The organism is Paucisalibacillus globulus (assembly GCF_900184735.1).
GTDB lineage: Bacteria > Bacillota > Bacilli > Bacillales > Amphibacillaceae > Ornithinibacillus > Ornithinibacillus globulus_B.
The window spans coordinates 119099-176769 of sequence record NZ_LT855387.1 but is presented as its reverse complement, the minus strand read 5'-3'; the positions used below and the strand labels follow the sequence as shown (position 1 = coordinate 176769).

Sequence of the window (57671 nt, the reverse complement as noted above, 5' to 3'; positions counted from 1 at the left end):
TGGCCTATTACTTTTTCAAACAAAGCAATTTTTTCATAAAGTAATGTCATAATATGCTCTTCTAAAGTATTACGAATGGCAAAGTTGTATATGTGCACATCATTTTCTTGACCATAACGATGAATTCTACCAATACGCTGTTCGAGGCGCATCGGATTCCACGGTAAATCGTAATTAATCATGTAATTACAAAACTGTAGATTTATTCCTTCTCCACCTGCTTCTGTTGCAATTAAAACTTGGGCTTTATCTTTAAATAACTGTTTCATCCAATCTTTTTTTCCTCGTTTAAATCCACCTCGGAATGGAACAGAGGTGATTCCGTGTTGCTGTAAATACCATTGTAAATATAATTGTGATGCGCGATACTCCGTAAAAATAATAACTTTCTCATCACCGATTTTTTGCAGTAATTCGACCACTTTTTGTGCTTTAGCATGATGGGGGAGTTGACCGATCTGTTCAATTATAGGTTGTAATATTTCTCTTCCATGATTATTTTCATCATTAACGAACTTTTGCAGGGAAAGAAAGCAGGCTTCCCTTGATGAACACAGTTCCCGTAAGAAAGTAATTTTCGAAAAGGTTGAGAACGGTTGAAATGTTTTATCTAACTCGTTATATACTTTATATTCTTCTGGTGAAAAATCTACCCAAATCGTTTCGATATGTCGTTTCGAATTATCTAATGAAGTATCTTTTCTTGTATTTCGAACCATTACCTTTTGTACTAATTGTTTGAGAAAGGCATCCTGGTTAATTTTTTTACGGTCTTTTCCATACTTTTCCAAGAATGATTCGTAATTTCCTAAATGACCGGGTTTCAGAATTGACACCAGATTAAAGATTTCAATTAATTGATTTTGAACAGGTGTAGCAGTCAATAAGAGGCAGTATTTTTTCTTTAAAGCACGAACAAATTCAAAGTTTTTTGTTTTATGATTTTTAATTTTATGTGCCTCATCAATTAGTATTAGGTCATAATTTAAGTCTAAAATTGCCTCACGGTGTGGTGAGCGTTTAGCTGTATCAATAGAAGTTACAATTATATCGTAACTTTCCCAAGGATAGTTCTTGCGAAATGTAGCTGCAGGGATAAAGAATTTCTCATTTAATTCTTTTACCCACTGATTAACAAGAGATGCAGGGACTAGAATTAATATTTTTTTTACTAAGCCACGAATCATGTATTCCTTCAGAATTAAACCTGCTTCAATAGTTTTACCTAGTCCTACTTCATCTGCTAAGATGGCACGACCATTCATTTCTTCTATTGCTTGCTTTGCGGTCTCAACTTGATGTGGTAAGAAATTCATATGTGGTAAAAACTCTAAAGCTCGTAAACCATGAAAATCGCTTGTAATGGTTGTTAGTTCGGCTTCGTAGGCCATCTTAAATAGTTCCCACGAAGAAAAAGGACCATCAATGTCTAGTTTTTCCTCTAGTGTTTCAATAAAGTTAGTATCTTGTATAATTTCTATGTTTTTCATCTCATACTTCCTTTATCCATAGTTTCATAATTATTGTTTTATAAAGTACTAAGCAGTGTTTGTTACAAGCGTATTACGTCTCCAAGAAAAAGGAAGACTCTTCAAATTAGTATCCGTATAATTCAACCTACTACATGTTAATTTGTTCGGTTTTACTGTTGAATAGTTATTGTTGTAGTTTTTTAAAGCGATTTCAAATAGATTTTTGAGGGGAAATGCTTTAAATAGGTTGAATATAAAGGATACATTTTAATAGTTATATGGTATAATACTTATAAATCTTTATAGTAAGAGAGTTTTGATACATAGTATAACCATAAAAACAGAATTTCATAAAGCGGATGATTACAAGGGGAGAGATTACTTATCTAAGAGTGGATAAGTAACGCCGAAGGAGCAAGCTGATTTGTGAATCTCTCAGGCAAAAGAACTCTTGTAGGACGCACCTCTGGAGAGAGTTTACATAAGTAAACCACCCACGAAGCACGCATTTTCTGCTTTTCTGAAAAATGCTAAACTTTCTGGTTACAGGACAGGGGCGGTATTGTTAATGAGGTGTTCGAAATCTCATTTCAATACTGTCCCTATTTTTATGGTTAAAAGTTAGAAAATTTAAAAAGGGAGTGGGAATTGTGAGTGAACTGAAAAGAACCCCGATTTATCCCGAATATGGAAAATTAGGGGCTAAAACAATTGACTTTGGTGGATGGGATTTACCAGTGCAATTTTCAAGCATCAAGGAAGAACATTTAGCGACTAGAACTAAAGCGGGATTATTTGACGTTTCCCATATGGGTGAGATCTTAGTTACTGGCCCAAAAAGCTTGGAGTATTTACAATATGTCACGACTAATGATGTATCAAAATTAGTTCCAAATAGAGCGCAGTATGCATTTATGTGCTACGAAAATGGTGGAACAGTTGATGATTTTCTAATCTATATGTTAGATGAAAATGAGTTCTTAGTTGTTGTGAATGCTGCTAATACAGAGAAAGATTATGATTGGATGATAAAAAACAATGATTTTAGTAGTGATGAAGTAACGATTCAAAATGTTTCTTCAGATTTTGTTCAAGTTGCTTTACAGGGACCAAAAGCAGAAGAAATATTACAAACTATAACCGATACCGATTTAAGTTCTATTAAATTTTTTAGATTTAATAAGGAAGTTCATTTTTCTGGTATTGATGTACCAGCTCTTGTATCAAGAACTGGATACACTGGTGAAGATGGCTTTGAAATATATATTTCAGTTGGTGCTGGAACGAAACTATGGAATCTAATACTCGATGCAGGAAAGGATAAAGGACTATTACCTGTAGGTCTTGGTGCCAGGGATACTCTTCGATTCGAAGCAAATTTACCGCTTTATGGTCAGGAATTATCCGCATCCATTTCACCAATAGAAGCAGGGCTTGGGTTTGCAGTAAAAGTTAACAAAGAGGCTAACTTTATTGGGAAAGAAGTGTTAAAGGAGCAAGTGGAAAATGGTACCAAGCGTAAAATCGTAGGTATTGAAATGATTGATAAAGGTATTCCACGTCATGATTATGAAGTGTTTCATGGAGAGGAAAAGATTGGTGTTATCACTTCTGGTACACAATCACCAACTTTACAAAAAAACATAGGATTAGCTTTAATTAATTCAGAGTATGCCGTAGAAGGTAAAGAACTAGAAATTCAAGTTCGGAAACGTCGCCTTCGAGCTAAGGTTGTACCAAGAACATTCTTAAAGCAAAATTAATAGGGGAGGGTTTTTTCAATGGATTTTCGATTTTTACCAATGACAGAAAATGACAAAAAAGAAATGTTAGATACCATTGGCATTAGTTCAACAGATGAATTATTTTCTGATATTCCAGAGAAAGTTCGCTTAAAAAGAGATTTAAACTTAAAAGCACCTAAAAGTGAAGCGGATTTAAAAAAAGAGCTTGTGCAAATGGCGAATAAAAACTACAACCTTAAGGAATATACTTCGTTCCTAGGTGCGGGTGTTTATGATCACTTTATTCCGTCTGTGGTTGATCATGTCATCTCTCGTTCTGAATTTTATACTGCTTATACACCATACCAGCCTGAAATATCTCAAGGAGAATTGCAAGCAATATTTGAATTTCAGACTATGATTTCTGAACTAACAGGGATGCCTGTAGCTAATTCGTCAATGTATGATGGAGGGACTTCTCTGGCTGAAGCAGTGAATTTAAGTGCTGGTCAAACAAGAAAGAAAAAGGTTCTTGTATCAAAAGCAGTTCATCCGGAATCACAAGCAGTAATTGAAACGTATGGCAAAGGACCGAATCTAGAAATTGTTTACATTGATCATGTCAACGGACTTACAGATTTAGATCAATTAGCAAAAGAGTTAGATGAAAATACTGCGAGTGTTGTTATCCAGTATCCGAACTTTTTCGGACAGATTGAACCATTAGCCGAGATTAGAGAATTACTAAACCAACAACCAAAATCTATGTTTATCGTTTCTAGTAACCCGTTATCTCTTGGCTATTTAACTCCTCCTGGTAAGTTTGGTGCCGATATTGTGGTTGGAGATACGCAAGTGTTTGGAATTCCGGCACAGTTTGGTGGCCCTCACTGTGGATATTTTGCAACAACAGAAAAGTTGATGCGTAAAATTCCGGGACGTTTAGTGGGTCAAACAACCGATGAAAATGGTCTTCGTGGTTTTGTATTAACTCTACAAGCAAGGGAACAACATATACGTCGTGATAAGGCAACATCAAATATTTGTTCAAACCAAGCGTTAAATGCGCTAGCCAGCTCTGTTGCGATGAGCTCAATTGGTAAACATGGATTAAAGAAAATGTCTGAGTTGAATATGCAAAAAGCTCGTTATGCTAAGCAAAAGTTTGTGGAGGAAGGTTTTGAAATAGTAACTAATGGAACTTTCTTTAATGAATTTGTTGTGAAACTTCCTGTTTCTGTGAGTGTTGCCAATGAGAAGTTATTGGAAAAGGGTTTTATCGGAGGTTATGATCTGGCAAGTTATTATCCAGAGCTTGAAGGTCATATGTTAGTAGCTGTAACAGAAATTCGTACAAAAGAAGAAATTGATGCTTTTGTAAAAGAATTGGGGGATATCCATGACTAATCAAGATTTTCCATTAATTTTTGAACGTAGTAAAGAGGGAAGAGTTAGTTTTAACTTGCCTGAAATAGATGTACCAGAAGTTGATTTAGAAGCTGAGTTAACGGATACCTATGTTAGACAGGAAGCTCCTGATTTGCCAGAGGTTAGTGAACTAGATATTATGAGACACTATACTGGTTTATCCAACCGAAACTATGGTGTTGATTCTGGATTTTATCCATTAGGCTCTTGTACGATGAAGTACAATCCGAAGATTAACGAAGATGTAGCACGATTAGATGGTTTTAGCCATATTCATCCTTACCAAGATCCAAAGACTGTACAAGGTGCTCTTGAGATGATGTATGATCTTCAGGAATCATTAAAAGAGATTACTGGAATGGCTGGAGTATCATTACAGTCAGCAGCGGGTGCGCATGGAGAATGGACTGGATTAATGATGATTCGTGCATTTCATGAAGCAAATGGTGATTTTCACCGCACTAAAGTTATTGTACCCGACTCAGCGCATGGAACCAATCCAGCTTCCGCAACTGTTGCTGGTTTTGAAGCAGTAACGGTTAAATCTAATGAAAATGGATTAGTAGATTTAGAAGACTTAAAACGCGTAGTTGGGGATGATGTGGCAGCATTAATGCTAACAAATCCAAATACTCTTGGTTTATTTGAAACAGAAATAGTAGAGATGGCTGAAATTGTTCATGAAGCTGGTGGAAAATTGTACTACGATGGAGCAAATTTAAATGCCATTATGGGGTATGCTCGTCCTGGTGATATGGGATTTGACGTAGTTCACCTTAACCTGCATAAAACATTCACAGGTCCACACGGTGGCGGAGGTCCTGGGTCAGGTCCTGTTGGAGTTTCTGCGGAATTAGAACCATATCTACCAAAACCATTAATAGTAAAACAAGATGATTTCTACACATTTGAATATGACCGACCTCAATCAATCGGCCGTGTAAAACCTTATTATGGTAACTTTGGAATCAACTTACGAGCATACACGTACATTCGTACCATGGGTGCAGAAGGGCTCAAAAAGGTAAGTGAGTATGCAGTATTAAATGCTAACTATATGATGCGTAAGTTAGAGAAGGCTTATGATCTTCCATATTCTCAGCATTGTAAGCATGAATTCGTCCTTTCAGGAAGAAGGCAGAAGAAATTAGGAGTACGTACATTAGATATTGCTAAACGCCTACTGGACTTTGGCTATCATCCACCAACCATTTACTTCCCGTTAAATGTAGAAGAAGCATTAATGGTGGAACCTACTGAGACGGAATCGAAAGAGACGTTGGATGGTTTTATTGATACAATGTTGCAAATAGCTGAGGAAGCAGAAAATAACCCTGAGATTGTCCAAGAAGCTCCTCATAATACGGTTGTAAAGCGTATGGACGAGACGACTGCTGCTAGAAAACCGATTCTAAGATATTATAAAGCATAAAATAACACCTAAGGGGTAATCCCCTTAGGTGTTTTTTATTCGGTTACATTATCCTCTTTTAACTTTACCAGTCCATTTCTTAAATCCGCCTTTTAATTGGCTGATATCCTTATAACCCTTTTTATGAAGCATCTGTGCAGCTCTTTGAGATCTTGCTCCACTTTGGCAATAAAGGTACACTGGTTTATCTGGGCGTATTTCGATTAAACGTTGTTTCATTTGAGTTACTGGAATATTTCTAGCACCTAGGATATGGCCGTTTTTAAATTCCTGTGGTTCTCTCACGTCTATTAACTGTGCTTTACGATAACCTTCACGGAACTGGTCTTCTGTTATCGTTTTAAGGTAGGTTCGTTGTCTAAAGTAACGAAATACAGAAATTACAATAACTATAATTAGTGCTAATAATAGGTACTTCAACATAAATTAATCCCCCGTCTTTCGCATTGTACTATCCTATTATAGGCTTAAGTATGGTTTTTTTCAAAGTTTTTCTATGGGAAAAGAAAATTATCTAATTGTCGAATTGTGTTGGAAAACATTCACTACCACAAGTATATCTTAATATGCAATTATAGAATTTCTTTAAATTGGTAGATTTATGCATTGTTATCTTAATTTATCATTGTTTTTCTTTGTTTTTTGCTAATTATTGTTTTTGACAAAAAATAATTTGTATGCGTTATTTACTACATGTAGTATTTTTATAATAATTTACATACAAGATATTGTAAAAGGTAATCCAAATATGGTATGTTATTACTTAAGAATTCTAGAATACTAGAATGGAGAATTTTGTCTAAAAGGAGAGGTATAATGTCTACGGTTGTCGAATCAAGAACAAACATTAATGTGGAAATGCTAAATGAAGATATAAAACAATTTCCACAAGTACACCCAATCACCCCAGATATGAAATTACTACATAAGGGTGTGTCTAGGCTGGTAATGCTAGACCGTTATTCCTTTAAGGATACAGAGAAAAAGACATTAAAAGAAGGAGACTTTGTTGTCTTAACAGTAAAGGCAGACCCGAAATTTCCAGCAAGAGGATTAGGTTTCATCAAATCTATTGATCGAATCAACAATGAAGCTATAGTTCAAGTAGAACCAGATTATGTATCGGTTTTAGATGGAGAAGAAGCGGAAACAGGACTAGTGAAAAGAGGATTAGATAGTATTGATAAGCCTCTGGAAGTTTTCTATGAGCAGATTGCTAAGCGTAATGCAACTGGTCTAGCTAGTGTCGAACCAACAGATGAATTACGTAAACATTCATTTGAGAAATTCTATCAAGAATTGTCTAGCATGAATTTCATACCTGCTGGAAGAGTATTATATGGTGCAGGATCAGATACAGAGGTAACATACTTTAACTGTTACGTAATGCCGTATGTAAAAGACTCACGTGAAGGTATTTCTGAACACCGTAAACAAGTAATGGAAATTATGAGTAGAGGTGGAGGAGTAGGAACAAATGGTTCAACACTTCGCCCACGAAATGCTCTTGCTAGAGGAGTAAATGGAAAATCCTCTGGTTCGGTTTCTTGGTTGGATGATATTGCGAAATTAACACATCTTGTAGAACAAGGTGGATCGCGCAGGGGAGCTCAAATGATCATGTTAGTAGATTCACATCCTGACATTATTGAGTTTATTATTTCTAAAATGCAGAATCCGAGAATTCTTCGTTATCTTATTGAAAATACAGAAGATGAACAAATTAAGAAATTGGCTCAAGAAAAATTAAAATTCACTCCATTAACAGAGACAGAATCCGATCTTTACCAAGGAGTATTAAACTATAAGAGTATTCCTGGTCAAGGTGGATTTACGGATCAAGTTATTCGAGAAGCGGAAGAAAAGTTAAGAACGGGTGGAACATATTCTGTTCACAACTCAGAATTCTTAACTGGAGCAAATATTTCAGTTTGTATCACAAAAGACTTTATGGAAGCAGTCGAAAACGACACATGGTACGAGCTAAAGTTCCCAGATGTAGAAAATTACAATGAAGAAGAAATGAAAGCATATAATGAAAACTGGCATAATGTTGGTGATGTACGAAAATGGGAAGAAATGGGCTATGGAGTCCGAGTATATCGTCGTATAAAAGCGAAAGAGCTTTGGAATCTAATTAATATTTGTGCTACGTATTCTGCCGAGCCAGGTATTTTCTTTATTGATAATGCGAACGATCAAACGAATGCAAAAGCGTATGGACAACAGGTTGTAGCAACTAATCCTTGTGGGGAACAACCTCTTGCACCATTTTCAGTCTGTAACTTAGCAGCAGTTAACCTTGGTGAAATGGCTGACAAAGTAACTAAAAGCGTTGACTTTGAAAAACTAAAACAAACCGTGAAAACTGGTGTACGCATGCAAGATAATGTAATTGATGCTACTCCTTACTTCCTTGAAGAAAATAAAAAACAAGCATTAGGTGAGCGCCGTGTCGGTCTTGGGGTAATGGGTCTCCATGATCTTCTGATCTACTGTGAAACAGAATATGGCTCACAAGAAGGAAATCAATTAGTTGATAAAGTTTTTGAGACGATTGCTACTACTGCATATCGTGAATCTGTTGAACTAGCAAAAGAAAAAGGAAGCTTCCCATTCTTAGTTGGTGAAACGGAAGAAGAAACAAAAGAATTACGAGAAGCTTTTATTAATACTGGCTACATGAAAGGAATGCCTGAAGATATCCGTGAAGATATTCTTAAATATGGTATTCGTAACTCACACCTACTAACTGTTGCTCCAACAGGTTCAACAGGTACAATGGTTGGAGTTTCAACAGGATTAGAGCCATACTTCTCCTTCTCATACTTTAGAAGTGGAAGATTAGGTAAATTTATTGAAGTAAAAGCAGATATTGTTCAAGAATATCTAGATGCAAATCCAGACGCAGATTCTAATAACCTACCAAATTGGTTTGTTACTGCAATGGAATTAGCACCAGAAGCACATGCAGACACACAATGTGTCATCCAACGTTGGGTGGATAGTTCAATTTCTAAAACTGTTAATGCTCCAAAAGGATATACAGTAGATCAAGTTGAAAGTGTATACCGTAGATTATATCGCGGTGGTGCTAAAGGTGGTACAGTATATGTGGACGGAAGTCGTGATTCACAAGTTCTAACACTAAAAGCAGAAGAAAACACTTTTGAACAAACTGAGTTATTTGAGGAAACAGTTGAACCGAAAAAGGTGGTACTTATGGATACCATCCAAGAACTCAATTCAACTGATGTAACAATCGGTTCTGAAGTAGGAGATACTTGCCCTGTATGTCGTGAAGGTAATGTTGAAGACATCGGTGGCTGTAACACTTGTACAAGTTGTGGAGCACAATTAAAGTGTGGACTATAAAATAAACTAGGCGAAAATGGCTAACCAAAAATAGCCATTTTCGTCTTTTATTTTAGCTGTTTTGAAATGATTTCCACATTGAATTTCCCATTTGATAGAAACTGCGCGGTAACTAAATACTTTGTATAGCGCAACATACCCGCTACGGAAATACACTCCGCACTCGCTGAGCGGCTGGTGAGCCTCCTCGTGCTATCGCACTGCGGGGTCTCACCGAAGCCTATCCTCCCGCAGGAGTCTCCGTGTATTTCCTTCGCTAGTATTGAGTGGAAAAAAATAGGCAATTAAAACCAACACAATAATTACTTGCTAACTTAAAGTTAGAAGACCCAAACGAGCGCAGGCAGAATACGGAGACTCCTCGAAAATAGAGAACAATTTTCTTCGTGCGATGATTACGCTGCCGTAGCTTTCCTTGTCCTACGGGAATAGCACGTGTCCGAAGACCCCGCAGAGGCGGTTTTTCCTCGAGGAGGCTGAGGCCGTGCCCGTGGAAAGCGAAGTATTCTGCCGGAGCGGTAGCATTTGGCTTCACCATTTTTAATAAAGTTAAGTTACCGCGCAGTTTCTAATAAATTATTCAATTCATATTATTATTTGGTACAGGAGTGATAAGATTTGATGGATTGGTGGAAAAAGCAAAAAGAAAAAACTAGAAAACATCGAAAAATAGATGACCGTTATACAGTTGGCGATTTCTTAATCGATGTATTATTTTGGTTGCCTGAACTAATTGTAATACCGTTTCGAATTGCTTTGTGGGCTTTCCGCGCTATTTGGAGACTCTTCGATTTTACCTAATAGCTTGTCTCCAATTCATATTTCCGGTATCCTCAATATAGAAACAATTTTGCATTAGATAAAAATTATTCTATAGAAAGAGGAGAACAGGATGCCTACACCTAGTATGGAGGATTATATTGAAATAATTTATAACTTAATTGATACAAAGGGGTATGCCCGAGTTTCCGATATAGCAGAGACATTAGAGGTTCACCCGTCTTCTGTAACTAAAATGGTCCAAAAGTTAGATAAAGATGAATATTTGCTTTATGAGAAATACCGTGGTTTTATGCTAACAGAAAAAGGAAAAAAAGTAGGAGAGCGTTTAGTATTTCGTCATGAATTATTAGAGGACTTCCTGGAAATTATCGGCGTTGAAAAGGAAAATATATATAATGATGTTGAAGGGATTGAACACCATTTAAGTTGGAATTCAATCGATAGATTAGGTGACTTAGTTAAATATTTCAAAGAAGATCAGCAGCGATTAGATGATCTTAAAGAAATTCAATTGAGGAAAAAGAAGTAATAGGAAGAGGACAATGTTCTAATTTTACTGCCTTACGCTTACATATATATAAAAAGCGATAAGGGGATTTATTATGAAAATTGATGGGGTCTTCTCAGGTGGTGGTGTAAAAGCCTTTGCTTTTATTGGAGCTCTCGAAATTATTGCAGAAAGAAATTTAAAGTTCGAACGTGTTGCAGGAACATCTGCTGGTTCCATATTAGCTGCTTTTATTGCTGCAGGTTACAATAGTGAAGAAATGAAAAGACTATTGGAAACATTGGATTTAAAGCAATTCCTTGATCCACCACTTTTAGCTAATATAATCCCAGGAAGTAAATGGTTCTTTCTATATTTTCAAATGGGGCTATACAAAGGGGATAAATTTGAGAGATGGATACATGAACAATTAGCACAAAGAAATATCTATACTTTTGGAGATATTAAAAGTGGTTATTTAAAAGTAGTTGTTAGTGATTTATCTTTGGGTAAATTAGTTGTTATACCAGATGATCTAGAGAGGGTCTATGGAATTAATCCTAATGATTTTCCTATTGCTAAGGCAGTTCGAATGAGTGCTGGTTTTCCGTATTTTTTTATGCCTAAGAAAGTAATTGGGAAAAATAAAGTGAAGAGTTTAATAGTTGATGGTGGCTTATTAAGTAATTTTCCTATTTGGGTATTTGAAAGTGAAACCAATAAACGCACTAGGCCAATACTTGGTATGAAGCTAAGTGATTCCCCTGAGCAATCCCACCCAAATAACATAAAGAATGCATTGGATATGTTACATGCCTTGTTCAGTACAATGAAGCAAGCCCACGATTCTCGCTACATTGCAAAATCTGAAAAACATAATATTATTTTTATCCCCGTTAAAGATGTCCATACTACAAATTTTATGATCAATGAAGAGGTCAAAAAAAAATTAATACAAAATGGCCGCGAACATGCACAGAAATTCCTGAAACACTGGTCTACATGATGGAAGCGAGCTCCCTTAGTTGGAAGCTCGCTTTTTACGTTTAGACTTATTTCCATCAATAACACGTAAATGATTTGGTCGTTTTTTTACTTTCTTTTTTATTGAAATCGGTTGTGTCTTATTTTTTACCGTTGGGGTGCTGGTAGACTTAGTATATTTTGATTTGGATTGTCTAACAGCCTGTTTATATTTCTTTGCATCGTTGGATGTACGACGCCCCCCAAGTAAAAAGTAATAAAATAAACCGAAGATCAATAGGGCAAATACAGCTGTTACTAAGATATTGGTTAGGAAGCCTGTAGCATCCGTAAACAATTCCATAATTAGACCGATTCCAGCTAATCCGACAATCCCAATAATAATATATTTTAATATAGAATTTTTCCTCATATGAATCTTCCTTTCCAAACTATGTACCGGATATTTTAACTGTACAATTTAATATAACTATTCTAATAGAAAGTTATCCTTCTTATTCTAGTATAATTCTTTCCTTCTCAACTTAAAATATTCAATTTCTTTTTTCTCATGTTAATTATTTAGGGAAGGAACAATTTTTTACTGTAATTTGATTTGAAAGAGTGGGTAATACTAAACTTGGAGGTGCATAACTTGGAAGATAAAAAGCTCGAACAAAACAAACCTGAAGATACATCAACATTATTAGGAAGGTCACTACTAACCGGATTTATAGGTGGTATATTGGCAAGCTTATTAGGGCTATTTATGTACTATTTCAATTTCATGGAAGTCTCTGCAAAATCCTATTTGCTTCGTTCATGGACTACTGCAGGTTGGACGGATACGTGGTTAGGGGAATTGCTTACCATCATTCTTATCGGTTTATTGTCTATTGGAGTTGCACTAGTTTACTATGGTGTTTTTAAGAAAGTAACTTCCATATGGATGGGAATAGTCTATGGATTAATTTTATGGGCAATTGTATTTTTCATATTACAACCTATATTTTCAAATGTTCCCAACTTAAGAGAGATGGAGATTAAAACGATTGTTTCTACATTATGTCTTTATGTTTTATATGGTATATTTATTGGATATTCGATTTCTTTCGATTATCAAGACACGATTGCAACAGCAAACGATGGTTCAAAAAAGGTATCTAATTAAAAACCCCTATTCCCCAACTAAATCAATATTCAAAGTTGTCTATTTATGGTAAACTGATAAAGTCATAATAAACTATAGACTTAAAGTAAAAGAAATTTACATGCGAGTGGCAATGGGAAAGGGATGAAGAGATGGAGAAAATTATAAAAATTAGACAAGCGCTTCAAGAATTGAATTTAGATGCCATAATGATTAATAGTCCAATTAACCGTAGATATGTTACTGGTTTTACAGGTTCTGCAGGTACAGTTATTGTGAGTCATGATGAAGCGATTTTTATTACCGACTTCCGCTATACTGAACAAGCTGCGGAACAAGCGAAAGATTTTACGGTCGTTGAACATAAGAAGTTAATGGAAGAGGAAGTAAAATCACAATTGACCCTACTTCAAGTAAAACGCCTTGGTTTTGAGAAAAATCATGTTACCTATGCTACATATGATCGTTACCGTGATTTGTTAGATGCTGAACTGGTTCCAACTAGTGAAGTGATTGAAAAAATTCGCTTAGTTAAAACACCAGAAGAAATAGCAATATTAAAGAAAGCAGCTGAAATTGCTGATGCTGCATTCGAACATATCCAAAAATATATAAAGCCAGGAGTTAAAGAAATCGAAGTTTCCAATGAACTAGAATTCTTTATGCGTAGACAAGGGGCTGCTGGCTCAAGTTTTGATACAATTGTTGCATCAGGTTTCCGTTCTGCAATGCCCCATGGGGTTGCCTCTACAAAGGAAATACAATCTGGTGAACTAGTGACGCTTGATTATGGTGCTCTATATAATGGTTATGTTTCTGACATTACTAGAACAGTTGCAGTAGGGGAAATTAGTGATGAGTTACGAAAGATTTATGACACCGTTTTAGAAGCTCAACTTCGTGGGGTAAATGGAATTAAGCCAGGTATGACTGGTATTGAGGCTGATGCTTTAACTAGAGATTATATTAAAGGACAAGGATTTGGTGAATATTTTGGTCATTCAACTGGACACGGAATAGGTCTAGAAGTACACGAAGGGCCTGGATTATCATTCCGTAGTGAACTAAAATTAGAACCAGGTATGGTAGTAACAGTAGAGCCAGGAATTTATATTCCTAATGTTGGTGGCTGTCGTATTGAAGACGATATTGTCATTACCGAAACTGGTAATGAAAGATTAACAACTTCATCAAAAGAACTAGTTCAGTTATAAGCGTTTGTGCTTTAAATAAGGAGGACAATTATGATTTCAGTAAACGATTTTAAAACAGGCCTTACAATAGAAATGGATAATGATGTATGGCAGGTAGTGGACTTCCAACATGTAAAACCTGGTAAAGGTGCTGCATTTGTAAGGTCTAAACTACGTAACTTGCGTAATGGGAATATTCAAGAGAAAACATTTAGAGCTGGTGAGAAAGTTGGCAAAGCCCATGTAGAGCATAAAAAAATGCAATATTTATATGCTTCAGGTGATGCACACTCATTTATGGATACAGCTAGCTACGAGCAAATTGAACTTACTACTGCTCAAATCGAGCATGAGCTAAAATTTATTAAAGAAAATATGGAAGTCTCTATGATTCAGTATCAAGGAGAAATATTAGGTATAGATTTACCAAATAATGTGGAACTAGAAGTAGTAGAAACTGAACCTGGGATTAAAGGTGATACTGCAAGTGGTGGCTCAAAACCAGCAACAGTAGAAACAGGACTTATTGTACAAGTACCATTCTTTGTTAATGTTGGCGACAAGCTTGTGATTAATACTTCTGATGGGAAATATGTTTCAAGAGCATAAGTTAATATAACAACCAGAGATGATCATCAATTTATTAGGATGATCATCTTTTTTTATTTGGAGTAACAGTGACGATATCCCTAATCATTAGAAAAGAAATTAGAGGTGAAGTTGAAGTGGAAAAGATTAAGCAAAAAAAATTCAATTTGACGAAAGAATTTTTATCTCAAAACTGTCGTGAGTTGGAGATTGCTCGTTTTGAATACCTGTTTGGGAATGGTAGTAAAGAAAATGTAATAGAAAAGTTAAAACGATATCAAAATACCGATGGTGGTTTCGGCCATGGCATTGAACCAGATTTTTGGTTACCAAATTCTTCCCCCATGGCAACTTGGGCCGGAGGACAGATTTTACTGGAAATAGAAGCAAGTAAAGAAGAACCAATAGTTCAAAAAATGCTTTTCTATTTAGTAAATTCATATAATGAGGATAAGGGGAAGTGGGCTTCTGTATTACCAGAGTTCAATGAATACCCACATGCACCATGGTGGCATTTTGAGGAAGGATTAGAAGAACGTTGGTCGTATAATCCAAGTGTTGAACTTGCAGCATTCCTTGTGCACTGGTCTGATGCTGAAACTAAATTTGCTCAAATTGGATGGGATTCACTAAAAAAAGCAGTGACGTATCTAATGAATCAAGAAGAAATGGATAAACATGAAATAAATAATTTCCAAGTATTCATTAAGATAATCAAGCCCTATAAATCAACACTAAAGGAAAAAACAGGTTATTCCTATGAGGTAGTCTTTGAAAAAATAGTAGAACTTGCCTATCAATGTATGAATAAGGATATATCTAGTTGGGATTCAGGTTATGTACCATTGCCATTGGATTTCATTGACAATCCTGAGAGTCCGTTATATGAAAGAGTGGGCTCACTAGTGGCAGAAAACTTGAATTTTTATAAAGAGCAAATGTCTGAATATGGTGTTTGGGATATTTCATGGGTGTGGGATCGCTATCCAATAGAATTTGAAAAGGCTAGAATCTATTGGAAAGGAATACTTGCAGTAGAGAGATATAAAACGTTCAAGGCTTTTGGATATCTTAACTGATATAAAAGAAGCAACGGACCCTATAATAATACACTCTTACTCCTGTTCAAAGGGAAAAAGAAGGTTGTATTTTACTACATTTTTCTATTTAATCTATCTTTTGTTTGATTGAGGTTAATTCTTTACCCATTTCTTCCATTTGTAGACTAATGTTAATGACATCAGGATCATTTTCAATCTGATTATCTTGATTAGAGGTACTGTCTATGAAAATGGTCAAAAAACTATCAATAATAAGCTATTTATAATAGGAGAAAGGACTAAAATGCTAGATTAGTTTTACTGTATAAACCTGATTATTACCTACGTAACAATAGCGAATAGGTATTGGTATAGAAAAGCAGCCAGATGTTCTATGGCTGTTTTTGTTTTTCTCATCGTTTTATCCCACTATAATCAAAATCTTTATTAAATATTATCAACTCTATTATTTCTCTCCTATTAGTCATAAATTTTCACTTCAGACATACATTTACTTATAGAATATGAAAATGCTCAGGGATTAATGGGAGTGAGAAAAAGCGATGGAGGAGATATTACGATTATTTCCCGGTGAAATTCAATATGCCATTAAAAAGGGTGTTGGAAATAGGTGGGACAAGCTACAGGAAATTAGGGTCAGGTTACATCAACCAATTGAATTAATCTTTGATTATGGAATTGAGTGGATAACACAAGCAAGGCCAAGTAAAAAAGATAATACTTTTATTATTAATCAGTTAAGTGAGTTCTCGCTATATCGGATGGAAGATGAACTTAGAGAAGGGTATATCACGATAGAGGGGGGACATCGTGTTGGTTTAGCAGGAAAAGTAAATACGGTTAATGGATCTGTAAAAGCAATTCAGTATATTACTTTTTTGAACATCAGAATTGCAAAAGAAAAGATTGGTGTAGCAACGAAAGTAATTCCCTATCTATATAAAAACAAATTTTTAAATACACTGTTTGTAGGGTCTCCGCAATCAGGTAAAACAACACTAATTCGTGATGTAATACGGATTATTTCTACTGGATGGAATCATATTCCCCCTAAGAAGGTTGGTGTGGTTGATGAACGTTCTGAAATTGCAGCATGCCTGAAGGGGATACCACAGCATAATTTAGGTATACGAACGGACGTTTTGGATGCCTGTCCAAAGGCAGAGGGGATGATGATGATGATTCGGTCGATGTCACCAGAAATATTAGTAGTGGATGAGATTGGTAGTGATAAGGATGTACAAGCTTTAATCAATGCGATTAATGCTGGTGTTACAGTGATATGTACAATCCATGGGCAGAATCTTCAAGAGCTAAAAAACAGGCCATCGATTCTACCTTTATTAGAAAAAAAGGTATTCAGTAGAATAGTACTTCTTAAAGGTCAAACGTCTCCGGGTAGCATTCAATCAATATACGATGAAAATGAAAAAAATATCTATCAGAAAATGGGGGGATTGCCAAATGAAGTGGATCGGGGCACTTCTCTTCATAAGCGCGACGACATGGCTCGGATTTGAATGGAGTAATAAGCTTACAAGACGTCCTAAGCATATACGACAATTAATTAATGCTCTACAAACTTTAGAAGCAGAAATACTTTATAGTCAACTTCCATTACATGATGCCTTTTCATCCATTGCTAGGCAAATACCAGAGCCTTGTGCTTCCTTTTTTCAGTTAGTTGCAGACAGAATGATAGAAAAAAATAGTTATTTTGAAACAGTTTGGAATGAAAGTGTTACTACTTATAAAGAATCATCTAGTCTAGGTGAAAATGAGAAAGAAATTCTTTTACAGTTTGGTAGGACAATCGGACAGCATGATTTTACCCAACAACAAAAACATATTCAATTGACAATTAAACACCTGGAAAGAGAATTACAAGATGCAAGAGACGAACAGGATAGGTATGGAAAAATGGCAAAAAATCTTGGATTCTTAACTGGCCTGTTTATCGTGTTATTGCTCATATAGGGGAAAGGGGCTCTTGTTATGCTATCAGATGCATCTATTTTATTTCAAATAGCTGGAATAGGTATTATAGTCGCGCTAATACATACCATCTTAAAGCAAATGGGGAAGGAAGAAATAGCGCAGTTTGTTACACTTGTAGGATTTATTATTGTTCTTGTAGTTGTTATTAATGGGCTGTCAGATTTATTTCAACAAATCCGATCAGTATTCTTATTTCAAGGGTAATTCTGTATGGATATCATACAAATTGTCACTTTAGGTATTATTGCAAGCGTATTATACATCATCTTAAAAGAGATGCGCGGCCCCTTTGCATTTATTATTTTATTAATTACCGGAATCGTATTATTTTTAGCAGTGATTAGTCAGATCGGATCGATTATTCGGTTGATAGAGACTTTAGGGCAAAAAGCATCCATTAATGGTATGTATATCGAGACTATCTTAAAAATAATCGGTATTGCTTATATCACAGAATTAGGTTCAAGCATTACGAAAGACGCAGGACTTAGCGCTGTTGCTTCCAAAATTGAATTAGCAGGAAAAATATTCATTTTATTACTAGCAATCCCAATTATCTCAGCAGTTGTCGAAGCTATATTAAATTTCTTGCCGCAAGCTTAATGGGAGAAAGTTCTTGAGAGGAAGGAGCAAGTGGTAGTGCATGAAACGGATAAGCCGTACTTTCTGTTTACTATTTATTATTCTATTTTTTGGACAAGCCGTTGTATATGCAGATAATCAAGTGGAAGCTCCTGTGGAAGATTTATTAATGGAAGATGTCTCATTTGATGGGATGCAGAAATATTGGAATGTTGTTGTCGATGAATATGGAGGATATATTCCGGAACTTGAAAAGAATAGTCTTTATGACTTCATTAAGGGAAATGATGAGTTCTCTATCAAAAACCTATTAACTGGTGGACTAGAGTACCTGCTTCATGAGGTTATATTAAATGGAAAGTTACTAGGATCTCTCCTGTTATTAACGTTGTTTTCTGTTTTGTTACAAACTATGCATACGGCATTTGAAAAAACCTCCGTTAGTAAAATCGCATACTTCGTAGTATATATTGTCCTGATATTTATCGCATTAAATAGTTTTTACTTGGCTGTTTCTTATGCAAAGGAAGCCATAAGTATGATGAGTAGTTTTATGATCGCCTTGATACCTTTGGTGCTGGGGTTAATGGCTACATTTGGTAGTGCTATATCTGTATCCTTTTTCAATCCGATTACAATCTTTTTAATTAATGCAATCGGCATTCTAGTTTCTAATTTTATTATGCCATTACTTTTTATATCTGCATTATTAATTATAGTTAGTAGTTTAAATGAAAATCATAAGGTTACCCATTTGGCTGATCTATTCCGCTCGATTGCTATCGGAACCCTAGGAATCTTTTTAACTATATTTATTGGTGTATTATCTGTCCAGGGTGCAGCAAGTGCGATTCAAGATGGGGTAGCAATGAAAACGGCTAAGTTTGTTACGGGGAACTTTATCCCAGTTGTAGGTAGAACGCTAACAGATGCTGCAGATACTGTGTTGAGTGCTTCCTTATTATTAAAAAATGCTGTAGGTATTGTTGGTGTAGCGATTGTTATTTTTATAGCTATATTTCCAGCGATCAAGATTTTTGCAATTGCTCTAATTTATAAAATTGCAGCAGCAGTGCTTCAACCAATTGCTGATGGGCCAATTATTACAAGCCTAAATACTATTAGTAAATATATTGTTTATATTCTAGGGTGCCTCCTAGCAGTTTCTTTAATGTTTTTCTTAAGTATCGTCATTATTGTAACGGCTAGTAATATTACATTACTACTGCGATAGGAATGATGGAATTGAATCTACTAATAAATTGGGTCTCACAAATAATCATCTTTATTTTACTTGCAACCATTATTGATCTACTAGTTCCTGCTGGAGGAATGAAAAAGTATATAAAGTTTGTAATTGGCTTGATACTAATTCTAATTTTTCTCCAACCTATTTTTTATCTCTTTAACGTTAATATTGAGGACGCCGTCAGAAACAGCTTTAGTAGCATAATTAACGATGATTCTAAGACTTCAGAAATAGAAAATTTGATTGAAATGCAAAAAAGTGAAATAGAATCGACATCTAGCGCATATATTTTAGAACAAATGGCTGTCCAATTAAAAGATATAGCGAAAGCTCCTCTTTTGGACAACTACCAAGCTGAAATAAGTGATCTGAAATTTCAGTTCATAGAAGGTGCAACATATTCCTATGAGGGGCTAGAAGAAGTCATTGTTTATCTTGAACAATCAGAAGCAGGGGAGGGAACAGTGAATGCAGTAGAGGATGTTGTCATCGATACGGGAGACAAGCAATATAATAACCCTACGGAGGAAATCAACCTTCAAGGGATAGAGGAATTGTTACGAGAAACCTGGGAATTAAGTGATAAGAAATTAACTGTTAGATGGGAGGGAGGGGCATCTTGATAAAAAAATTACAAGATTTTTTGAAAGAAAAAATTAGTGGTTCTAAAAAAACAGCCTATGTAGTCATTATTGGACTTGTTAGTTTACTAGTTATATTGGTATCTAACATGTTTAATACCTCATCCCAAAAAGATTCGGGACAAGAACTACCTGAGATGAATTTAGAGGCACAGTCCCAAACCGAAGAAGTAAGTTCCCATGATTCTTCTAAGACATCTGATGTTAGTGTATTGGAGGAAAATTATGAGAAGCAATTACAGAACATGTTAGAAAATATCGATGGCGTCTCTGAAGTGGAAATTATGGTAAATCTAGATTCTACTAATGTAAAAGTCTATGAAAGAAATCTAATTAATGGACAGCAGCATACTGAGGAAAATGACCAAAATGGTGGGACAAGGCAAATTGAGGAAAGTACTGAGGAATCACAAGTTGTTATAGTAAGGCAAGGAGATCAAGAGTCACCAATTCTAGTTTCAACTAAGAAACCTGAAGTTAGAGGTGTCTTAGTGACAGCAAAGGGAGTAGAAAAAGCTACTGTCAAACAATGGGTAGTAGAAGCTGTCTCAAGAGTGCTTGATGTTCCTACACATAGAGTTTCTGTTAATCCTAAAAAATAAGGGGAGGAATATTTAATGTTGAAAAAACAAACGGTATGGCTATTAACAATGCTAAGCTTAATGATTGTGTTGAGTGTGTACTACATGACTCAAAAACCAGGTGATTTTGCTTACATGAATACTGGTGAAGAAAATAATGCAACCGAGGAAACATCGACAACAGGTGAAGAGGCTAATGTGGATATCGCTCCTGGTGAAAATGAATTATTTGCAGCACTACGCTTAGAAGTACAAGATGAAAGAAGTAAGAAGTTAGATCGATTAGATGACGTTGTTGCTAACAGTTCAGCTTCAGTTGAAGAGAAAAAGAAAGCTTACGACGAAATGGATGCTATTGAACAGTTAAATACAAAAGAAATGATTTTAGAAGAGACTATTTTAGCATCTGCTGAATACCAAGATGTATTAGTTCGTGCGGATGGAGAGAAAGTATTTGTTCATGTGCAAGCAGATGAGCTATCAAAAACAGAAGTTGTAAACATCATGCAAATGGTACGGGATGAGTTAGGGGAAAAGGTCGTAACCGTAGTCCCTGAGCCAATGACAGAGAGCTAATAATAATTTAATTATAGCATCAAGTCTTGCAGACTTGATGTTTTTATTTTTGCGAATTTTTTGGTGGAATTATTTTTTAGGAAAACTAGAGTAGAGGATTCATATGAGGATACATTTCATGATGAGTTTTTTATTAAGCCCTAATTTTAATATATATTCGCTAATCCTGATGGGACTTGCTATAATTAGGGGAAGTGAAAGCGCTTTAACATCTATAGATATATTTAATTGTTGATGTTTCCCTAGTATTTATCGTAAAATACTAAGAGGAGTTATTAGTACCTAATTATAAAAAAAGGTAAGGGAGTGCAATATTATGCTAAAAGTACAAGAAATACGTGAAATAATAAAACTAGTTGATCAATCTTCCATTAATGAATTTACTTATGAAACAAATGGCACTAAAGTGTCTATGAAAAAACAATCTGAACCTATTGCTGTTCCAACACAACCAGTTGTTCAAGTTGAAAAAGAAACAACTGCTATCTCTGAGAGACAACAAGCTGTTCAAGAAACAGTTGAAGTAGTTGAAACATCAGTGAAAGAAAGTACCGTAAATTTTGATTTCGAAATTACATCTCCAATGGTTGGAACTTTTTATAGTGCACCAAATCCGGAAAGTGATCCATTTGTATCTGTTGGAAGTTCCGTGGCAAAAGATACAGTAGTTTGCATAGTTGAAGCAATGAAACTATTTAATGAGATTGAAGCGGAAGTTTCAGGTGAAATCGTTGAAGTTCTAGTTGAAAATGGAGAACTTGTGGAGTATGGTCAACCATTATTTAGAGTGAAAACGAAGTAAGGGGACGTGCTAATATGATAAAAAAACTGCTTGTTGCAAACAGAGGAGAAATAGCTGTCCGAATTATTCGTGCCTGTAAAGAGTTGGGTGTAGAAACAGTTGCTATATATTCAGAAGCCGATAAAGAATCATTACATGTTCAATTAGCTGACGAGGCTTACTGTATCGGTCCTAAAGCAAGTAAGGACAGTTATCTTAATGTCACCAATATTATAAGTGTGGCAACCTTGACGAATGTTGATGCCATACATCCGGGTTATGGATTTTTAGCTGAAAATGCTGATTTTGCTGAGATATGCAAAGCTTGTAATATTACATTTGTCGGACCTACTCCTGAAGCAATTCAAAAAATGGGTATTAAGGATGTAGCACGAGAAACAATGCGTGAAGCAAATGTACCCATTGTTCCTGGTTCAGATGGTATAATAGAAAATGAAGAAGAAGCGATTAAAATTGCAGAATCAATTGGTTATCCTGTTATAATAAAAGCTACTGCTGGTGGTGGTGGAAAAGGAATCCGAGTTGCAAGATCGGAAGGAGACCTTATTAAAGGAATTCGTATTACTCAAAAAGAAGCGGAGACTGCATTTGGTAATCCCGGTGTTTATCTTGAAAAGTTTATTGAGGACTTCCGACATGTAGAGATACAAGTATTAGCTGATACCCATGGAAACGTAGTTCATTTAGGAGAACGGGATTGTAGTATTCAGCGTCGTTTACAAAAATTAATTGAAGAAACACCTTCTCCTGCACTAAATGAGGAAATTCGTGCTAAAATGGGAGGAGCAGCAGTAAAAGCTGCTGAAGCCGTTAATTATGTTGGTGCCGGAACTATTGAGTTTATTTTTGACCGTAAAACTCAAGACTTCTATTTTATGGAAATGAACACAAGAATCCAGGTTGAGCATCCAGTAACTGAAATGGTTACGGGAATCGATTTAATTAAAGAACAAATAAAGATAGCAAATGGTGAAAAGCTGTCGTTCAATCAAGAAGAAGTAACATTTGATGGATGGGCAATTGAGTGTCGTATTAATGCTGAACAACCATTTAAGAATTTTATGCCTTCACCTGGTAAAATTAATATGTACTTACCACCAGGCGGTCTAGGAATTCGTGTTGATTCTGCTGCTTATCCTGGCTATTCTATTCCACCATATTATGATTCGATGATTGCAAAACTAATCACATATGGTTCAACTAGGGAAGAAGCAATTGCTCGTATGAAACGAGCACTCGATGAATTCCTTGTAGAAGGGATACATACAACCATTCCATTCCATCGATTAATAATGGAACATGAAGTGTTTGTAGATGGAGACTTTAATACGAACTTCTTAGAAGAACATCCAATTATGGAACCAAATGAAGATTAAGGCTTTAAACTCAATTTTCATAAAGGAGTGACAAAATGGCAGATCAATCGTTAGTTAATATGAGCGAAAATACTGGACTAGGTAAAGTAGAAATTGCCCCAGAAGTTATTGAAGTGATTGCTGGTATAGCAGCATTAGAAGTGGAAGGCTTGGCAAATATGCGTGGGAATTTTGCTACTGGTGTAGTAGAACGGTTCGGTAAAAAGTCTCATAGTAAAGGTGTTAAAGTCGAATTAACTGATGAAGGAATACTAATTGACCTGTATGTTGTATTAGAATTTGGTGTGTCTATTCCTGAAGTAGCACAAAAAATTCAAGGAAACATCAGACAAACATTAAAAAACATGACTTCATTAGAAATTTCAGAAGTAAATATTCACGTAGTAGGATTACAAATGGATAAAGAAACAACAGAAGAAGAATCAGAATAATACAAGAGGTCAAAAGGTAGAAATATCTTTTGACCTTTCTTGTTATTAAATGCTTACTTAAATGAAAGAGCTAGGGACATCTATTACATATGACAGATAATTAAAAAGAATTGACAGTTGTGGCGTCTTCAACATAAAAATGATATGATTTGAACAGAGATTAGCAGAAGGAGTCATAAAAATGAAACGTCATGAAGCAAGAGAAAAAGCATTCCAAATATTATTCCAATTAGACTTGTTAGAAGAAGATATGGAACAAACGATTCAAGATAGATTAACAGAAGAAAGACAAAATAAATTCTTAGATTCTTTAGTGAACGGTGTTGTAAAAGAAAAAGCAACCGTTGACCAAAAAATATCAGCAAACCTTGAAAATTGGTCTTTAGAGCGTCTGCCTGCAGTAGAGAAAACAGTTTTACGAATAGCTACTTTCGAAATATTATTTGTAAATGATATTCCTGAAAATGTATCCATAAATGAAGCTGTAGAATTGGCGAAACGATATGGCGATGAAAAATCAGGAAAGTTTGTTAATGGTGTCCTATCTAGGATAATTAAATAAACAGAAAATATTGTTATGGTTAATCAATATATTCTAGTTAAGTAAAGAACTTAGTGGGAGAGGGGAAGGTATTATGGAAGCTAAGGTTATTAATGGTAAAGAATTGTCCATGGAATTAAAAGAAGAAATGAAACAAGAAGTGAAAGATCTACGAAAAAAAAATGTAATTCCACACTTGTCGGTAGTTTTGGTTGGAAATGATGCAGCCTCAAGATCGTATGTTAATGGTAAAAAACGGGCATCTGAAGAAGTTGGGATTAGTTCTGAAATAATTGAACTACCTGAATCTATATCTGAAAAAGAGCTACTAGATATCATCCAGAAATTAAATCAAAATGAACAGGTTCATGGAATTCTGGTACAACTTCCACTTCCCAAACAAATCAATGTACAGCATATTATTGAAACCATCGATCCTCGTAAGGATGTGGATGGCTTCCATCCTGTAAATATTGGAAGAATGATGACAGGACAAGATACTTTCTTACCTTGTACCCCATATGGAATTATAAAAATGCTTCAATCCAAAAACATCAGCATAGAGGGTAAACATGCTGTTATACTAGGTAGAAGTAATATTGTTGGAAAACCTGTAGGCCAATTATTATTAAATGAACATGCAACAGTTACCTATTGTCACTCTAGAACAAAGAATGTAAAAGATATAACCAAACAAGCAGATATACTCGTTGTTGCAATTGGTAGTCCAAATATAATTAGTAAAGAGTATATTAAAGAAGGTGCTGTAGTTATAGACGTTGGGATTAATCGAATAGAGGATGGTAAATTAACTGGTGATGTTGATTTTGATAGTGCAAAAGAAGTTGCATCCTACATAACACCAGTACCTCGTGGTGTTGGTCCAATGACAATTACTATGTTGTTATATAATACATTAAAAGCTGCTAAGGAAAGGGTTCTATGACAGATAAATACTTAACAGTTACAGCACTTACTAAGTATATTAAAAGAAAAATGGATACAGATCCACATCTTCGTAGTATTTGGCTAAAGGGTGAAGTATCTAATTTTAAATTACATTCAAGAGGTCATATGTACTTAACAATTAAGGATGACCAGGCTCGGATTAATGCTGTAATGTTTTCAGGGAACAATCGTTATTTGAAATTTAAGCCTGAAAATGGAATGAAAGTTCTTATTCGAGGGGAAATTAGCGTTTTTGAAGCAACTGGTCAATATCAGCTATATATACAACAAATGGAACCAGATGGAGTAGGTTCTTTGTATTTAACTTTTGAACAATTGAAAGAAAAATTACGAAAAAAGGGATATTTCGATTCGCAATATAAAAAAGAAATACCAATGATTCCAAATCATATAGGAGTTATCACTTCACCTACTGGTGCGGCGGTAAGAGACATTATTACCACGATAAAAAGACGGTTTCCTGTTGTGCAAGTTACTATTTTACCAGTCCTCGTACAAGGTGTAAATGCAGCGGGTTCGATTTCGAGAGCAATTCAACAAGCGAATAAAGATAATTTATTTGACGTAATGATTGTTGGTCGTGGTGGCGGGTCTATTGAAGAATTATGGTCTTTTAACGAAGAAATTGTAGCTGAAGCAATTTTTCATTCTGCGATTCCGATTATATCGGCTGTTGGGCATGAAACAGATGTCACGATAAGTGATTATGTTGCCGATTTAAGGGCTCCTACGCCAACTGGTGCAGCTGAATTAGCTGTACCGTCACAATATGAATTGTTAGATAAAATTTCTAGAATGAAACAGTCGCTAAGTAGTTTAATAGGAATTACTATTAAACAAAACAGAAACCAGTTGGAAAGAATGGCACAATCTTATGCATTTCGATACCCAGAACAGTTGATAAGGCAAAAAGAACAAGAATTGGATAAACACCGAGAACGTATGGACCGTGGTCTAAAGTTTAACCTGCAAAATAAATCCGAACGACTTAATCATCACAATACAAGGCTGTTAACACAACATCCAAAGAGGCAATTTGTTCAAGCTACTAAAGATTTTCACCAGTTGTTGAAACAGAAGGATCAAGCCATGAGTCAACAGATTGAAAAGCAATCTCAACAGTTACATAGAACGATGGATAAATTGACCTTACTTAATCCCTTAGAAATTATGAAACGGGGATTTGCCATACCCTATACTTCAACAGGCGATATTATTAAATCGAAGTCACAAATAAAGCAAAATGATCATATTAAGCTTAATTTGCAAGATGGTCTGGTGAACTGTGAGGTTCTGGATATTAACTAAACTAAATTATGTGGTTTCCAATTAGTACCATGAGACCACATGACTGACCAAACTAATAACGCTCAATAAGGAGTTAGAAAATGGACAAATATAAAGACTTAACCTTTGAAGAGGCAATGGAGAAACTGGAAGAAATAATTGGAAAACTTGAAGAGGGAGATGTGCCTTTAGAAAAAGCAATCTCTTACTATCAAGATGGTATGATTCTCTCCAAAATATGTAGTGATAAATTAAATCATATCCAAGAAAAAATGGTGCAGATTATGAATGAGCAGGGGGAGCTTGTTCCTTTTGATATACAGGAGGATGAGAAATAGTGGTAGACACTTTAAAGCAATATATTGACTCAAACCAAAAAATGTTTCAGAGATTGTTGTCTGAGTATATACAGGCTACGGACATAACTGAATCACTTAGAAAATCAATGTTATACTCCCTTGAAGCTGGGGGGAAAAGACTTCGACCAGTATTGTTATTGGCAAGTTTTGAAGCATATTCTACAGAGACTGAAAAGACGTATAGTTCCGCATTGGCATTGGAAATGATCCATACTTATTCATTAATACATGATGATCTTCCTGCGATGGACGATGATGATATGCGCCGAGGTCTACCTACTAATCATAAAGTATTTGGTGAAGCAACTGCGATTCTTGCGGGTGACGCACTATTAACTTATAGCTTTGAAATAATTGCAAATGATCCTCTACTAACAGATAAAGAAAAGTTATATTGTATCAAGCATCTATCTAAAGCAAGTGGTCCATCTGGAATGGTTGGCGGGCAAATACTTGATATGGAAGCAGAAAAACAACCTGTAACTCTAGAGAAGTTAGAGAAAATCCATTCTCTAAAGACTGGAGAGCTACTTAAATTTGCTGTTACTGCAGGTGCATACTTAGGAAAGGCCTCCGAGGAACAAATATCTTTCCTTCGAGATTATGCGCATTATTTAGGTCTTATATTCCAGGTTCAAGATGATATTTTAGATGTAATCGGCGATCAAGAAAAACTTGGTAAGGCAGTAGGTAGTGACGAATCCAACGACAAAAGTACCTATCCTAAATTATTGGGACTAGACGGTGCTATAGAGATGAAAAAATTATATACCGAAAAGGCTTTAACATTATTAGAAAAGGCAAATGCACATACATCAAAATTATTGGAACTGACAAATTATGTTAGCAACCGTGACCACTAAAATTGACTGATAAAGGATTTTAAACAGATGAGTAAAATACGACTTGATGTTCTACTCGTAGAACGAAATCTAATTGAAACTAGGGAAAAGGCAAAGCGTGCTGTTATGGCTGGTTTAGTCTATTCCGAGCAAGAAAGACTTGATAAACCTGGGATGAAGGTTGATGATGATATCCCCTTAACTGTCAAAGGAAAATTAATTCCTTATGTAGGGAGAGGTGGATTAAAGCTCGAAAAAGCTTTGAAAGTGTTTTCTTTGGATGTTCATGATAGAATTATGATGGATATTGGTTCATCAACGGGGGGATTTACGGATTGTGCCCTTCAATCGGGTGCAAAACTTTGTTATGCCATTGATGTTGGTTATAATCAACTAGATTGGAAACTTCGTAACGATTCTCGCGTAGTTGTAATGGAACGAACCAACTTTCGTTATGTGACAAATGACATGTTGAAAGAAGGATTACCAAACTTCGCATCTATTGATGTTTCATTTATCTCATTAAAGTTAATTCTTCCTGTATTAAAGAAGCTTCTACTACCTAAAAGTGATGTAGTTGCATTAATCAAGCCACAATTTGAAGCAGGTCGTGAGCAAGTTGGAAAAAAAGGTATAGTTCGTGATAAAAATATTCATGTGGAAGTTTTGAAAAAAGTACTTTCTTTTGCACAAGAAGAGGGATTTGACCTCTATGGTCTAACTTATTCTCCAATCACCGGTGGTGATGGAAATGTGGAGTTTTTAGCCCATTTAGGTTGGGAAAAGGAAGAACCTACAATTTCCATTGAAGAACTAAATCCCGAGGTTGTAGTCAATGAAGCTCATTCAGAATTAAAGTCAGCAAAGAATATATGAGTGTAAGGACTACAATTTTGTAGTCCTTTTTAGTTAATGGTTTAATAAAACTGGAAATAACCGGACAAGGACAAATTAAGGGGTTGCACTTGATTATTAATGATTGGTTACATCTACTAATACTAGGGGGTCAATATGAGTAAAGTTCAAAGGCATATAAAGATAAGAGAATTAATTACAGAAAATGATATTGATACACAAGATGAACTGGTGGATCGTTTGAAAAATTTAGGCTACAACGTCACACAAGCTACAGTTTCGAGAGATATAAAAGAGTTGCATCTCGTTAAAGTTCCTTCCAGAGGTGGAAAATATAAATATAGTCTACCAGCTGATCAACGATTTAATCCTCATGACAAATTAAAACGTTTAATAATGGATGCTTTTGTAAAGATTGATCATACAAGTCACTTCATTGTACTAAAAACACTTCCTGGCAATGCACATGCTGTAGGTGTATTAATTGATAATCTTGACTGGGATGAGATTATGGGTACGATTTGTGGAGATGATACATGTTTGATTATTTGCCGTACGGAAAAGGACACAGTTACAATAAAAGAACGTTTTATTAATATGTTATAGACGAGGTGGCGACATGTTAACCGAATTATCAATCCATAATTTCGCAATCATAGATCAAATGACAGTTACATTAAAAGATGGTCTTACGGTTTTATCAGGGGAAACAGGCGCTGGTAAATCAATCATAATTGATGCTATACAGTTATTAGCTGGAGGTAGGTCATCTGTAGAATTTGTCAGACATGGTATGGAAAAAGCAGAGATCGAGGGACTCTTTTCTATTGATTCTAGTTCACATACGATATACTCCATTGGAAGGGAATATGGTGTCGAGATCCATGACAATGAAGTAGTTCTCCAGAGAATCATTACGGCTTCAGGTAAGAGTATTTGTCGGGTCAACGGCAAGTTAGTAACGCTAGCCATTCTAAGGGAATTTGGGAAGACATTAATAGATATCCATAGCCAACATGAAACACAATCATTAATGAATCCTGAGAATCATATCGAATTATTAGATTTATACAGCCAAGCTAAAGTGGATAAAGTAAAAGAAGAATATTTGACCTTGTTTGAAAAACTTCAATCATTAAAAAGGCGTTATAAAGATCTAAGTGAAAATGAACAAGAAATTGCACAAAGGCTTGACTTGCTTGAATTTCAGTTGAGTGAATTAGAAAAGGCCAATCTTGTCCCAGAAGAAGATGTAGAATTAGAAAAAGAAAGAACCCAATTAATGAATTATGAGCGGATTTATAAAGGTGTTATGGATGCTTATAATGCATTATATGGCGAACAAAAAGGATTAGAATGGTTAAGTATGGCTCAAAGGTCACTCGAAGAAATCAATAATTATGACGAATTTATTGCATTAAAGTCTGAGTCATTGTCAAATCATTTTTATATGATGGAGGATTTAACCTTTGAACTAAGTAATTTCATTGAAAGTTTAGAATACAATCCAGATCGTTTAAATGAGATAGAAGGAAGACTTTCAGAGATTAGTCGTTTGAAAAAGAAATACGGTTCTACAGTTGATGAAATGATTGAATATATGGGTTCAATTGAAGAGGAGATTGAACAAATAAAGAACAAAGATTCTCATCTACAAAAATTAGCTAAAGAAATTGAGGATCTAGAGGAAGATGCTTATTTAGATGCAAGTCAATTACATGATATCCGAAAAAAGGCAGCTAAGGATTTAATACGGGAAGTGCAAGAAGAATTAAAAGATCTATACCTTGAAAAAGCTTCTTTCTCCATTCAGTTTTCACCTGAAAATCCAAGTAAAACAGTAGCATTACATCGAAATGGGTTTGACCAGATTCGCTTCCTAATTTCTACGAATTTAGGGGAACCTCTAAAAGAAATAAATAAAGTTGCTTCTGGTGGAGAGCTTTCTAGGATCATGCTTGTGTTAAAGAAATTATTTGCTAAACATCAAGGCGTTACTAGTGTAATTTTTGACGAGGTAGATACCGGAGTTAGCGGCCGAGTTGCACAGGCAATTGCTGAAAAAATCTTCCAAATCTCCAATGATTCACAAGTCCTTTGTATTTCCCATTTACCACAAGTTGCAGCTATGGCAGATACACATCTATTTATTGAGAAAAAAGAATTGCAAAATCGGACGACAACCCATGTTTTAGAGCTTAGTGAGACCGAACAGATTAAAGAACTAAGTAGAATGATGACAGGAACAAAATTAACGGACACCGCAATTGAACATGCTAGAGAGTTACATGAACTTGCTAAGAACTTTAAAAAAGTTACAATGATAACTAGTTAACACAATTTATTTTAGGATTAGAAGTTATTCTAATCCTTTATTATTTATTTAAATACAATTTAAGCAGAGCTGAAGGCAGCTTCTTTCTTTTACATATATTGTAAAGGAAATGTTACACATCTTTTCTTAACTTTTCCCAGTTTAAAAATGACCATTAAAGGTCAAATTAGAAGTACAGATATAAAAACATGGTATGGGTTTAGGAACAAGGAGAGTGGACATTTGTGAAACATATAGAGAAAATTCGTATCATTACTGGAGTTCTACTCCTACTCGGATTGCTAATTGTTCCTTTTACGCCCCCGATTCAAAATTATTTTACCATTCCCAATAAGATTGTAACGTTTCAAAATCAGTTCCCCCTTAACGTTCCTAGCCTAGGAAAAGCAGTACAAGTTCATGCTTCTGTTAATGACAACCAGGAAGCTATTAATGCATCAAGTTTTGACTTTAGTGAACCCGGAGAACAACAATTAGTGTATACCGTAGCCGGGGTTCCAATTAAAAAAGTTGATGTTTCTGTCTTAAAGGATGTAAAAGTAATCCCTGGTGGACAGTCAATAGGTGTGCAACTACAAACGCTTGGTGTATTAGTTGTAGGTCATCATCTTGTAAATGGTGAAAATGGACAGATGTCACCTGGAGAAGAAGCTGAGATTAAAGTCGGTGACGTTATTATGGAGATAGATGGGAAAAAAATCGAAGAGATGAAGGATGTTAAACCAATAGTCGAAGAGGCCGGAAAAGCTTCGAAACCATTAGAAGTAAAGGTGAAAAGGGGAAAAGAAACCTTTACTACCGAATTAAAACCAGTCAAGGATAAGAAGGAAAATGAATATCGAATCGGGCTGTATATCCGTGATTCTGCTGCGGGTATTGGTACCATGACATTCTTTGAACCAAAGTCAAAAAAATATGGTGCTCTTGGACATGTCATCTCCGATATGGATACGAAGAAACCAATTGAAATTCATGATGGTACTATTGTTAGATCTTCTGTAACGTCGATCCAAAAAGGAAATAATGGAACACCAGGAGAAAAACAAGCTAAATTTTCTATAAAAGAAAATAGAATTGGCACGATTACCAAGAACAGTCCTTTTGGGATTTTTGGTAAACTAGATCAATCCATAGAAAATGGAAAATATGATCAGCCAATGCCAATCGCGTTATCACACGAAGTTAAAGAAGGTCCGGCAAAGATTCTAACGGTTATTGATGATGAGAAAGTTGAGGAGTTTGATGTTGAGATTGTGAGCAGTGTACCACAAAAATCTCCAGCTACAAAAGGAATGGTAATACAAATTACCGATCAAAAGTTATTAGAAGCAACAGGTGGAATTGTACAGGGAATGAGTGGAAGTCCAATAATCCAAAATGGAAAAGTAATAGGAGCGGTTACCCACGTATTTGTAAATGATCCAACGAGCGGGTACGGAGTCCATATAGAATGGATGCTCCAAGATGCAGGCGTTGACATTTATAAAAAAGAGGATAAAAAAGCTAGTTAATCAATCCAAGCTAATAAGTATTCTGTAAAAGGATACTTATCAGCTTGGATTTCTTGCTGTTTTGGAATATGTAGCGGATTATATTAGAAACTGTGCGGCAACTAAGCATTATGGTAGCTCATCATACCCGCTACGGAAATACACTCCGCTTTTACTGTCAGCACAGGGGCGACATCAGTTCGAAAGTACCTCACAGTGTCTACCTTGCCGCGGGCGGCTGGTGAGCCTCGGGCCAACAGGATGTTGGTCACAAAGGCGTTGCCTCAGGATGAGGCGTTCTTAGTCTTTGAACCCCTATTTTGCTCTTGCGGGGTCTCACCGATGCCTATCCTCCCGCAGGACAAGGAACGCTACGAAAGCGATACATCGCACGCAGAAAAAGTGATTTTCTTTTTCAAGGAGTCTCCGTGCATTTCCTACGCTAGTGATGAGTGATTAAGAGCAATAGAACCAAATAAATCCAAAACATGTTGCAATAACTAATAATAATTAGAAAACTAAACCAGCGCAGGCAGAATACGGAGACTCCTCGAAAATAAAACCAGCGCAGGCAGAATACGGAGACTCCTCGAAAATAAAGAACAATTTTCTTCGTGCGATGATTACGCTGACGAAGCATTCCTTGTCCTGCGGGAATAGCACGTGTCCGAAGACCCCTAGAGAGGTGAACTTTCCTCGAGGAGGCTGAGGCCGGGCCCGCGGAAAGCGGAGTATTCTGCCGGAGCGGTATCGTTCCACTATCCTCATTAACTATGGTTAAAATACCGCGCAGTTTCTATCAACTACACGATAAAAACTCTAAACATGCCACACTTAGTACAGCTATATTATTCAATTTATTACTTACTCTAAATATTTTTCGACAAAACGAATAATCTTGTGTCATAATTAATCGAATATACACGAAAACAAAAGAAAAACAAAGCAATTTAAAGAAATAATAAAAAAAAGCAAAGTTTTTTTAAAAAAAGAAGGAATCTCTGAACTTTTGTCGAATACATAAAGTGGACATGAACCGAACTAAAGGAGGAACATTTGTGGATAAGATATCAATTTGTTTAGTTGACGACAACAGAGATCTGATAAATTTAATGGAGGAGTTTTTTGAGGAACAACCTGATATAGAAGTTGTGGGAGTAGCTTATAACGGTAGAGACTGTCTAACATTAGTTGAAGAGAAAAAACCAGATGTGCTTATTTTAGACATTATTATGCCACATGTAGATGGATTAGCCGTTTTAAATATGCTTAGAGAAAAAGGAAAATCAAATAACAATCCACATGTGATTATGTTAACTGCATTCGGGCAAGAAGAGGTTATGAAAAAAGCAGTGGACTTAGGAGCATCTTATTTTATTCTGAAGCCTTTTGATTTAGAAAACCTTGCAGAACAGATTCGTCAAGTTAATGGACGTTCAGTACTTTCGAATCGTTCTACAATCGGTGTCAAAAAAGAAAGAAAGAAGAAAGACCTAGAAGCAAGCATTACGAATATTATTCATGAGATTGGTGTGCCAGCACATATAAAAGGCTATATGTATTTAAGGGAAGCTATTACAATGGTTTATAATGATATCGAACTTTTAGGTTCTATAACTAAAGTTTTATATCCAGATATTGCAAAGAAATTTAACACCACTTCCTCACGTGTTGAACGTGCTATACGCCATGCGATAGAAGTTGCTTGGAGTCGTGGTAATATTGATTCCATTTCTGCTTTATTTGGTTACACTGTAAGCATCTCAAAGGCGAAACCAACCAATTCAGAATTCATTGCAATGGTAGCAGACCGTCTACGATTAGAACATAAAGCCAGCTGAAATAAAAAAATTACTGTATGAAATATACAGTAATTTTTTTATTTTTATAAAATTTTATTCCTAATCTTCAAAAAATGCTTTATATAATGATTGAATAGCCGTTTCTAAGTCACTAGCTTCAATACCAAACATCATCGAAACATCAGATGATCCTTGGTTTATCATCTTAATGTTTACATTTACAGATGTTAATGCATTTGTAGCTTTTTGCGCAATACCAATGGTGTTCATCATACCTTCTCCAACAATCATAATTAATGCAAGTCCATGCTTAATCGACACTGTGTCTGGGTGTAGTTCATAATTAATTCTTTCAATTACTTTTTTTTCATTATCCGAAGTAAATTGTCTTTCGCGTATAATAACTGATAAATCGTCAATACCTGAAGGAGCATGTTCAAAAGAGATGTTCTCATCCTCAAGTATTTCAAAAAGCTTACGACCGAAGCCTAACTCTCGGTTCATTAAATATTTACTAACATACAGTGTACTAAACCCTGTATCACTGGCAATCCCAACAACACATTTGTTTTTTTCTTCTTTCGTCGCGACGACCGAAGTTCCTGGTAGATGAGGATTATTTGTATTTTTGATTGTTACGGGTATACCTCGTTTAAAAGCTGGAATTAACGCCTCATCATGAAAGACAGAGAACCCTGCATATGATAATTCTCGCATTTCTTTGTATGTTAGAGTTTTAATTTCTTTCGGATTTTTCACGATATTAGGATTGACAGAATAAACAGAATCTACATCAGTGAAGTTTTCGTATAATGTAGCTTGTATACCTGCTGCAATAATAGATCCAGTAATATCTGACCCACCTCTTGAAAAAGTAACTAATTTTCCATCAACGGTATATCCAAAGAAACCAGGGATTACCAAGACACCATCTATTTCCCTTAATTTGTAAATCTGATTAAAGCTTTCAGGTAATATTTGAGCATTTCCCGGTTCATCTGATACAAGAATTCCCGCTGTTTTAGGGTTAATGTAATGAGCTTTAATACCGATAGAATTTAAATAAGAACTAACTATCTTTGCCGAACTATCTTCACCAATTGATTTTAAGGCATCACTATTAAAAGGTTGCTGATTCAATATGGATAAAAAGTCTTCTTGAATTCCATCAAGAATAGTAGGAGATATTTGTAATTCTTGAATAATCTCATCAAATCTACTCATGATAGTATTTAAAATATTTTCATATTGATTATTTGTACGAAAATCTTTCTCTAAATTAATAAGTAAGTCAGTAATTTTCGTGTCATCTTTATATCGTTTACCTGGAGCGGAAACGACGATAAATTTACGATCTGAATCACTCTTTATTATTTCTCCGACTTTCCTAATTTGTGTAGCATTTGCTACAGAACTGCCCCCAAATTTTGCTACCTTCATGAATGATCCTCTCCCCAGAGATGCAAATTAGTTTAATTCTTTTTTCTGTTTTTGTTCTAACTGTTTTTTGCGATCACGATGTATGATAAACCCACCTAAAAAGGCTAATCCGCCAATGAAAAGTATTAAACCAATAGCAAACTGAATACCCGTATGGATAAATATAGGATGAAAGTCATCAAATAATGTGTCTCTCATTAGCTTAATACCGATTGCAGCAATAACTCCTGGTATGAAAATTAGAATGACAGCGATTAATCTAATCATTTTTACTCCTTTAATTAATTATTGTGAAATATATCCTTCTAGTATAATTCATAAGTATACCAAAAGGGAAAAGATAGTTAAAAAATTTTGATTTGCCATAATTCCAATCATAACGTATGATAGAAAAGTAGAGTACTTATTAACATATTAAATATCAAGAAAAGCACCATAATTTTAAATATTTAAAAAACATTTTTTAAGTATTTAATAATTAAAGCGCTTTCATTTTCCGTTTGTAGTTATTTTGTATTATAATAGGATAGAATGGAATCGAAACTAGCTCTACTGAGTTAGTTATATAGCGTCATGCAATTATGTTATTGATAGCTCCTGCTGACTATCGGTAAGAGTTTAAATAAAGAATATCAATGTATGAGGAGGAAAAGGAATGGATATTTTCAGAAGTATGGAAGCATATGATTACGAACAACTAGTATTTTGTCAAGATAAGAATTCTGGCTTGAAAGCAATTATTGCAATACACGACACAACTTTAGGGCCTGCTCTCGGTGGTACGAGAATGTGGACATATGCTTCTGAAGAAGAAGCAATTATAGATGCATTACGTTTAGCAAGAGGTATGACATATAAAAATGCTGCTGCTGGATTGAATTTAGGTGGCGGAAAAACAGTTATTATAGGTGATCCAAGAAAAGATAAAAATCCAGAAATGTTTCGTGCATTTGGGAGATACATACAAGGTTTAAATGGTAGATATATAACAGCTGAAGATGTAGGTACAACTGAGGAAGATATGGATATTATCCATCAAGAAACTGATTTTGTTACTGGAATTTCTGCAGAAACCTCGGGGTCATCAGGAAATCCATCACCAGTTACTGCTTATGGTGTATATAGAGGAATTAAAGCTGCTGCATTAGAGGCATTTGGTGATGATTCGTTGGAAGGAAAGACTGTTGCAGTCCAAGGTGTCGGTAATGTTGCTTATTCATTGTGCGAGTACTTACATAAAGAAGGCGCAAAATTAATCGTGACGGATATTAATAAGGCAGCTGCAAATCGGGCAGTTGAAGCTTTTGGTGCAAAAGCAGTTGATCCAGATGATATTTATGACGTGGATTGTGATATATATGCTCCTTGTGCTTTAGGTGCGACAATAAATGATGATACTATCCCTCGTTTGAAAGTAAAAGTGGTAGCAGGTTCTGCAAACAACCAACTTAAAACAACGGAACATGGCGATATTTTATATGAAAAAGGAATTGTTTATGCACCTGATTATGTAATTAATGCTGGTGGTGTAATTAATGTTGCAGATGAATTGAATGGATATAACCAAGCAAGAGCAATGAAAAAAGTGGAAACGATCTATGATAATTTACGTAAAGTCTTTGATATATCAAAACGGGATAATATTCCAACCTATCTTGCTGCAGATAGAATGGCAGAGGAAAGAATTGAATCAGTTAGGAAATCCAGAGGTCAGTTTCTATTAAATGGACATCATACATTAAGCAGAAGGTAAGGGGTAGGTATTAATGGCAGAAGAATATGATTTAGTAGTTCTTGGTGGCGGAACAGGTGGTTATGTTGCTGCAATTCGTGCCTCACAGCTTGGAATGAAAGTGGCAATTGTAGAAAAAGAAGAATTAGGTGGCACTTGTCTCCATAGAGGATGTATACCATCTAAATCCCTACTACGGAGTGCAGAAGTATTTAGACAGACGAAAAACAGTGAAGAGTTTGGAATTACGACAGGTAATGTAGAGTTGGATTTCACAAAAGTTCAACAAAGAAAGAGCGGGATAATTGATACGCTTCATGCTGGCGTGATAGCCCTTATGAAAAAGGGGAAAATTGACATATTTAAAGGGTTCGGTAGAATTCTTGGGCCGAGTATCTTTTCACCACTTCCAGGTACAATTTCAATTGAATATGAAAATGGGGACGAGAATACTATGCTTGTTCCAAAGAACGTTTTAATTGCGACAGGCTCTTCTCCAAGAACGTTACCGGGGCTTGAAGTTGATGGTACACATGTTTTAACCTCTGATGAGGCACTTGAAATGGAAACACTACCACAGTCCATCATTATTGTGGGTGGAGGTGTTATTGGAATAGAATGGGCTTCTATGTTAGCTGATTTTGGTGTCAATGTTACCGTTTTAGAATTTTTAAATCAAATCTTACCAACCGAAGACCATGATGTTGCGCGAGAAGTTGAAAGACAATTAAAACGAAAAGGTGTTACTTTTGTGAAAAAGGCAAAAGTTTTACCAGATACTCTGCAAAAGGAGAATGGTGTTACCATTGAAGCTGAGGTTGAAAATGCAAAACAGGTATTCTCTGCGGAAAAGATATTAGTATCTGTTGGAAGACAAGCAAACATTACAAATATCGGATTGGAGAATACGGATATTGTAGTTGAAAATGGCGTTATTAAAACGTCTGGATTTTATCAAACAAAAGAATCCCATATGTATGCTATTGGTGATGTAATAGGTGGAATGCAACTTGCTCATGTTGCATCTCACGAAGGGATAGTAGCAGTGGAACATATGAGTGGCAAAAAGCCAGAGTTGTTAAATTATAATAATATTCCAGCTTGTATATATTCCAACCCAGAAGCTGCAAGTGTAGGCCTTACCGAGCAACAAGCAAAGGATAATGGTTTTGATATTAAAGTAGGGAAGTTCCCGTTCAAAGCAATAGGTAAAGCATTAGTTCATGGAGAAACAGATGGATTCGTAAAGATTATTATGAACAAAGAAAATGAAGACCTTCTAGGTGTACATATGGTAGGACCACATGTTACAGATATGATATCAGAGGCAGGACTAGCGAAATTATTAGATGCCACTCCATGGGAGATTTCACATAGTGTACATCCACACCCAACTTTGTCAGAGATTATGGGTGAAGCAGCACTTGCCGTTGAAGGGTTACAAATACATGGTTAATGTATAGAGCGTTAATTAGTTAAGGGAGGGACCAATTATGGCTACAAATCGTCATGAAGAACTTGGACTATCGAATGAACAAGTGTTAGAAATGTATAGAACGATGCTTCTGGCTAGAAAACTTGATGAAAGAATGTGGTTATTAAACCGAGCAGGTAAAATTCCTTTTGTAATATCATGTCAAGGTCAGGAAGCTGCTCAAGTTGGAGCGTCATTTGCTCTAAATAGAACGGAAGACTATGTGGCGCCATATTATCGGGATATGGGAGTTGTACTTGCATTTGGTATGACTGCACGTGAACTAATGCTTTCTGCTTTTGCGAAAGCAGAGGATCCAAATTCAGGTGGTCGACAAATGCCTAGTCACTTTGGACAAAAAAAGAACCGAATATTAACAGGATCATCACCAGTTACAACCCAGGTACCACATGCGGTGGGCGTAGCGCTTGCTGCTAAAATGGAAAAAAAGGATCTAGTTTCATTTGTTACTTTAGGGGAAGGGTCATCTAACCAAGGAGATTTCCATGAAGGGTTAAACTTTGCAGGTGTGCATAAGCTGCCTGTTATTACAATGGTAGAAAATAATAAGTATGCTATTTCAGTTCCTAGTAATAAACAACTAGGTAATGAAAAAGTTTCTGATAGAGCACTTGGCTACGGGATGCCAGGATTTACGGTAGATGGGAATGATCCGTTAGAAGTTTATAAAATTGTGAAGGAAGCTCGAGAAAGGGCGTTAAATGGGGAAGGGCCAACACTAGTTGAAGCTGTTTCTTATCGATTGACCGCTCACTCAAGTGATGATGATGACCGAGCGTATCGTGATAAAGAAGAAGTAGATGAGGCTAAAAAACTAGATTCTATTTTTACATTTGCTACTTATTTAAAAGAGTTAGATATTTTAACCGATGAAATTGAAGTACAAATTACAAATGAAATTAATAACATTGTAAATGATGCAACTGACTATGCAGAGAACGCACCATATGCAGAACCAGAGGATGCATTAAAGTATGTGTATGAAGAGTAAGGAGGGGAAATCATGACCGTAATGTCATATATACAAGCAGTTACTACTGCTTTACGTGAGGAAATGCAGCGAGATGAGAAAGTATTTGTACTTGGTGAAGATGTCGGAAAAAAAGGTGGCGTATTTAAAGCTACTGAGGGATTATATGATGAGTTTGGGGAATATCGTGTTCTAGATACACCACTTGCAGAATCTGCAATAGCTGGTGTCGGAATTGGTGCAGCAATGTACGGCATGCGACCTGTTGCTGAAATGCAGTTTGCTGATTTTATTATGCCGGCAGTAAACCAGATCATATCTGAAGCAGCAAGAATTAGATATCGTTCAAATAATGATTGGAATTGTCCAATTGTTATTAGAGCTCCATATGGCGGTGGAGTACATGGAGCACTTTATCACTCACAATCAGTTGAAGCTTTATTCGCAAATCAACCAGGCCTTAAAATTGTCATGCCTTCCACGCCGTACGATGTGAAAGGTCTGTTAAAAGCGGCAATAAGAGATAATGATCCAGTACTATTTTTTGAACATAAGCGGGCATACCGTTTATTAAAAGGGGAAGTACCTGATGAGGATTATGTTCTACCAATCGGTAAAGCTGATGTAAAAAGAGAGGGTTCTGATATCACCATCATTACATATGGTTTATGCGTTCATTTTGCATTGCAAGCTGCTGAAAAGCTAGCAGATGAGGGGATCGATGCTCATATACTTGATTTACGTACAGTATACCCTCTAGATAAAGAAGCAATCATAGAAGCGGCTAAAAAGACAGGTAAAGTACTACTCGTTACGGAAGATAATAAAGAAGGTAGTATTATTGGTGAAGTAGCAGCGATTATTGCGGAGAATTGTTTATTTGATCTAGATGCTCCGGTCCAAAGACTTGCTGGTCCTGATATTCCTGCAATGCCCTATGCACCGACAATGGAAAAATTCTTTATGATGAACCCGGAAAAAATAGAAAAAGCGATGCGTGAGTTGGCAGAATTTTAATCGTTTGGAGGGATATAGATGGCATCTGAAAAAATTACAATGCCCCAACTTGGTGAAAGTGTGACAGAAGGTACAATTAGTTCATGGCTAGTAAAAGCAGGAGATCACGTTAACAAATATGACCCAATTGCTGAAGTAATGACAGATAAAGTGAATGCTGAGGTTCCTTCTTCCTTTACTGGAGTTATTAAGGAAATTGTTGTACCAGAAGGAGAAACAGTCGCAGTTGGTGAGCTTATTTGCTATGTAGATACGGAAGACAGTGGGACTGAAGAGGCAAAAAGTGATAATCCACTAGCAGAAGAAGCGTCTCCTATACAAGGTGATTCTCCTGATGAATCGATGAAAAGGCGATATTCTCCTGCTGTTCTAAGGCTAGCACAGGAAAATAATATTGATTTAGCTCAAATTTCTGGTTCTGGTCGTGGAGGAAGAATTACTCGTAAAGATATCGAGAAAATTATGGCTACAGGACAAATTCCATCTGCTTCTGAACAAGGAGCTCCAGCAACAACAGAAGAAAAAGTGAAAACTAATGTCACGAAATCCGTACCAGAAGTTCCACAGCCTACATCACAAATGGGTGATATAGAAATTCCTGTAACAGGCGTTAGGAAAATTATCGCTCAGAATATGGTTCGTTCGAAGACAGAAATTCCACATGCATGGATGATGGTAGAAGTGGATGTGACGGACTTGGTTAGCTACCGCAATAAATTGAAAAATGAATTCAAGAAAAATGAAGGATATAACCTTACTTACTTTGCATTCTTTGTAAAAGCAGTTGCACAGGCTCTCAAAAAGTTCCCTCAATTGAACAGTACTTGGGCAGGGGATAAGATTATCCAGCGTAAAGACATTAACCTCTCCATTGCTGTAGCTAAGGATCAAGAACTTTTTGTGCCTGTCATTAAACATGCAGATGAAAAAAGTATTAAAGGAATTGCTAGAGAGATAAATGAGCTTGCAATGAAAGCACGTACAAATAACCTCAAAAGCGATGATATGCAAGGTGGTACCTTCACAGTGAATAACACTGGGTCCTTTGGTTCCATCCAATCAATGGGAGTAATTAACTATCCACAAGCAGCTATCCTGCAAGTTGAATCGATAGTGAAAAAACCAGTAATCATTGATAACATGTTCGCTGCGAGAGACATCGTAAATCTATGTTTATCATTAGATCACCGTATCCTTGATGGATTAGTTTGCGGTCAATTCCTAGCATATGTGAAGGAATTATTAGAGGATATGAATGAAAAAACAGTCCAAGTGTATTAATACAAGCTCTTAAAATTGAAATTTACTACCAAACTTGATAACCTAGGTGTTAGGTAGGATTAAACTAACATAAGGGGTGCTTATATGGATTTCAACCTATTCATGAATGATATTGTTGATGCAGCACGTAAGGATATAACAGAAGCAGGTTTCGAGGAGCTTCGTACAGAGGAAGATGTTGATACTGCTCTTAATCGAGAAGGTACAACACTTGTTATGATTAACTCAACATGTGGTTGTGCTGGTGGTGTAGCACGTCCAGCTGCAGCTAATGCAATTCATTATGATAAACGTCCTGATCACTTAGTTACCGTGTTTGCTGGTCAAGACCGTGAGGCAACTGAAAAAGCTCGTACATATTTTGAGGGTTATCCACCATCATCTCCATCTTTTGCATTTTTGAAGGATGGTAAGATTGTTACGATGCTTGAGCGTCATGATATTGAAGGTCACAGTGCAATGGAAGTTATGACAAAGCTTCAGGATATTTTCAATCAACATTGTGAAGAAGTATAATAAGTAATTTATAATAAGGCTGTCCTACCATAAGGCCAGCCTTATTTATTATAGAGGAGAAAAAGCAAAGTGAAAATTGGGTACCGGACCATTAAAACTGCAATCGGCACACCTATCGCAATCGTTATCGCCCAAATACTAGGACTCACAAATTATACGTCTGCAGGGATCCTAACGATACTTACCATTAAACCATCACGAAAACAATCGGTTTTAAGTGCTTGGCATCGGTTACTAGCTTGTGTGATTGCGAGTATTTTCTCTTTTTTGTTTTTTGAATTTATAGGCTATCATCCAATCGTTTTAGCAATAATGTTTATTCTATTTATACCAGTTACTGTTTTATTAAAAGTAACTCCCGGTATTGCAACAAGTTCAGTCATTACATTAAGTTTTTATGGTGCTGGTGACATACCGATACACTTTTTAATGGAACAATTTCTAATTATTATTATTGGAATTGGTACGGGACTTTTAGTTAACTTATATATGCCTGGGAATGATCGTAAATTAAAGCAATATCAAAGGAAACTTGAAGATAATTTTCAAATAATCTTAAAAGAGATTGCATTATATATTCGGGATAAGAATACAGTATGGGACGGGAAAGAATTAAGGGAATCAGAAGAAATATTACAGGAAACGATTGTAATGGCTGAGATCGACAGAGAAAATCACTTACTAAGGTCAAAACATACGTATTATGATTATTTTAACATGAGAAATGAACAGCTGGATCTATTGAGGAAAATGCTTCCATTAGTAACAAAATTACCTAACCGAGATGAGATATCAGTGAAAATTGCTACATTTTTTGAAGAGTTGGCAGACTTTGTTCATCCGGAAAATACTGCAATCGTTTTTTTAGAAAAACTAAAAGAGTTAAAGGATGAATTTAACCAAGAAGATTTACCAACTACGTATGAGGAATTTGAAACGAGGGCAAATTTATTTCGTTTATTACATGAAATCGAAAACTATCTAATCATAAAGAAACATTATAAAAAAAGTGACGTTAGCCTTTTACGTCCTTCTAAATGATTAGAATGAGAGCACTAGTAATAATCAAGATATAAAAAAGACTGCGATTACAAAATTTGTAATCGGAGTCTTATCATCCATCATTACATATTTACAAATAACGCCAGACCGTAAGTAATAGAAGATACTATCATTGCAATAATCATAATATAAATTGCCATTTTCATACGTCTCTCGCGTTTTGACTTTCTTCTTGGAGCAGGTTTAGTAGTTTGGTTTGCAGCCATTTGTAAGTCCTCCTTAAATCCCATGTGCTCTATTTATTTTAACGTTAAAATAAGAATTGGACAAGTATAATATTTAAGATATAATTTTTTTATAACAAATTTTCCTAATATTTACCTTATTGCAAGCGGTGTCATACATAATCTATTAACTGAATGGGGGAGCAAGAATGAACATTAATCAAAGTGATTTAGATAAAAAGTGGAAGGAATCTGTAGACGCCATTCTAAAACGTTTTCCTGAGCGAAAGGAGTCTTTTCACACTAGTTCAGAAATCGATGTGGACCGACTCTATTATCCTGAAAATGATAAAGATTATCAAGATAAACTTGGTTTTCCGGGGGAATTTCCCTATACAAGGGGAATACAGCCGACCATGTACCGAAGTAAGTACTGGACAATGCGTCAATATGCTGGATTTGGTTCTGCCAAGGAAACTAACAAACGTTTTAGATATTTATTAGAACAAGGACAAACAGGCCTATCTGTTGCATTTGACTTACCCACGCAAATTGGATATGACTCTGATGATATGATGGCTGAAGGTGAAGTTGGAAGAGTGGGAGTAGCAATTGACACATTACATGATATGGAAGCCTTGTTAGAACAAATTCCTTTAGATAAGGTAAGCACATCCATGACAATCAATGCTCCAGCATCTATATTATTAGCCATGTATATTGCTGTTGGTGAGAAGCAAGGTGTACCAAAAGAGAAATTAACAGGCACCATCCAAAATGATATTTTAAAAGAATATATTGCAAGAGGGACTTATATATTTCCTCCGAAGCCATCTATGAGATTGATAACAAATATATTTGAGTATTGTGGTGAACATGTACCAAGATTCAATACCATAAGTATTTCTGGTTATCATATTCGTGAAGCAGGGTCAACGGCGGTCCAAGAAGTGGCATTTACTATTGCCAATGGAATGGCTTATGTTGATGCTGCAATTGAAGCAGGACTAGATGTCGATGCATTTGCCCCTAGACTAGCATTCTTCTTTAATGCTCATAATAACTTCTTTGAAGAGATTGCTAAGTTTAGAGCTGCAAGAAGAGTATGGGCTAAGATAATGAGGGACCATTATCAAGCTAAGAATCCTAAAAGCTGGAAATTACGCTTTCATACACAAACAGGGGGTTCTACTTTAACTGCTCAACAACCTGATAACAATATTGTAAGGGTTACAATGCAGGCGTTAGCAGCTGTTCTAGGGGGCACACAGAGCTTACACACAAACTCTAGAGATGAAGCCTTAGCATTACCTACTGAAGAATCTGCACGTATTGCATTACGCACACAACAAATAATTGCTAATGAAAGTGGTGTGGCAGATACAGTTGATCCGTTAGGTGGGTCATATTTTATAGAGGCCATGACAGATAAAGTTGAAGAAGAAGTGGAAGCTTACTTAGAGCAGATAAAAGAATTAGGCGGTGCAGTATCTGCGATAGAAGAGGGCTATATGCAACGTGAAATTCATCGTACTGCTTATGAAACGCAACTGAGAATTGAAAAAGAAGAAGAAATTATCGTTGGTTTAAATAAATATAAAATTGATGAAGAGGTTAATCCAGAATTATTAAAAGTTGATGAAGCTTTAGAACGCCATCAAAAAGCTTCATTACAAGAAATTAAAGACAATCGAGATCACGATATGGTTGTTAGTACTTTAAAACAACTTGAATGGGCAGCAAAAAAGCCAGATGAAAACTTGATGCCATATATTTTAAATGCCGTTAAAGCTTATGCTTCAGTTGGAGAGATTTGTAATATTCTTCGTAATGAATTTGGGGAATACGGTATCTAATATATTTACAATTTGGGAGGAGAACATATTATGGCTAAGATTAGAGTATTAATTGCGAAGCCAGGTCTTGATGGTCACGACAGAGGCGCATTAGTAATTGCACAGGGGCTCAGGGACCATGGAATGGAAGTAGTTTATACGGGGCTAAGGCAATCCCCAGCACAAATAGCAAAAGCTGCAATTCAGGAAGATGTAGATGTGGTAGGCCTATCTTCTTTATCAGGGGCACATCGAACCCTTTTCCCAAAAGTAGTGGAGGAGCTAAAGTTATTTAACGCAAGCGACATTCCAGTTATTGGTGGAGGTGTAATACCAGCAGAAGATATTGCTTTTCTTGAAAAACAAGGTATTAAAAAGATTTTTACAAGTGGTTCTTCTATCGATGAGTTGGCAGCTTATATCATTGATTTGGTTGGCCCAATGAAGGAGGAACTAACCAAGAAAATATCACATATTGGTATTGCGGTTAAGTCATTAGAACACTCGATTCCTTTTTATACAAAAATCTTAGGACTTAATTTAGAAGGACTTGAGGAAATAGAATCCGAGAATGTTAAAGTAGCATTTTTGAAGATTGGGGAAAGCCGCTTTGAACTCTTGGAGCCAACTAGCGTAGATTCACCAATCTATAAATTTATTGAGAAAAGAGGAGAAGGTATCCATCATATCGCGATAGATGTAGAGGACATAGAGTCTAGGATTAGAAGTTTATCTAAAAACGGTATTCAATTTATCAATACAGAACCTAAATTAGGTGCTCACCATTCAAAAATAGCATTTATGCATCCTAAATCAACACAGGGCGTACTTTTCGAATTATGTGAAGAAGTTGGAGGCAAATAACATGATGGATATGTTTGATAAGATAAATGAGCTTTATGATAAGCGAAGAATGGCTGAACTCGGAGGCGGAGATGCAAGAATTGAAAAACAACACGCTAAGGGGAAGTGGACAGCAAGAGAAAGAATTGATTACTTACTCGACGAAGGTAGCTTTGTAGAATTAAATACGTTTATAGAAAACCGTGGTACGGATTTTGATATGAATGATTCAAATAGTGCTGGAGATGGTGTTGTTACTGGATACGGAAAAATAAATGGACGACCAGTATATTTATTTGCCCAGGATTTTACACTATACGGAGGAGCGCTTGGTGAAATGCATGGTAAGAAAATTGCGGCTGTGATGGATTTAGCTGCAAAAAACGGTGTTCCTTTTATTGGTCTAAATGATTCAGGTGGCGCAAGGATTCAAGAAGGGGTATCGTCTTTAGATGGCTATGGCCAAGTATTTTATCGAAATTCAATTTACTCAGGCTACATACCACAAATTTCCGTAATTATGGGGCCAAGTGCTGGAGGTGCAGTTTATTCTCCTGCGATAACTGATTTTGTGATAATGGTTGAGAAGACATCACAAATGTTTATTACTGGTCCGAAGGTGATTGAAACAGTTACAGGTGAAAGGATTTCTTCGGAGGATCTTGGAGGCGCACATATTCATAACAGTAAAAGTGGGAATGCTCATTTTAGAGCCGAAAATGAAGAGGAAGCACTTGATCAGGTGAAAAAGTTACTTTCATACTTACCTAATAATAACAACGAAAAACCTGCTGTTAAGGAATACCACCAAGAAGACGAGCTCGTAAATTATCGTCCTGAATTAGTTGATATTGTCCCATTTGATTCTACTCGTCCATATGATATAAAACAAGTAATTAATCAGGTGGTAGATGAACATTCGTTTTATGAGATTCATGCAGATTTTGCTAAAAACATTGTAGTTGGATTTGCTAGAATAGAGGGTAAGACCGTAGGATTAGTATGTAATCAACCAAAACACCTCGCAGGTGGTCTAGATATTGACTCTAGTGATAAGGCGGCTAGATTTATTCGTTTTTGTGACTGTTTTAATATCCCACTTATAACGTTTGAGGACGTGACAGGTTTCTTTCCTGGCATAAAACAGGAACATGGTGGTATCATACGTCATGGAGCAAAAATTTTATATGCATACTCTGAAGCAACCGTTCCTAAACTAACTGTTATTGTTCGTAAGGCATATGGCGGAGCTTATGTGGCTTTAAACAGCAAGTCAATTGGAGCTGATTTAGTTTTTGCATGGCCCAATGCGGAAATTGCTGTTATGGGTCCTGAAGGTGCTGCTAATATCATTTTTGCTAAAGAAATCGCTGCAAGTGATGATCCAGAGCGTACGCGACAAGAAAAAATAAATACATATCGAGATAAGTTTGCTAATCCTTATATTGCAGCTAAATTAGGGATGGTAGATGATGTTATCGATCCTAGAGAAACGAGAATCAAATTGATCCAAGGGTTAGAAATGCTCTCATCGAAACAAGAGGAACGTCCTAAAAAGAAGCATGGGAATATTCCTCTCTAACATAGGAGGTTATATCAAATGGTAAATCAAGATAGGCTAGTAAATGAATTTATGGAACTTGTTCAGGTTGATTCTGAGACAGGTTTTGAAGCAGAGATAGCAGAAGTTTTGAAAAAGAAATTTTCGGATTTGGGCTTAGAAGTGGTAGAAGATAATGCAAAAGAAATAACAGGTCATGGAGCAAACAATTTGATCTGTACGTTAAAGGGAACGAAAAAAGATGCAGATACGATATATTTTACATCTCATATGGACACAGTGGTTCCTGGTAAGGGAATTAAACCATCCATAAAAGATGGATATATTGTCTCTGACGGTACTACAATTTTAGGATCTGATGATAAAGCTGGTCTTGCAGCAATGTTCGAAGCAATTCGTACTATAAAAGAGAACAATATTGAGCATGGTGATGTTCAATTTGTTATTACGGTTGGAGAAGAGTCAGGTTTAGTTGGTGCAAAAGCACTCGACCCCAAAACTATTCATGCTAAATTCGGATATGCGCTTGATAGTAACGGAGAGGTTGGAGATATTATTGTAGCTGCTCCAACACAAGCGAAGATTAATACAATTATAAAAGGAAAAACTGCTCATGCTGGAGTTGCCCCTGAGAAAGGTATTTCTGCAATTACCATTGCTGCTAAGGCGATTGCTAAAATGCCGTTAGGACGTATCGATGAGGAAACTACAGCGAATATTGGCCGTTTTGAAGGTGGAAAGCAAACGAATATCGTTGTGGACCATGTTGAAATTCTTGCTGAAGCACGTTCTCTTGTGCCGGAAAAAATGGAAGCACAAGTGGCAAAGATGAAAGAGGCTTTCGAATCAACCGCAAAAGAAATGGGCGGGGAAGCAATAGTTGACATAAAGGTTATGTATCCTGGATTTAAGCAAGGAGAAGGAGATGAAGTAGTAGAAGTAGCGAGACGAGCTTCTTCATCTATTGGTAGAGAAAGTAAACTTCTCCAGAGCGGTGGAGGTAGTGATGCCAACGTTATCGCTGGATTTGGAATTCCAACTGTTAACCTTGCTGTAGGTTATGAGGAAATTCATACTACAAATGAACGAATTCCGGTTAGTGAGTTAATTAAAGTTACCGAACTAGTGACAGCAATTATACAAGAAGTTGCGGTGACAAGTAAGTAAATAATTATATGTAAAGGCTACTGTAAAGTTTATCAGTAGCCTTTTTTGTTGGTTGATACTTTAGAAACAAAATCTGTAACCTAAGGAGATTAATTAAATTGTGATATAATAAATTTAGGTAGGAAACAACTGTTCGGAAAGGTGTCTAATTGGATGAAGGTAAATAAAGCTCGAATTATATTTCACTTAGATATGAATAGCTTTTATGCATCGGTTGAGACGGCTTATAACAAAGAATTAATGGGGAAACCTTTAGCTGTTGCTGGTAATCCTGAAGAGCGAAGAGGAATTATTATTACCAGTAATTATGAAGCTAGAGCAAAAGGGGTAAAAACAACGATGCCTGTTTGGCAAGCAAAGAAACTATGCCCAGAATTGCTGGTGGTTCGTCCGAATTTTGAACGATATCGAAATGCATCTCGTGAGATATTTAAAATCCTGTATAGTATCACTCCTTTTGTTGAGCCGGTTTCAATAGATGAGGGCTATATGGATGTTACGGAAGCAATCCAGGCCGAAAAGACGATTCGATTAGCAGAATATTTACAACAAAAAATTAAGAAAGAACTAGACCTTCCATGTAGTATAGGAATTGCCCCCAATAAATTTCTAGCAAAAATGGCTTCCGATATGAAAAAGCCTATGGGAATTACTGTTCTTCGTAAACGAGACATTCCATTGAAGCTATGGCCATTACCTGTTGGGGAAATGTATGGTATCGGACAAAAAACAGCAGAAAAATTAAATGCGATTGATGTTCATACAATTGGTGACCTTGCAGAAGCGGATGTATACAGGTTAAAACAAATACTGGGGATTAATGGAGAACGATTAAAGAATCGTGCTAATGGTGTGGATCTTAGACCAGTTGACCCAGATGCAGTAAATGAGTTTAAGAGTATTGGTAGTTCTGAAACATTGCCAATGGATACGACGGATGAGATTGAAATAAAAGGTCTATTCTCTTCGCTTGCAGACAATGTTGAGATTAGGATGAAGCGTAAACAAGTAGCAGGGCGATCTATACAGATTACAGTTAGGTACCATGATAGAAAAACGATTACCCGTAGCAAAAAATTACCTAGTTTTATTGATAGAAAAGAAGATATACTCAAAGTAGCTCTAGAACTTTTTGATTTACACTGGAGTAAGGAACCAATTCGATTACTCGGAATAACTGTTCAGGACGTAGAAGAGAAGCAGAATATCGTACAACAACTAGATTTATTTACTTACAAGAAAGACGCTGAAAAGGAAAAGCTATATTCCGCAATTGAAGAACTAACACAAAAGCTAGGGAAGAATCCTTTTATTGAGGTAAAGGAAGAATTTAAAGAGCAACCAAGAACTAGTTTTCAAAAAGACTTTTTGGATGATTTTAGAAATTAAGATGCTAGTACTAGTATACTCTTGAATACAAATACCATTAGATAAAGAAATTTATTTGGTTAATAGGTCCTGAAACTAAAAGAAGGACAGTCGGGTAGACTGTCCTTCTTTTTTGCTTCCTACTTCATAAGCTTCTTGATAATCGAAAATGCTAACTTCCCACTACCTGGGTAACGAAGCGGTATATCAAATTTAGTAGTTTGTTTTAAGATGCTTTTGTGATGGGAAAAAGTGTCGAAACTATTCTTGCCATGATATGCCCCCATACCGCTTTGACCTACACCACCAAACGGTAAATTTGGATTAGCTAAGTGATATAAGGTATCATTCACACAACCCCCGCCAAATGAAAGGCTATTCATCACTTTTTCTTGATTCTTCTCTTTTTCGCCAAAGTAATAAAGTGCCAAAGGTTTTTCGAGGTGTTTGAGCTCTGATATTACGTCATCAATTTTTTTGAATGTAAGAACAGGTAAAATTGGACCGAATATTTCATCCTGCATAACGGGATCATCCCAAGTTATGGAGTCAAGTATGGTTGGTTCTATTTTCAATTGTTCTTGATCTACATCTCCACCATAGACAATCGTCCCATTCGATAAATATGCCGACAACCGATTAAAGTGGTTCTGATTAATTATGCGCACGTATTTTTCATATTGAAGTGCATTTTTACTGTACATCTTTTTAATTTGTTTTTTCATTTCTTTTAGAAGTTTCTCTTTTATATCGTCGTGCACATAAAGATAATCAGGTGCAACACATGTTTGCCCTGCATTTGTGAACTTACCCCAGGCAATACGTTTAGCTGTTAAGGTTACATTGGCATCTTTGTCAATGATAGCGGGACTCTTACCTCCAAGCTCCAATGTAACTGGAGTTAGGTATTTACTTGCTTCACGCATAATTACCTTACCTACGGATGTACTTCCAGTGAAAAATATATAATCAAATCGTTGGTTTAATAGTTCTTGGCTAACATCCTTCGCACCTTGCACAACAGCAAGAAACTTTGGATCAAATGTGTCTCTAATTATCTTTGCTAGAAGTGAGGAAGTTGATGGACTATATTCGGATGGTTTAATCACCACTGTATTACCTGCAGCGATAGCACCAATAGCCGGAGCAATTGCCAATTGCAAAGGATAATTCCAAGGTGAAATGATTAATGAAACCCCATATGGTTCTTTTCTTATAAAGTTTTTTGTTCCTTTATGTGTAAGCGGTGCATCTATTGCCTCATCCTTCATCCACTCTTTTAAGTTACTTTCGGTATGTTTTATTTCATTGTACAGAAAACCTAGTTCAGTCGTAAAAGTATCAAAGGTTGATTTATTTAAATCTTGTTTCAATGCCTTGTATATACTTTTTTCATATTTCTCTAGCATACTTCGTAGTGAACGGAGCATATCTATGCGGAATTTATAGCTTTTTGTAGCTCCTGATAAGTAAAAGTCACGTTGAGCTTGAACTATTTCTTTAATTTGTACCATCATACCACTCCTTTTAATTGGAAGGGATACGTACCTGATAGAAGTCAGATGCAATCTCTGTATTTGGAAAAATCTCTTGTGCTTCGTTTAATAGTTCCAATATATCATTTTCCTGGTATCTGGAAGAAACGTGATTTAATACTAGCCGTTTTACATTACCATCTTTAGCTAATTTTGCAGCTTGTTCGGTTGTCGAATGATAATATTCTTTTGCTAAGTCAACTTTTTCTTTATCAAAAGTTGCTTCATGAACTAGTAAATCAACATCCTTTACAAAACTTTCATTCTGTTCGGTTGACTTTGTATCGCCTAGAATCGCAAGGCGTCTTCCAACCTTATCTGCTCCTAAATAATCGTCCCGATGGATTTTTCGACCATCCTCTAAAATGGTAACTTGATTCTCTTTAATTTTACTATAAATCGGGCCTGGTTCTATTCCAACCGCTTTTAACTTATCAACTTGTAATTCACCAGGCTTATCTTTTTCTTCAATACGGAAACCATAACTAGGCACACCATGTACTAATTTTTTACAGTATATGACAAAATGTTCATCTTCAAATATCATTCCTTCATCAATAGTCACGAATTGAAGGGGGTAGGTTAAATGGGTTCCACTTAGCTCTAAACTTGTTTGTACATACTCTTCAATTCCTTTAGGACCATAGATAACCAACTCATCCTTGCCCCCTTGGAAAGAACGAGAGCTTAACAATCCCGGTAGGCCAAAAATGTGATCCCCATGCATATGGGTAATAAAAATTTTATTTATTTTTCGTGGCTTTATGGAAGTGTGTAAGATTTGATGTTGTGTTGCTTCACCACAATCAAATAACCATATACTATTAATTTCTTGTAGCAACATAAGTGCTACGCTTGAGACATTTCTCTCTTTCGAAGGCACACCAGAACCCGTCCCTAGAAAAAATAACTCCATGGTATTCCTCCTAATTCCATCCACGTGTATATTGATTTGGAGCATTTAGTGGAAATGCTAATTCATCTGCTGCTTGTTTAGCCCAGTAAGGATTTTTTAACAATGACCTTCCAATAAAAATAAGATTAGCTCGGTCATTTTGAAGAATTTCTTCAGCTTGTATACCCGATGTAATTAAGCCTACTGCACCGGTTGGCATACCAGTTGCACCTTTGATTGTTTCACAATGTTTCACTTGATAACCCGGATAGACATTTATTTTTGCTGGTACTACCCCTCCGGTACTACAATCAATCAAATCAATGTCCATTTCTTTTAATTTAGAGGTAATGTATACAAAATCGTCCATTGTATTTCCATCTTTATGATATTCATCAGCAGATATGCGTACAAAGACTGGCCCATCGAACTCATTTTTCACAATCTCTGTTATTTCTTTAAGGAAACGAAAACGATTCTCTCGACTTCCGCCATATGCATCAGTACGATGATTGGATAATGGAGATAAAAATTGGTTAATTAAATAACCGTGAGCGGCATGAATTTCAACCATATCAAAACCTGACTCTTGGGCCCGTCTAGCTCCATTTCCGAATGCCTCAACAATTCTATTAATACCGGATGTAGTTAGTTCTGTTGGTACTTTGAATTTTTCGTTAAAGGATAATGGGGAAGGGGCATAGGTGATTTCTTCATCCTGAGCTTTCCTTCCTGCATGAGCAAGCTGGATACCAGCTTTAGCTCCATATACGTGAATTTGTTCAACTAGTTCTTTATAGCCTTGAACCTGTTCTTCATCCCAAATTCCTAAATCTTGTGCAGATATTCGACCTGCTTGTTCTACTGCTGTTGCTTCAAGAATAACTAACCCTACTCCACCCACAGCACGAGAGATGTAATGTGTCATATGGAATGGTGTCAATTTTCCATCTTGCTTTTTGGATGAATACATACACATTGGAGACATCACAATTCGATTTTTTAGAGTCATACCCTTAAAGGTAATTGGTGAGAATAATTTTGCCATTTATAAGTCCTCCAATTATAATTGTTTTTTGAACTGAAATAATTTTCGAAAGGTGAGAGCCTTATACGGAACATCCGTAAAGATCCCGTCGCAATCTTGGTTAAAACAATGCATCATAGGTTTGTAGTTATTTACTGTATATACTCGTACAGGCATATTGTTATCATGTGCTTGCTCTATGAGTTGCGGATTTACTAATCGATATTTTACATGAAGTGCATTTGCTCCTAAATTCTTAGCATATTCCACTAAGTTAGGTTTCTTTTTGGATGTAAGAAAAGCAACTTCAATATTATTCTGGTACTTTAACAATCTTCTTACACTATTCGGATTGAATGTAGATAATGTTGTCCGTTCGAGTAATCTATGATTCTTTAACATGTCATAAACTATGGACTCTAAGTTCTTATAATCAATTTTATTATTTTTTAATTCAATATTAATGTAAAGTTCCTTTGGTTTTATCCAAATTAAGAATTCTTCAAGTGATATTATTCTAGCATTATGAAACTCAGGAGAGAACCAAGAACCAGCATCTAATTTACTAAGTTCGTCAAAGGTATAATCCTTTACATAGCCATTGCCATTTGTTGTTCGCTTTACTGTTTCATCATGAATTAACACTGGAATGTTATCTTTTGTTAATTGGACATCGGTTTCAATGCCTTCTGCGCCAAACTTATAACCAAGTTCAAAGGCATACATTGTATTTTCGGGTGCTAACTTACTTGCCCCACGGTGGGCTATTATTTTGGTAGTCAAATCATTCACCTCTAGCATTGATTTTGTTGGAAAAGAGAAGGAAAGTCAACAAATACATAGGTTAAAATAACTTATAAGTTTTCATAAGTGACTTCTCTTTATTTTAACGTTAAAATTAAAATAAGTGAATGAATGGTTATTCAGTTTATGAGTATAGATAAATTCTAGAAACGAGGGGAAGTAAGATGGTGGTGGCTAAAAAGTTTATTCATCAATTAACAGTCCCAACCCCATTTGCTGTAGGGGATACCCATGTATATCTTTTGAAGGGAGACACTCTGTCATTAATAGATGCAGGCGTTCGAACAGAGGCGGCATGGGATGCAATAGTTAGCCAATTAAAAGAAATTGGATACAAGCCTTCCGATATTGAGCAGATTATTTTAACTCATCATCATCCAGACCATACTGGTTTAATAGATCGGTTTGAAAAAGCAGACAATATTGTTGGCCATGAAAATGTGAATCCTTGGCTCACAAGGGATGAAGAGTATTTTAATCATTTTGAGGCGTTTTATTATGATTATTTCGATGAAAATGGTGTTCCGCGGCGCTTTCGTTCATATTTACGTAAATTAAAATCTCAATTGGACTGGGCTGGACTGGGACGATTAACGCATCGAATTGATGAAGGTGACTTCTTGCCAGGACATTCAGAGTTTAGGGTAGTGGAGACAAAAGGGCATGCTCAAAGTCACCTATCATTTCTCCGAGAAGATGGTACATTTATAGGTGGAGATCATCTATTGCAACATATTAGTCCGAATCCAATCATGGAACCCCCAAACATAGGGGAGAAAGAGCGACCAAAACCATTATTACAATATCGGGCTAATTTAGAGAAATGTTTATCATTAGATATTAAGATAGTCCTACCTGGACATGGAAATACATTTTCAAATGTAAATGAGGTAATCCCTGTTCGTTTCGCCAAACAAGAAAGTCGTGCTAATAAAGTTCTAGGGTTATTAAAGGAATATTCTCAAACAGCTTTTCAATTATGTGAACAAGTTTTCCCTAGACAATATGAAACACAGATTGATTTAACTATGTCAGAAACAATTGGGCAGTTAGATTATTTAGAGGATATCGGATTGGTTACTAAAACAATCGAGGATGGAGTATTGTTCTATCATGCAAATTGATTATCAAGGAAAAAAGGTTGTAGTTACAGGTGCATCGAGTGGTATAGGGGAAATGTTGGTTAGAAGAATTGCAGCATATGGAGGAACTCCTATCATGTTAGCTCGTTCGGTTGAGAAACTTCGACAATTACAATTGCAAATAAATGAGGAATATAATATTAGGGCGTTTTACTATAAAGTGGATCTTACAGATGATGTTGAAATGGATGAAGTGGTTGCTTCCATCATCCGTGAACATGATGTTATTCACGCTCTTATAAATAATGCCGGTACAGGTGTATTTCAATATGTGGAGAATACAAGTGTACAGGATGTTGAGTTGATGTTTCGTTTAAATGTACTTGCAGTCATACGAATGACAAAGCTCTTTATACCGCAATTTAAAGCTAATAAAGGTGGTCATATCGTAAATATTGCCTCACAAGCAGGGAAAATATCGACACCAAAATCGGCAGTATATGCATCAACCAAACATGCAATTCTAGGTTTTACTAATGCATTACGTCAAGAATTGGCAGACTATCAAATAAATGTTACGGCAGTTAATTTAGGACCAGTTAAAACCAATTTCTTTTCTCATGCCGACCCAGAAGGTAACTACCAACAAAATGTAGAAAAATATATGTTAGACCCGGAGAAGGTAGCCCTGAAAATATGTGAGAACTTATTTTCTAAGAAACGTGAAATAAATATGCCGATGTGGATGGATATTGGGAGTAGATTTTATCAACTCTTCCCTGGTATGATGGAGAAAGTTTTAAAGAAACAATTTAATAAAAAATAATAAAAAGTAGGGGAGATAATTATGGAGTTAACGATTACAGATAAAGCAATTAATAAAATAAACGAGTTAAATACAAGTGATCAAAACTATCTATTGCTTCGCTACGATACAGTGGGTTGTGGATGTGGTGTAAATGGGGTGCCAACTATTGGATTAGTGGACCATAAAGGTGATAGTCATATAGATGTGAAAACAGCTAGTATGCCCACAATTATTAATAAAATGCAATCTGTCTTTTTTGCTGAAGATATGAAGCTAGATTTTGTCGGTGGAACATTTCGTTTATCTAGTCCAGAGGGGATTTTAAATCCGTTCATTTCAACTACAAATCTGCAAGACTAGAGGTTAAAACCTTTGAGTTCAAGGAAGTAGAATTGTTAACTCATTTACTATACGAATACTCTCGGATGGGTTGTATTTTCACTGTTGAGTTGATAGAAACTGCGCGGTAACGACTGTGATTTTTATTATAGATGATAGTGGTATAATACCGCTCCGGCAGAACACTCCGCTTTCCGCGGGCCCGGCCTCAGCCTCCTCGAGGAAAGTTCGCCTCTCTAGGGGTCTTCGGACACGTGCTATTCCCGCAGGACAAGGAATGCTTCGTCAGCGTAATCATCGCACGAAGAAAATTGTTCTTTATTTTCGAGGAGTCTCCGTATTCTGCCTGCGCTGGTTT

58 protein-coding genes and 2 riboswitches (1 of these 60 cut by a window edge) are annotated in these 57671 nt (G+C 36.0%); of the genes, 47 read left to right on the top strand and 11 right to left on the bottom strand.

What is annotated here, in order from left to right:
• Positions 1 to 1490, bottom strand: partial view of a DEAD/DEAH box helicase gene (locus BN999_RS06420; protein WP_096270573.1) — the 5' portion only. 172 nt of this gene lie to the left of the window's left edge; only the first 1490 of its 1662 coding nucleotides appear in the window; it begins with the start codon at positions 1488 to 1490; its stop codon lies off the left edge, out of view.
• Positions 1491 to 1831: 341 nt separating this feature from the next.
• A riboswitch (glycine riboswitch) is annotated at positions 1832 to 1933 on the top strand.
• A riboswitch (glycine riboswitch) is annotated at positions 1934 to 2034 on the top strand.
• 88 nt (positions 2035 to 2122) lie between these two features.
• On the opposite strand from BN999_RS06420, the gene gcvT reads away from it, so the two are divergent.
• From gcvT to gcvPB, 3 genes are read left to right on the top strand one after another with little or no spacing between them, the layout of a single operon-like run.
• Positions 2123 to 3235 (top strand): glycine cleavage system aminomethyltransferase GcvT, encoded by a 1113-nt coding sequence (gcvT, locus tag BN999_RS06415; RefSeq protein WP_176481896.1) that lies wholly within the window; start codon positions 2123 to 2125, stop codon positions 3233 to 3235.
• Between the two features lie 18 nt (positions 3236 to 3253).
• Positions 3254 to 4603 carry an aminomethyl-transferring glycine dehydrogenase subunit GcvPA gene (gcvPA, locus tag BN999_RS06410; protein ID WP_096270572.1) on the top strand — a complete coding sequence of 450 codons (1350 nt, stop codon included), beginning with the start codon at positions 3254 to 3256 and terminating at the stop codon, positions 4601 to 4603.
• Positions 4596 to 6056: an aminomethyl-transferring glycine dehydrogenase subunit GcvPB gene (gene gcvPB / locus BN999_RS06405; RefSeq protein ID WP_096270571.1), complete on the top strand. Its 1461-nt coding sequence runs from the start codon at positions 4596 to 4598 to the stop codon at positions 6054 to 6056. Before gcvPA ends, gcvPB begins: the two co-directional genes overlap by 8 nt.
• Before the next feature lie 48 nt (positions 6057 to 6104).
• On the opposite strand, the gene BN999_RS06400 is transcribed toward gcvPB, so the two are convergent.
• The gene (locus tag BN999_RS06400) at positions 6105 to 6479 is read right to left on the bottom strand and encodes a rhodanese-like domain-containing protein (RefSeq protein WP_096270570.1); all 375 of its coding nucleotides are present in this window, start codon (positions 6477 to 6479) and stop codon (positions 6105 to 6107) included.
• A 393-nt stretch (positions 6480 to 6872) separates the two neighbouring features.
• Between BN999_RS06400 and BN999_RS06395 the strand changes: the two genes are divergently transcribed.
• The 4 genes from BN999_RS06395 to BN999_RS06380 all read left to right on the top strand — a co-directional run bounded on the left by BN999_RS06395 (position 6873) and on the right by BN999_RS06380 (position 11707).
• Complete coding sequence (locus tag BN999_RS06395; protein ID WP_096270569.1) at positions 6873 to 9431, top strand: vitamin B12-dependent ribonucleotide reductase; 2559 nt, start codon at positions 6873 to 6875, stop codon at positions 9429 to 9431.
• Between the two features lie 621 nt (positions 9432 to 10052).
• Positions 10053 to 10232 carry a hypothetical protein gene (locus tag BN999_RS06390; RefSeq protein WP_255247413.1) on the top strand — a complete coding sequence of 60 codons (180 nt, stop codon included), beginning with the start codon at positions 10053 to 10055 and terminating at the stop codon, positions 10230 to 10232.
• 91 nt (positions 10233 to 10323) lie between these two features.
• Positions 10324 to 10743, top strand: coding sequence for a transcriptional regulator MntR (gene mntR, locus BN999_RS06385; RefSeq protein ID WP_096270567.1), 420 nt, complete (start codon positions 10324 to 10326; stop codon positions 10741 to 10743).
• Positions 10744 to 10816: 73 nt separating this feature from the next.
• Positions 10817 to 11707 carry a patatin-like phospholipase family protein gene (locus BN999_RS06380; RefSeq protein ID WP_096270566.1) on the top strand — a complete coding sequence of 297 codons (891 nt, stop codon included), beginning with the start codon at positions 10817 to 10819 and terminating at the stop codon, positions 11705 to 11707.
• Between the two features lie 15 nt (positions 11708 to 11722).
• Here BN999_RS06380 and BN999_RS06375 read toward each other — a convergent pair whose 3' ends face one another.
• A complete protein-coding gene (locus BN999_RS06375) occupies positions 11723 to 12097 on the bottom strand; it encodes an SA1362 family protein (RefSeq protein ID WP_096270565.1) in 375 nt (124 codons plus the stop codon).
• Between the two features lie 213 nt (positions 12098 to 12310).
• Here BN999_RS06375 and BN999_RS06370 point away from each other — a divergent pair, with 213 nt between their 5' ends.
• From BN999_RS06370 to BN999_RS06355, 4 genes are all read left to right on the top strand, one after another.
• Positions 12311 to 12835, top strand: a complete 525-nt coding sequence (locus BN999_RS06370; protein WP_306418997.1) for a YqhR family membrane protein — start codon at positions 12311 to 12313, stop codon at positions 12833 to 12835.
• Positions 12836 to 12966: 131 nt separating this feature from the next.
• Complete coding sequence (locus BN999_RS06365) at positions 12967 to 14028, top strand: M24 family metallopeptidase (protein ID WP_096270563.1); 1062 nt, start codon at positions 12967 to 12969, stop codon at positions 14026 to 14028.
• A 30-nt stretch (positions 14029 to 14058) separates the two neighbouring features.
• Positions 14059 to 14616 carry an elongation factor P gene (gene efp / locus BN999_RS06360; RefSeq protein ID WP_096270562.1) on the top strand — a complete coding sequence of 186 codons (558 nt, stop codon included), beginning with the start codon at positions 14059 to 14061 and terminating at the stop codon, positions 14614 to 14616.
• A 116-nt stretch (positions 14617 to 14732) separates the two neighbouring features.
• Complete coding sequence (locus BN999_RS06355) at positions 14733 to 15674, top strand: hypothetical protein (RefSeq protein ID WP_176481895.1); 942 nt, start codon at positions 14733 to 14735, stop codon at positions 15672 to 15674.
• 88 nt (positions 15675 to 15762) lie between these two features.
• Here BN999_RS06355 and BN999_RS20985 read toward each other — a convergent pair whose 3' ends face one another.
• Entirely contained in the window at positions 15763 to 15894 is a 132-nt protein-coding gene (locus tag BN999_RS20985; protein WP_255247409.1) for a hypothetical protein, read from the bottom strand.
• Positions 15895 to 16198: 304 nt separating this feature from the next.
• On the opposite strand from BN999_RS20985, the gene spoIIIAA reads away from it, so the two are divergent.
• The 21 genes from spoIIIAA to spo0A all read left to right on the top strand — a co-directional run bounded on the left by spoIIIAA (position 16199) and on the right by spo0A (position 34411).
• Complete coding sequence (spoIIIAA, locus tag BN999_RS06350) at positions 16199 to 17176, top strand: stage III sporulation protein AA (RefSeq protein WP_096270561.1); 978 nt, start codon at positions 16199 to 16201, stop codon at positions 17174 to 17176.
• A complete protein-coding gene (gene spoIIIAB, locus BN999_RS06345) occupies positions 17121 to 17633 on the top strand; it encodes a stage III sporulation protein SpoIIIAB (protein ID WP_096270560.1) in 513 nt (170 codons plus the stop codon). The genes spoIIIAA and spoIIIAB overlap by 56 nt, the downstream gene beginning before the upstream one ends.
• 18 nt (positions 17634 to 17651) lie before the next feature.
• On the top strand, positions 17652 to 17858 hold the full coding sequence (gene spoIIIAC, locus BN999_RS06340) for a stage III sporulation protein AC (protein ID WP_010093209.1): 207 nt from the start codon (positions 17652 to 17654) through the stop codon (positions 17856 to 17858).
• A gap of 6 nt (positions 17859 to 17864) precedes the next feature.
• Positions 17865 to 18257 carry a stage III sporulation protein AD gene (spoIIIAD, locus tag BN999_RS06335; protein WP_096270559.1) on the top strand — a complete coding sequence of 131 codons (393 nt, stop codon included), beginning with the start codon at positions 17865 to 17867 and terminating at the stop codon, positions 18255 to 18257.
• 40 nt (positions 18258 to 18297) lie between these two features.
• Complete coding sequence (gene spoIIIAE / locus BN999_RS06330; RefSeq protein ID WP_096270558.1) at positions 18298 to 19470, top strand: stage III sporulation protein AE; 1173 nt, start codon at positions 18298 to 18300, stop codon at positions 19468 to 19470.
• Positions 19471 to 19481: 11 nt separating this feature from the next.
• Positions 19482 to 20108: a stage III sporulation protein AF gene (gene spoIIIAF, locus BN999_RS06325; protein WP_096270557.1), complete on the top strand. Its 627-nt coding sequence runs from the start codon at positions 19482 to 19484 to the stop codon at positions 20106 to 20108.
• The gene (gene spoIIIAG, locus BN999_RS06320; protein WP_255247408.1) at positions 20105 to 20728 is read left to right on the top strand and encodes a stage III sporulation protein AG; all 624 of its coding nucleotides are present in this window, start codon (positions 20105 to 20107) and stop codon (positions 20726 to 20728) included. The genes spoIIIAF and spoIIIAG overlap by 4 nt, the downstream gene beginning before the upstream one ends.
• A 15-nt stretch (positions 20729 to 20743) precedes the next feature.
• On the top strand, positions 20744 to 21283 hold the full coding sequence (locus tag BN999_RS06315) for a SpoIIIAH-like family protein (RefSeq protein WP_096270555.1): 540 nt from the start codon (positions 20744 to 20746) through the stop codon (positions 21281 to 21283).
• A gap of 316 nt (positions 21284 to 21599) precedes the next feature.
• Positions 21600 to 22085 carry an acetyl-CoA carboxylase biotin carboxyl carrier protein gene (gene accB, locus BN999_RS06310; RefSeq protein ID WP_096270554.1) on the top strand — a complete coding sequence of 162 codons (486 nt, stop codon included), beginning with the start codon at positions 21600 to 21602 and terminating at the stop codon, positions 22083 to 22085.
• Between the two features lie 14 nt (positions 22086 to 22099).
• Positions 22100 to 23461, top strand: a complete 1362-nt coding sequence (gene accC / locus BN999_RS06305) for an acetyl-CoA carboxylase biotin carboxylase subunit (protein WP_096270553.1) — start codon at positions 22100 to 22102, stop codon at positions 23459 to 23461.
• A gap of 35 nt (positions 23462 to 23496) precedes the next feature.
• Entirely contained in the window at positions 23497 to 23892 is a 396-nt protein-coding gene (locus BN999_RS06300) for an Asp23/Gls24 family envelope stress response protein (protein ID WP_096270552.1), read from the top strand.
• Between the two features lie 181 nt (positions 23893 to 24073).
• On the top strand, positions 24074 to 24454 hold the full coding sequence (nusB, locus tag BN999_RS06295) for a transcription antitermination factor NusB (RefSeq protein WP_096270551.1): 381 nt from the start codon (positions 24074 to 24076) through the stop codon (positions 24452 to 24454).
• Positions 24455 to 24527: 73 nt separating this feature from the next.
• A complete protein-coding gene (gene folD, locus BN999_RS06290) occupies positions 24528 to 25379 on the top strand; it encodes a bifunctional methylenetetrahydrofolate dehydrogenase/methenyltetrahydrofolate cyclohydrolase FolD (protein ID WP_096270550.1) in 852 nt (283 codons plus the stop codon).
• On the top strand, positions 25376 to 26710 hold the full coding sequence (gene xseA, locus BN999_RS06285; protein ID WP_096270549.1) for an exodeoxyribonuclease VII large subunit: 1335 nt from the start codon (positions 25376 to 25378) through the stop codon (positions 26708 to 26710). Before folD ends, xseA begins: the two co-directional genes overlap by 4 nt.
• Positions 26711 to 26790: 80 nt before the next feature.
• Positions 26791 to 27027 (top strand): exodeoxyribonuclease VII small subunit, encoded by a 237-nt coding sequence (locus BN999_RS06280; RefSeq protein WP_096270548.1) that lies wholly within the window; start codon positions 26791 to 26793, stop codon positions 27025 to 27027.
• The gene (locus BN999_RS06275; RefSeq protein WP_373453624.1) at positions 27027 to 27911 is read left to right on the top strand and encodes a polyprenyl synthetase family protein; all 885 of its coding nucleotides are present in this window, start codon (positions 27027 to 27029) and stop codon (positions 27909 to 27911) included. Before BN999_RS06280 ends, BN999_RS06275 begins: the two co-directional genes overlap by 1 nt.
• 27 nt (positions 27912 to 27938) lie before the next feature.
• Complete coding sequence (locus tag BN999_RS06270) at positions 27939 to 28766, top strand: TlyA family RNA methyltransferase (protein WP_096270547.1); 828 nt, start codon at positions 27939 to 27941, stop codon at positions 28764 to 28766.
• Between the two features lie 135 nt (positions 28767 to 28901).
• Positions 28902 to 29351, top strand: a complete 450-nt coding sequence (gene ahrC, locus BN999_RS06265) for a transcriptional regulator AhrC/ArgR (protein WP_096270546.1) — start codon at positions 28902 to 28904, stop codon at positions 29349 to 29351.
• Between the two features lie 13 nt (positions 29352 to 29364).
• Positions 29365 to 31080, top strand: a complete 1716-nt coding sequence (gene recN / locus BN999_RS06260) for a DNA repair protein RecN (RefSeq protein WP_096270545.1) — start codon at positions 29365 to 29367, stop codon at positions 31078 to 31080.
• Positions 31081 to 31304: 224 nt separating this feature from the next.
• Entirely contained in the window at positions 31305 to 32591 is a 1287-nt protein-coding gene (gene spoIVB / locus BN999_RS06255; RefSeq protein WP_096270544.1) for a SpoIVB peptidase, read from the top strand.
• 1037 nt (positions 32592 to 33628) lie between these two features.
• Complete coding sequence (gene spo0A, locus BN999_RS06250; protein WP_096270543.1) at positions 33629 to 34411, top strand: sporulation transcription factor Spo0A; 783 nt, start codon at positions 33629 to 33631, stop codon at positions 34409 to 34411.
• A 60-nt stretch (positions 34412 to 34471) separates the two neighbouring features.
• Here spo0A and BN999_RS06245 read toward each other — a convergent pair whose 3' ends face one another.
• Both BN999_RS06245 and BN999_RS06240 read right to left on the bottom strand, forming a co-directional pair.
• Entirely contained in the window at positions 34472 to 35812 is a 1341-nt protein-coding gene (locus BN999_RS06245) for an aspartate kinase (RefSeq protein ID WP_096270542.1), read from the bottom strand.
• A 27-nt stretch (positions 35813 to 35839) separates the two neighbouring features.
• On the bottom strand, positions 35840 to 36079 hold the full coding sequence (locus BN999_RS06240; protein WP_096270541.1) for a DUF2627 family protein: 240 nt from the start codon (positions 36077 to 36079) through the stop codon (positions 35840 to 35842).
• A 388-nt stretch (positions 36080 to 36467) separates the two neighbouring features.
• On the opposite strand from BN999_RS06240, the gene bcd reads away from it, so the two are divergent.
• The 7 genes from bcd (at position 36468) to BN999_RS06205 (ending at position 43864) form a co-directional block, all read left to right on the top strand.
• Positions 36468 to 37565, top strand: a complete 1098-nt coding sequence (bcd, locus tag BN999_RS06235; RefSeq protein ID WP_096270540.1) for a branched-chain amino acid dehydrogenase — start codon at positions 36468 to 36470, stop codon at positions 37563 to 37565.
• A 13-nt stretch (positions 37566 to 37578) separates the two neighbouring features.
• On the top strand, positions 37579 to 39000 hold the full coding sequence (lpdA, locus tag BN999_RS06230; RefSeq protein ID WP_096270539.1) for a dihydrolipoyl dehydrogenase: 1422 nt from the start codon (positions 37579 to 37581) through the stop codon (positions 38998 to 39000).
• A 37-nt stretch (positions 39001 to 39037) separates the two neighbouring features.
• The gene (locus tag BN999_RS06225) at positions 39038 to 40030 is read left to right on the top strand and encodes a thiamine pyrophosphate-dependent dehydrogenase E1 component subunit alpha (protein ID WP_096270538.1); all 993 of its coding nucleotides are present in this window, start codon (positions 39038 to 39040) and stop codon (positions 40028 to 40030) included.
• A 12-nt stretch (positions 40031 to 40042) separates the two neighbouring features.
• A complete protein-coding gene (locus BN999_RS06220; RefSeq protein ID WP_096270537.1) occupies positions 40043 to 41026 on the top strand; it encodes an alpha-ketoacid dehydrogenase subunit beta in 984 nt (327 codons plus the stop codon).
• 18 nt (positions 41027 to 41044) lie between these two features.
• Entirely contained in the window at positions 41045 to 42307 is a 1263-nt protein-coding gene (locus tag BN999_RS06215) for a dihydrolipoamide acetyltransferase family protein (protein WP_096270536.1), read from the top strand.
• An 84-nt stretch (positions 42308 to 42391) separates the two neighbouring features.
• Positions 42392 to 42823, top strand: a complete 432-nt coding sequence (locus BN999_RS06210; protein WP_096270535.1) for a BrxA/BrxB family bacilliredoxin — start codon at positions 42392 to 42394, stop codon at positions 42821 to 42823.
• Between the two features lie 69 nt (positions 42824 to 42892).
• Positions 42893 to 43864, top strand: coding sequence for an aromatic acid exporter family protein (locus BN999_RS06205; RefSeq protein WP_096270534.1), 972 nt, complete (start codon positions 42893 to 42895; stop codon positions 43862 to 43864).
• Between the two features lie 83 nt (positions 43865 to 43947).
• Here the strand turns inward: BN999_RS06205 and BN999_RS20540 are convergent, their stop codons facing one another.
• Positions 43948 to 44091 carry a hypothetical protein gene (locus BN999_RS20540; RefSeq protein WP_176481894.1) on the bottom strand — a complete coding sequence of 48 codons (144 nt, stop codon included), beginning with the start codon at positions 44089 to 44091 and terminating at the stop codon, positions 43948 to 43950.
• 167 nt (positions 44092 to 44258) lie between these two features.
• Here BN999_RS20540 and BN999_RS06200 point away from each other — a divergent pair, with 167 nt between their 5' ends.
• From BN999_RS06200 to BN999_RS06180, 5 genes are all read left to right on the top strand, one after another.
• Positions 44259 to 45905 (top strand): acyl-CoA mutase large subunit family protein, encoded by a 1647-nt coding sequence (locus BN999_RS06200; protein ID WP_096270533.1) that lies wholly within the window; start codon positions 44259 to 44261, stop codon positions 45903 to 45905.
• 30 nt (positions 45906 to 45935) lie between these two features.
• The gene (gene mce, locus BN999_RS06195) at positions 45936 to 46748 is read left to right on the top strand and encodes a methylmalonyl-CoA epimerase (RefSeq protein ID WP_096270532.1); all 813 of its coding nucleotides are present in this window, start codon (positions 45936 to 45938) and stop codon (positions 46746 to 46748) included.
• A gap of 4 nt (positions 46749 to 46752) precedes the next feature.
• Positions 46753 to 48309, top strand: coding sequence for an acyl-CoA carboxylase subunit beta (locus BN999_RS06190; RefSeq protein ID WP_096270697.1), 1557 nt, complete (start codon positions 46753 to 46755; stop codon positions 48307 to 48309).
• An 18-nt stretch (positions 48310 to 48327) separates the two neighbouring features.
• The gene (locus BN999_RS06185) at positions 48328 to 49455 is read left to right on the top strand and encodes a M20/M25/M40 family metallo-hydrolase (RefSeq protein ID WP_096270531.1); all 1128 of its coding nucleotides are present in this window, start codon (positions 48328 to 48330) and stop codon (positions 49453 to 49455) included.
• A gap of 153 nt (positions 49456 to 49608) precedes the next feature.
• Positions 49609 to 50844 (top strand): DNA polymerase IV, encoded by a 1236-nt coding sequence (locus BN999_RS06180; RefSeq protein WP_096270530.1) that lies wholly within the window; start codon positions 49609 to 49611, stop codon positions 50842 to 50844.
• 119 nt (positions 50845 to 50963) lie between these two features.
• On the opposite strand, the gene BN999_RS06175 is transcribed toward BN999_RS06180, so the two are convergent.
• Genes BN999_RS06175 through BN999_RS06160 form a run of 4 tightly spaced genes read right to left on the bottom strand, consistent with a single transcriptional unit; the run spans position 50964 to position 55072 of the window.
• The gene (locus BN999_RS06175; protein ID WP_096270529.1) at positions 50964 to 52337 is read right to left on the bottom strand and encodes an aldehyde dehydrogenase; all 1374 of its coding nucleotides are present in this window, start codon (positions 52335 to 52337) and stop codon (positions 50964 to 50966) included.
• A 13-nt stretch (positions 52338 to 52350) separates the two neighbouring features.
• A complete protein-coding gene (gene rnz, locus BN999_RS06170) occupies positions 52351 to 53274 on the bottom strand; it encodes a ribonuclease Z (protein WP_096270528.1) in 924 nt (307 codons plus the stop codon).
• A 10-nt stretch (positions 53275 to 53284) separates the two neighbouring features.
• Positions 53285 to 54301, bottom strand: a complete 1017-nt coding sequence (gene namA / locus BN999_RS06165) for an NADPH dehydrogenase NamA (protein WP_096270527.1) — start codon at positions 54299 to 54301, stop codon at positions 53285 to 53287.
• Between the two features lie 15 nt (positions 54302 to 54316).
• Positions 54317 to 55072, bottom strand: coding sequence for a glycerophosphodiester phosphodiesterase (locus BN999_RS06160; protein ID WP_306418996.1), 756 nt, complete (start codon positions 55070 to 55072; stop codon positions 54317 to 54319).
• 176 nt (positions 55073 to 55248) lie between these two features.
• Between BN999_RS06160 and BN999_RS06155 the strand changes: the two genes are divergently transcribed.
• From BN999_RS06155 to BN999_RS06145, 3 genes are read left to right on the top strand one after another with little or no spacing between them, the layout of a single operon-like run.
• Positions 55249 to 56208 carry an MBL fold metallo-hydrolase gene (locus tag BN999_RS06155; protein ID WP_096270525.1) on the top strand — a complete coding sequence of 320 codons (960 nt, stop codon included), beginning with the start codon at positions 55249 to 55251 and terminating at the stop codon, positions 56206 to 56208.
• Positions 56198 to 56992 (top strand): SDR family NAD(P)-dependent oxidoreductase, encoded by a 795-nt coding sequence (locus BN999_RS06150; RefSeq protein WP_176481893.1) that lies wholly within the window; start codon positions 56198 to 56200, stop codon positions 56990 to 56992. Before BN999_RS06155 ends, BN999_RS06150 begins: the two co-directional genes overlap by 11 nt.
• Before the next feature lie 21 nt (positions 56993 to 57013).
• Positions 57014 to 57334 (top strand): iron-sulfur cluster biosynthesis family protein, encoded by a 321-nt coding sequence (locus BN999_RS06145; RefSeq protein WP_096270524.1) that lies wholly within the window; start codon positions 57014 to 57016, stop codon positions 57332 to 57334.
• Positions 57335 to 57671 lie beyond the last annotated feature (337 nt).

Coding starts and splice junctions, on each gene's coding strand:
- gcvPA (WP_096270572.1), top strand. CDS start 3,254: ATGGATTTTCGATTTTTACCAATGACAGAAAATGACAAAAAAGAAATG.
- gcvPB (WP_096270571.1), top strand. CDS start 4,596: ATGACTAATCAAGATTTTCCATTAATTTTTGAACGTAGTAAAGAGGGA.
- BN999_RS06400 (WP_096270570.1), bottom strand. CDS start 6,479: ATGTTGAAGTACCTATTATTAGCACTAATTATAGTTATTGTAATTTCT.
- BN999_RS06395 (WP_096270569.1), top strand. CDS start 6,873: ATGTCTACGGTTGTCGAATCAAGAACAAACATTAATGTGGAAATGCTA.
- BN999_RS06390 (WP_255247413.1), top strand. CDS start 10,053: ATGGATTGGTGGAAAAAGCAAAAAGAAAAAACTAGAAAACATCGAAAA.
- mntR (WP_096270567.1), top strand. CDS start 10,324: ATGCCTACACCTAGTATGGAGGATTATATTGAAATAATTTATAACTTA.
- BN999_RS06380 (WP_096270566.1), top strand. CDS start 10,817: ATGAAAATTGATGGGGTCTTCTCAGGTGGTGGTGTAAAAGCCTTTGCT.
- BN999_RS06375 (WP_096270565.1), bottom strand. CDS start 12,097: ATGAGGAAAAATTCTATATTAAAATATATTATTATTGGGATTGTCGGA.
- BN999_RS06365 (WP_096270563.1), top strand. CDS start 12,967: ATGGAGAAAATTATAAAAATTAGACAAGCGCTTCAAGAATTGAATTTA.
- efp (WP_096270562.1), top strand. CDS start 14,059: ATGATTTCAGTAAACGATTTTAAAACAGGCCTTACAATAGAAATGGAT.
- spoIIIAA (WP_096270561.1), top strand. CDS start 16,199: ATGGAGGAGATATTACGATTATTTCCCGGTGAAATTCAATATGCCATT.
- spoIIIAB (WP_096270560.1), top strand. CDS start 17,121: ATGAAGTGGATCGGGGCACTTCTCTTCATAAGCGCGACGACATGGCTC.
- spoIIIAC (WP_010093209.1), top strand. CDS start 17,652: ATGCTATCAGATGCATCTATTTTATTTCAAATAGCTGGAATAGGTATT.
- spoIIIAD (WP_096270559.1), top strand. CDS start 17,865: ATGGATATCATACAAATTGTCACTTTAGGTATTATTGCAAGCGTATTA.
- spoIIIAE (WP_096270558.1), top strand. CDS start 18,298: ATGAAACGGATAAGCCGTACTTTCTGTTTACTATTTATTATTCTATTT.
- BN999_RS06315 (WP_096270555.1), top strand. CDS start 20,744: ATGTTGAAAAAACAAACGGTATGGCTATTAACAATGCTAAGCTTAATG.
- accB (WP_096270554.1), top strand. CDS start 21,600: ATGCTAAAAGTACAAGAAATACGTGAAATAATAAAACTAGTTGATCAA.
- accC (WP_096270553.1), top strand. CDS start 22,100: ATGATAAAAAAACTGCTTGTTGCAAACAGAGGAGAAATAGCTGTCCGA.
- BN999_RS06300 (WP_096270552.1), top strand. CDS start 23,497: ATGGCAGATCAATCGTTAGTTAATATGAGCGAAAATACTGGACTAGGT.
- nusB (WP_096270551.1), top strand. CDS start 24,074: ATGAAACGTCATGAAGCAAGAGAAAAAGCATTCCAAATATTATTCCAA.
- folD (WP_096270550.1), top strand. CDS start 24,528: ATGGAAGCTAAGGTTATTAATGGTAAAGAATTGTCCATGGAATTAAAA.
- xseA (WP_096270549.1), top strand. CDS start 25,376: ATGACAGATAAATACTTAACAGTTACAGCACTTACTAAGTATATTAAA.
- BN999_RS06280 (WP_096270548.1), top strand. CDS start 26,791: ATGGACAAATATAAAGACTTAACCTTTGAAGAGGCAATGGAGAAACTG.
- BN999_RS06270 (WP_096270547.1), top strand. CDS start 27,939: ATGAGTAAAATACGACTTGATGTTCTACTCGTAGAACGAAATCTAATT.
- ahrC (WP_096270546.1), top strand. CDS start 28,902: ATGAGTAAAGTTCAAAGGCATATAAAGATAAGAGAATTAATTACAGAA.
- recN (WP_096270545.1), top strand. CDS start 29,365: ATGTTAACCGAATTATCAATCCATAATTTCGCAATCATAGATCAAATG.
- BN999_RS06245 (WP_096270542.1), bottom strand. CDS start 35,812: ATGAAGGTAGCAAAATTTGGGGGCAGTTCTGTAGCAAATGCTACACAA.
- BN999_RS06240 (WP_096270541.1), bottom strand. CDS start 36,079: ATGATTAGATTAATCGCTGTCATTCTAATTTTCATACCAGGAGTTATT.
- bcd (WP_096270540.1), top strand. CDS start 36,468: ATGGATATTTTCAGAAGTATGGAAGCATATGATTACGAACAACTAGTA.
- lpdA (WP_096270539.1), top strand. CDS start 37,579: ATGGCAGAAGAATATGATTTAGTAGTTCTTGGTGGCGGAACAGGTGGT.
- BN999_RS06225 (WP_096270538.1), top strand. CDS start 39,038: ATGGCTACAAATCGTCATGAAGAACTTGGACTATCGAATGAACAAGTG.
- BN999_RS06220 (WP_096270537.1), top strand. CDS start 40,043: ATGACCGTAATGTCATATATACAAGCAGTTACTACTGCTTTACGTGAG.
- BN999_RS06215 (WP_096270536.1), top strand. CDS start 41,045: ATGGCATCTGAAAAAATTACAATGCCCCAACTTGGTGAAAGTGTGACA.
- BN999_RS06210 (WP_096270535.1), top strand. CDS start 42,392: ATGGATTTCAACCTATTCATGAATGATATTGTTGATGCAGCACGTAAG.
- BN999_RS20540 (WP_176481894.1), bottom strand. CDS start 44,091: ATGGCTGCAAACCAAACTACTAAACCTGCTCCAAGAAGAAAGTCAAAA.
- BN999_RS06200 (WP_096270533.1), top strand. CDS start 44,259: ATGAACATTAATCAAAGTGATTTAGATAAAAAGTGGAAGGAATCTGTA.
- mce (WP_096270532.1), top strand. CDS start 45,936: ATGGCTAAGATTAGAGTATTAATTGCGAAGCCAGGTCTTGATGGTCAC.
- BN999_RS06190 (WP_096270697.1), top strand. CDS start 46,753: ATGGATATGTTTGATAAGATAAATGAGCTTTATGATAAGCGAAGAATG.
- BN999_RS06185 (WP_096270531.1), top strand. CDS start 48,328: ATGGTAAATCAAGATAGGCTAGTAAATGAATTTATGGAACTTGTTCAG.
- BN999_RS06180 (WP_096270530.1), top strand. CDS start 49,609: ATGAAGGTAAATAAAGCTCGAATTATATTTCACTTAGATATGAATAGC.
- BN999_RS06175 (WP_096270529.1), bottom strand. CDS start 52,337: ATGGTACAAATTAAAGAAATAGTTCAAGCTCAACGTGACTTTTACTTA.
- rnz (WP_096270528.1), bottom strand. CDS start 53,274: ATGGAGTTATTTTTTCTAGGGACGGGTTCTGGTGTGCCTTCGAAAGAG.
- namA (WP_096270527.1), bottom strand. CDS start 54,301: ATGGCAAAATTATTCTCACCAATTACCTTTAAGGGTATGACTCTAAAA.
- BN999_RS06155 (WP_096270525.1), top strand. CDS start 55,249: ATGGTGGTGGCTAAAAAGTTTATTCATCAATTAACAGTCCCAACCCCA.
- BN999_RS06150 (WP_176481893.1), top strand. CDS start 56,198: ATGCAAATTGATTATCAAGGAAAAAAGGTTGTAGTTACAGGTGCATCG.
- BN999_RS06145 (WP_096270524.1), top strand. CDS start 57,014: ATGGAGTTAACGATTACAGATAAAGCAATTAATAAAATAAACGAGTTA.